This is a genomic window from Pantoea sp. GbtcB22 (assembly GCF_019091025.1).
In the GTDB taxonomy this organism is placed as follows: Bacteria; Pseudomonadota; Gammaproteobacteria; order Enterobacterales; family Enterobacteriaceae; genus Pantoea; species Pantoea leporis.
In genome coordinates this window covers 115,344-172,295 of sequence record NZ_JAGXKB010000009.1, presented here as the reverse complement: position 1 = coordinate 172,295, position 56,952 = coordinate 115,344, and the positions used below count along the sequence as shown (strand labels likewise).

Genomic DNA, 56,952 nt, shown 5'->3' with positions numbered 1-56,952 from the left:
TGGATAACGAGGCGGTGTATCAGGTGCCGATGACGCTACTGCCGGGCACGCATTTGTGGGAGAACATCGCGCGCATCTGGACGCATGGCGTGAATGGCAACGGTCCGGCGTTTGGCATGATGATGCTCAACAGCCTGCTGATGGCGCTCGGTATCACTATTGGCAAAATCAGCGTCTCGATGCTCTCCGCCTTCGCGCTGGTGTGGTTCCGCTTCCCGCTGCGTTCGCTGTTTTTCTGGCTGATATTCATCACCCTGATGCTGCCGGTGGAAGTGCGTATTTTTCCGACGGTGGAAGTGATTTCGACGCTGAATATGCTCGACAGCTACAGCGGCTTAACGCTGCCGCTGATGGCATCGGCGACGGCCACTTTCCTGTTCCGTCAGTTCTTTATGTCACTGCCGGACGAGCTGATTGAGGCGGCGCGTATCGACGGTGCCAGCCCGATGCGCTTCTTCTGGGACATTGTGTTACCGCTGTCCAAAACCAATCTCGCCGCGCTCTTCGTGATCACCTTTATCTACGGCTGGAACCAATATCTGTGGCCGCTGCTGATCATCAACGATGCCAGCCTCAGCACCGCCGTCGCCGGAGTGAAAAGCATGATCAACAGCAGCGGCGGGCCGACGCAGTGGAATGAAGTGATGGCGGCAATGTTATTAACCCTGATTCCACCGGTGGTGGTGGTACTCGTGATGCAACGTGCGTTTGTGCGTGGCCTGGTAGAGAGTGATAAATAAATGGCAGGCGTAACCCTTCAGACCGTTACCAAATCGTACGACGGAAAAAATCAGATCATTCAGCCCCTGAATATCACCATTAACGATGGCGAATTTATGGTGATGGTCGGCCCTTCCGGCTGCGGTAAATCGACGCTGCTGCGCATGGTGGCGGGCCTTGAGCGCGTATCGTCGGGCGACATCTACATCGACGACAAACGCGTCACCCACATGGAGCCGAAAGATCGCGGCATCGCCATGGTGTTCCAGAACTACGCGCTCTATCCGCACATGACGGTGGGCGAAAACATGGCGTATGGCCTGAAAATTCGCGGCATGGGCAAAGTGCAGATTGATCAGCGCGTGATGGAAGCCGCGCGCAGCCTCGAACTGGATCATCTGCTGCATCGCCGCCCGCGTGAGCTGTCGGGCGGGCAGCGTCAGCGCGTGGCGATGGGGCGCGCTATCGTGCGTGAACCGGCTGTTTTCCTGTTTGATGAGCCGCTGTCGAATCTCGATGCGCGCCTGCGCGTGCAGATGCGTCTTGAGCTGCAACAGCTGCATCGCCGCCTGAAAACCACCAGCATCTACGTGACGCACGACCAGGTAGAAGCGATGACGCTGGCGCAACGCGTGATGGTCATGAACAAAGGCGTGGTGGAGCAGGTGGGCACGCCGGTGGAAGTCTACGAGCGTCCGGCCAGCCAGTTTGTTGCCTCGTTTATCGGCGCGCCCGCCATGAATTTGCTGCCAGGGCAAATCAGCAGCGACGGCACGCGTTTCACGCTGGATGCGCTTAACAGCTTGCTGCTGGGCGAGAGCAGAGCCAAATGGGCCAATCGCCCGATGACGCTCGGCATTCGTCCCGAACACATTAAACTCAGCAGCCGCGACGCGGGCGGCATTCCGCTGGTGGTAGAAACGCTGGAGATGCTCGGCGCGGACAATCTGGCGCACGGCCGCATCGGTAACGCGCGCATGGTGGTTCGTTTGCCGCACAGCGAGCGCCCGCTGGCGGGCAGCACCTTGTGGCTGCATCTGCCGCCAAATGCGTTACACTTCTTCGATTCAACCTATGGAAAGCGTCTGGAATGAGTCAACACAACTGGCCTTATCCGCACATTGTCGCGCATCGCGGCGGCGGCAAACTGGCCCCGGAAAATACCCTCGCGGCAATTGATGTCGGCGCGCAGCACGGTCACACCATGATCGAGTTTGATGCCAAGCTGTCGCAAGATAAGCAAATTTTCCTGCTGCACGACGATACGCTGGATCGCACCAGCAACGGTTGGGGCGTGGCGGGCGCGCTGTCGTGGCATAAGCTGTCACAGCTGGATGCCGGCGGCTGGTTTAGCCGCGATTACGAAGGCGAACCGCTGGCGCTGCTGAGCGAAGTGGCCGAGCGTTGTCGCCAGCATCAGATGATGGCGAACATCGAGATCAAACCCACCACCGGGCAGGAGGTGGAAACTGGCCGCAATGTGGCGCTGGCCGCACGCGAACTGTGGCAAGGACAAACCGCACCGCTGCTCTCCTCCTTCTCTTACGCAGCGCTGGAGGCTGCGATGGAGGCAGCACCTGAACTGCCGCGCGGGTTGCTGCTGGATGAGTGGCACGACGATTGGCAGGCGCTGACCGCGCGTCTGGATTGCGTGTCGATCCATCTCAACCACAAATTACTCGACGCCAAACGCACCGCGCAGCTGAAAGCGGCCGGTCTGCATATTCTGGTGTATACCGTGAATCAGCCCGCGCGGGCGCGCGAGCTGTTGAGTTGGGGCGTCGATGCTATCTGCACCGACCGCATCGATATTATCGGTCCCGACTTCCGCTAGTTCTGCTGCTGTTTCTGGCCCGGCTGCGACTGAATCACCCGCTGCTGGGCGCTATCCCGCTGTTCCTGCACCTTGCGCTGGACATCCTGACTTTGCTGCTGCTGATTCTGCTGCAACCTGAGCTTCTGCTGTTGCTGCTGATTCTGCATCTGCGACTGCATCCGCTGCTGGCTCGGGTTGAAGCCGGGTTTGTTCGGATCGTTGGTGCTGTTCAACGTATTTGCCATGCTGCTTAACGGCAGCAATGCTGCGATCACAATTAGCCATTTGTTCATGGTCTTCCTCCATTCATGCAGCCTGCTGTGTGCTGATGCTGCCAAAGTGGCAACACGCGCTGCAGCCATAAGTTTATGCGATATCACAAACCTATGATCCAGGAGTGCGCCGAATTTAGCTTACTGCTACGCTTTTTACCGTGTTTGCAAACACTTGCATCAATAAATAACAAATGGATACCCAAAATAATTCGAGGCGCAGGAAGGCGGCAAACGAGAGAGTCCCGATGAGCTTACATAAGTAAGTGATTCGGGTGAACGAGAGCAGCCAACGCATCTGCACCTTGAAGTATGAAGGGTATAAATAACTTTAAAAGGATGGTGGCAGGATGAGGATAAAGGGCAACGTGCGTCAGTTCGGCTGGGCATTATTGATGAGTTTTACCGTGGTGCAGGGCGCACACGCTGCGCCCGCCAACGCGCCGCCGGTTTCGTATGGCGTTGATAGTGATACCTTTCACCCGGTAAAAGCCAAACATGGCATGGTGGCATCGGTGGATGCGATGGCGACAGAAGTCGGCGTCGATATTCTTAAGCAGGGCGGTAACGCGGTGGATGCGGCGGTTGCGGTGGGTTTCGCGCTGGCGGTGACGCATCCGCAGGCCGGTAATCTCGGCGGCGGGGGCTTTATGCTGCTACGCACCGCATCGGGCCGCACCACCGCCATCGACTTCCGCGAAATGGCACCGGCGCGCGCGTCACGCGATATGTTCCTTGATAAGCAGGGCAACGCTGATAGTAAGTTGTCACTCACTTCTCATTTAGCCTCGGGTACGCCGGGCACCGTGGCCGGTTTTGCGCTGGCGGCGCAGAAATACGGCACCTTGCCGCTGAGCACATTACTGGCGCCTGCTATCAAACTGGCGCGTGACGGTATCGTAGTGAACGATGCGCTGGCCGACGATCTCGCCACCTACGGCAAAGAGACGCTGATCAACCACGACAACAGCCGCGCGATTTTCTACAAAGCCGATGGTAAGCCGTATCAGAAGGGCGAACGTCTGGTGCAGAAAAACCTCGCGCACAGCCTGCAGCTGATCGCCCAGCAAGGGCCGGATGCGTTCTATAAAGGCAAAATCGCCGATGAAATTGCCGGTGAAATGGCGCAGCACGGCGGCCTGATCGGCAAGCAGGATCTGGCGGCCTATCGCGCGGTGGAACGTAAACCGGTGAGCGGCACCTATCGCGGCTATGAAGTGTTCTCCATGCCGCCGCCATCGTCCGGCGGGATTCACATCGTGCAGATCCTCAATATCCTGGAAAACTTCGACCTGGCAAAATTCGGCTTTGGTAGCGCGGATGCGATGCAGGTGATGGCGGAAGCGGAAAAATACGCTTACGCCGACCGTTCCGAATACCTTGGCGATCCTGATTTCGTCAAAGTGCCGCAGCAGGCGCTGACCAGCAAAGCCTACGCCAAAACCCTGGCGCAGCAGATTGACGTCAATAAAGCGCGTCCATCCAGCGAGATCAAACCCGGTAAACTGGCGCCGTATGAAAGCAATCAAACCACGCATTTCTCGGTGGTGGATAAAGATGGCAACGCGGTCGCGGTGACTTACACGCTGAATACTTACTTCGGCAGCGGCATTGTCGCCGGACAAAGCGGCATCTTGATGAACAATGAAATGGATGATTTCTCGGCCAAACCGGGTACGCCAAACGTCTATGGCTTAGTCGGCGGCGAGGCGAACGCGGTGCAACCGGCTAAACGTCCGCTGTCATCAATGTCGCCTACTATTGTGGCAAAAGACGGTAAAACCTGGCTGGTTACCGGTAGCCCAGGCGGCAGCCGTATTATCACCACCGTGCTGCAAATGGTGGTGAACAGCATCGATTTCGGCATGAACGTAGCGGAAGCGACCAACGCACCGCGCTTCCATCATCAATGGTTGCCCGATCAGCTGCGCGTGGAAAAAGGCTTCAGCCCGGATACGTTGCGCCTGCTGGAAGCCAAAGGCCAGCATGTGAAAGTGATGCCCGCGATGGGCAGCACGCAGAGCATTATGATTGGGCCGGACGGGACGCGTTATGGCGCATCGGATCCGCGTTCAGTGGATGATTTAAGCGCAGGTTATTGATCGCTAATGCGCAATAAATTGCGCCGCTACGGTATGTGCACGCATTTGTAGCGGCGCGATTTAACAGGTTATTTCAAGCGCGCCATATAGTGCGTATCCACCATTTCGCCGTCGCGCATGGCGTGGCGACGTGCGGTGCCTTCGATCTCAAAGCCGAACTGCCGATACAGGCCAAGCGCTTTATGATTATCGGCGAACACCGTCAGCTCAATGCGCGTCACCTGCAGCCAGTTGTAGCACAAATCAATCATCGCTGACATCAGCGCTTTACCGACGCCGCGCCGATGAAAAGCAGAATCGACGCCCATGCCAAAGGTCGCGGTATGGCGACGGCGCGCCACCGATAGCACTTCCACCGTGAGTTGCCCGGCAATCTGATCGTCAATGCACGCCACTAGCATATGCACACCCGGACGCAGATTACTGAGGCGGTCCTGCCACAGCGTCGGCGATTGATACGGCAGATGCAGCGTGTTGGCTTGCGGTTCAGGCTGACTGTACATGCGCGTTAAAGCAGCGGCATCTTCGGGAATAGCATGACGAACAACGATCTGACTCATGAGCGACTCCTTGTGCAAAATGGATAAAATCCCCTTTAACATCAAGGAATTCTCGCTCTTCGTCAATGCAAAATAATTCGCAAAAGGGCTTTACAGACGCGAATGATAATGATTATTATTGCCATGCGAGCTCGGAAACGTCTCCTGACAACCGGGTAAGCACGACATTGCTCACATTGCTTCCAGGTATTATTTAGCCAGCTCGGGTGCTGGCTTTTTTTTTTGCCTTTACAGCGTGTACCAGGTTGCCGCACCGGGCCCGACCGGCAGATTGAAGACAAACACCCAAAGCACAAACAGCAGCGTCCAGCCAATCATAAACACCACCGAATACGGCAACATCATCGCCACCAGCGTACCGATGCCCATGTCGCGTCGATAACGCGCCGCCACCGCCATAATCAGGCCAAAGTAACTCATCATGGGTGTAATCACGTTGGTCACCGAATCGCCGATGCGATATGCCGCCTGAATCACTTCGGGCGCAAAGCCGACCAGCATCAGCATCGGGACAAAAATCGGTGCGGTCACCGCCCATTGCGCCGAGGCGGAGCCAATCATCAGATTGATAAAGCCGCAGATCATGATGAAGCAGACAAACAGCAGTGGCGCGCCCATATCGATTGATGCCAGAAGATTAGCGCCTTTCACTGCCACCACGGTGCCGAAATTGCTCCAGTTAAAAAACGCCACGAACTGCGCAGCAAAGAACACCAGCACGATATACATGCCCATGCTGCTCATACTGGCGGACATGGCGTTAATGACGTCGCGATCGTTGCGCATATTGCCGATCAGGCGGCCATACACCATGCCGGGAATAGCGAAGAAGACAAAGATAAACACCACGATGCCCTTCAGGAACGGTGAACCCGCCAGCGTGCCGGTTTTCGGGTTGAGTAACACGCCGTAGCCCGGAATCACGGTCAGGATCAGCAGCAGCGTAACGCCAAGAACCGCCCAGCCCGCGCCTTTCAACGCCCGACGTTCTTGCATCGTCAGCGCGCCCATATCGCCTCGCACCGCATCACCTTCGCTGTCGTGATATTTGCCCAGTTTAGGTTCGACGATGCTGTTGGTGATCCAGGTGCCAAGAATGGCAATCACGAAGGTACTGACAAACATAAAGTACCAGTTCACTTCCGGGCCAACATGGTAGTCAGGATCGATAATCTGCGCGGCGCTTTGGGTAATGCCCGAGAGCAGCGGATCGATGGTGCCAAGCAGTAAGTTGGCGCTGTAGCCGCCAGAAACCCCGGCAAACGCCGCGGCCAGGCCCGCCAGGGGATGACGGCCCAATGAGTGAAAAATCATCGCGGCCAGCGGAATCAGCACCACATAGCCCAGCTCAGAAGCGGTGTTGGAGATAATGCCAGCGAAGACGATGGTGAAGGTGATGAGCTTTTTCGGTGCGTTAAACACCAGCGCGCGCATCGCCGCCGAGAGCAGCCCTGAATGTTCGGCAATCCCCACACCGAGCAGCGCAACCAACACGGTGCCGAGCGGCGCAAAGCCGGTAAAGTTGGTGACCAGATGGCTGACGATGCGTTGCAAACCTTCGGCACTCATCAGGCTAACCACGTGAATCACACCGTCTGGTGCGCGTCCTGCCGCGCCAACTGGGCGGGGATCGATCACGTTGACGCCAAACGCTGCGGCAATGGCAGACGCAACAATGATAAACAGTGAAAACAGGGCAAATAAAGTAATCGGATGCGGTAATAAATTACCCAGCCATTCAACGGTATTCAAAAAGCGCTCAATCGGGCGCTTAGCGGGTGGAGTGATGTGTTCTGACATAATTTTTCCTTGTTATTCCTGCTTGCAGGGTCCGTGATGCTCATTGTTATGTAGTGGGTTATCTACAAGACCAATCTCGTTCGCACTTCCTCATCAGTAAAATCTGGGTCGTTTTTTCGTTTTCATTCACTTTTTTTGAACAGAGGGATGAAGTTTTTCAGCTATCAATCAATCCTTCGCAGTACCAAACTGTAAAAAACATTGAGGAGAATTGAACATGATTTATGTACGTAAAGCTGAAGAACGCGGTCACGCTAATCACGGTTGGCTGGATAGCTGGCACACTTTTTCTTTCGCCGATTATCACGATGCCAACTTTATGGGCTTCTCGGCATTGCGCGTGATTAACGAAGATGTTATCGATGGTGGTCAGGGCTTCGGCACCCATCCGCATAAAGACATGGAAATCCTGACCTATGTGCTGTCTGGCACCGTTGAACATCAGGACAGCATGGGCAATAAAGAGCAGATTCCGAGCGGTGAGTTCCAAATCATGAGCGCCGGTACCGGCGTGCGACATTCGGAGTACAACGCCAGCGCCACCGATCCGCTGCACCTGTATCAGATCTGGATCATTCCAGAGCGCAAAGGCATTGAGCCGCGTTACGCGCAACGCCGTTTCGATAATGTTAAAGGCCGCCAGTTTGTGCTGACGCCGGATGAACGTGACGGATCGCTCAAGGTGTTTCAGGACATGACGTTGTCGCGCTGGGTCTTTGCTGAGGGCGAAAGCGATGAAGTGACAGTTGAAGCCGGTCGTCGCGTGTGGATTCAGGTGGTGAAAGGGCTGGTGAGCGTGAATGGCGAACAGGTTGGCAGCAGCGATGCGCTGGCGATTTGGGATGAAAGCGCGCTGAGCATCAAAGCTGACAGCGATGCAGAGATTCTGCTGTTTGATTTGCCACCGGTTTAAAGGTCGCGCAATGAATGGCGCCGCTGCAATATCTGCACGTATTTGTAGCGGCGCGATTGATCGCGCAGGTTTTCCTCAAAGGCAGTGCATGACAAAAAAATGATAAACTCGTCGTATCTCTGATTTCAGGCGCATACGATGAAGAAGAAAAGACCGGTATTACAGGACGTTGCCGATCGTGTCGGCATCACAAAAATGACCGTCAGTCGCTACCTGCGCAATCCCGATCAGGTTTCTGCGGCGCTGCGCGATAAGATCGCCGTGGCGCTGGACGAACTCGGTTACATCCCCAATCGCGCCCCCGATATGCTCTCCAACGCCACCAGCCGCGCTATCGGCGTGCTGCTGCCTTCCTTAACCAACCAGGTTTTCGCCGACGTATTGCGCGGCATTGAGGCCGTCACCGACGAAGCGGGTTACCAAACGCTGGTGGCGCATTTTGGCTACAACGCGCAGAAAGAGGAGTTACAGCTGCGATCGCTGCTCGGCTGGAACATCGACGGCGTGATCCTCACCGAGCGTACCCATACACCGGGCACGCTGCGCATGCTGGAAGTGGCGGGCATTCCGGTGATTGAGATGATGGATTCGGTCACGCCGTGCCTCGATATGGCGGTGGGCTTTGATAACGTCGAAGCCGCGCGGCAGATGACGCATGCTATTCTGAAAAAAGGCCATCGCCATACGGTTTACCTCGGCGCGCGCCTTGATGAACGTACCTTGCAGAAGCAACAGGGCTACGAAAAAGCGATGCGCGAAGCGGGGCTCACGCCACACAGCGTGATGATGGAAGATGCCTCCTCTTTCAGCGCCGGCGCGCAACTACTGTGCGAGGCGCAAAAGCGCTATCCGGAAACTGACAGCCTGTTTTGTACCAACGATGACCTCGCGGTAGGCGCGATGTTTGAGTGCCAGCGTCAGGGATTACGCGTGCCGCAGCAGATGGCGATTGCCGGTTTCCACGGCCACGACATTACGCAAGTGGTGAATCCGCGCCTCGCCACGGTGTTAACGCCGCGCGAGCGTATGGGACGGGAATCGGCAGCGATGCTGCTGGCGCGCATTGGCGGCGAGCGCACGCTAACGCAACCGCTGGATGTTGGCTTTGAAATCTCCGAAGGTGACAGCATCTGATTTTGGCGATTATTTGAGTCAGTTCACACTTTCGTGCTTTTCCACCTGAGAAGGGTTGCCAGCCTTTCAGTGGGCTCTGACAATGGCAGCTCAATTTGTTATCGGTAACATTGGGCAGAATTCACTGCCGGAGCGCAAAACAATGACAACGCCATCTCCATCGCACCACGTCTTTATCCTGATGGGCGTTTCCGGCAGCGGAAAATCTGCCGTCGCCAATCAGGTCTCTCATCAGTTAAACACTGCGTTCCTCGATGGGGATTTCCTCCATCCGCGCAGCAACATCATGAAAATGGCGGATGGCCATCCGCTGGACGACAACGATCGCCAGCCGTGGCTGCAGGCGCTGAATGATGCGGCATTTGCCATGCAGCGCACGCAGGAGATCTCCATCATCGTCTGTTCGGCGCTGAAAAAGTCCTATCGCGACATCCTGCGTCAGGGCAACGAGAACCTGAAATTCATCTATCTGCAGGGCGACTTCGAAACCATTGAATCCCGCCTGAAAGCGCGTAAAGGTCACTTCTTCAAACCGCAGATGCTGGTGACGCAGTTCGCCACGCTGCAGGAACCCGGCGCGGATGAGCCCGATGTACTGGTGGTTGATATCAATCATTCACTGGATGAGGTAGTTGCGGCCACGGTTGCGACCATTGAGGGTGCAATCAACAAGGGTTAGTCATGAGTACCGCAACGCTAGTGTTAACCGCAGCAGGCTCTGTCCTGCTGCTGCTGTTTTTGGTGATGAAAGCGCGTATGCACGCCTTTGTTGCCCTGATGTTAGTCTCCATTGGTGCCGGTCTGTTCTCCGGCATGCCGCTCGATAAAATCGCTGAAACTATGGAAAAGGGCATGGGCGGAACGCTCGGCTTTCTCGCCATTGTGGTGGCGTTAGGCGCGATGTTCGGCAAGATCCTGCATGAAACCGGCGCCGTCGATCAGATCGCCATTCGCATGTTGAAAACCTTTGGGGAAAGCCGCGCGCACTATGCGATGGGCGTCGCTGGCTTGATCTGTGCGTTGCCGCTGTTCTTTGAAGTGGCGGTGGTGTTGCTGATCAGCATTGCGTTCGCCGTGGCGCGTCGCACCCAAGGCAATTTAGTTAAGCTGGTGATCCCGCTGTTTGCCGGTGTTGCGGCGTCCGCCGCGTTTCTGCTGCCGGGTCCTGCGCCGATGCTGCTGGCCGCGCAGATGCACGCTGATTTTGGCTGGATGATTCTGCTGGGCCTGTGCGCCGCGATTCCGGGCATGCTGATTGCCGGCCCGCTGTTTGGCAGCTTTATTGCCCGACATGTCAGCTTTAGTGCACCGCCGGAAGATCATCAGCCGGAAGTGGAAGAGGGCAAACTGCCGTCGTTTGGCTTTAGTCTGGCGCTGATTCTGTTCCCGCTGCTGCTGGTTGGCCTGAAAACCATCGGCGCACGCTTCACCACGCCGGGTTCCCATCTGTATGAGTGGCTCGAGTTTATCGGCCATCCGTTCACCGCGATTCTGCTGGCCTGTTTGGTAGCGATTTATGGCCTGGCTTATCGTCAGGGCATGGATAAAGAGAAGGTGATGCAGGTGTGCGGCAGCGCGCTGCAACCGGCGGGCATTATTCTGCTGGTGATTGGTGCGGGCGGCGTGTTTAAGCAGGTGCTGGTGGATTCGGGCGTTGGCCCGGTTTTAGGGCATGCGTTGACCGGCGCAGGCATGCCGATTGCGCTGGCGTGCTTCATCCTTTCTGGCGCGATTCGCGTTATTCAGGGTTCGGCCACCGTGGCGTGTTTAACCACCGTCGGTTTAGTGATGCCGGTGATTGAACCGCTGCACTACAGCGGCGCGCAGCTGGCCGCGCTGTCGATCTGTATCGGCGGCGGCTCGATCATTATCAGTCATGTGAATGATGCGGGTTTCTGGCTGTTTGGCCGCTTCACCGGCGCCACCGAAGCCGAAACGCTGAAGACATGGACGCTGATGGAAACCATTTTGGGCACCACCGGCGCGATTGTTGGCATGATTGCGTTTAATTTGCTGTCGTGATGTAAAACCAGCGCAATACATTGCGCCGCTACGGACCATTACGCGGATTTGTAGCGGCGCGATTTATCGCGCGATTCTGACCTTCTTAATCCTCTTCCCGCTCATCATCCGGCTGATCCAAAACCGTGTACGCCACGGCGCAGAACAGCGAATTCAAACGCTTCATATCGCCCAGTAAGCCAAGGTGCAGCGAGCTCGTCTCAATGCTCTGCACATTCTGCAGATGCAAGCGCTCGACGTGCGCGTGGGAGAAACGGCGAATCAGGATGCGGAAGCGGTGCTTGGATCGGCGCAGGCGTTTGGCGCTGGTGACATCGTGCGACAAAAACACCGACAAACTCAGACGCAGGTTATACAGCACCTGTTCCTGCAAGGTTTGCAGCTCCTCCAGCCCTTCGGCAGAGAAGGCGCGGCGCGCGGTCAGTGACTTATCCGCTACGTCGGCGCACATGCGTTCGATAATGTCGCCCGCCTGCTCCAGGTTGAGCGCCATCTCAATGATCTCCGCCCAGCGGCGCGAATCATCCTCCGGCAAATCCTCTTTCGGCATACGCGCCAGATAGAGTTTGATCGCGGTGTAAAGCACATCAACATCATCATCCAGCCGCCGCACCGCGCGCTCTTCGCGCAGGTCGCCGTGCACCACCTTATTGAATGACTCAATCATCTGCTCGACCACATCGCCGATGCGCAGTGTTTCGCGTGAGGCGTTAGCCAGCGCTAACGCCGGCGTATCCAGCGCGCTGCTGTCGAGATGTTTGGGTTTGAGATGGGCTTCGTTTTCGGGATCATCGGCAATCATACGGCGGCACAGGCGCGCCATTGGATCGGCAAACGGCACCATGACTAAACAGCGAATCAGGTTGTAGAAGACGTGGAAGAAGATCACCAGCTCTTCATCATTGACTGGCAGCTTATCCAGCACATCGGCGACAACATTGACGAACGGCAAAATGGCGATGCTGCCAATCAGCTTAAACAGCAGGCTGCCGAGCGCAACGCGTTTGCCCGCTGCATTGGAGCCGCTGGCGTTGATCATCGCCAGCAGGCCGCTGCCGAGGTTGGCACCAATCACCAGACAGAGTGCCACCTTGAAGGAGATGACACCGGTAGCGGTCAGCGTGGCGGTAATCAGGACCGCCGCGAGGCTGGAGTAACTGATGATGGCGAACACCGCGCCAATCAGTGCATCGAGCATCACATCGCCGGTCAGCGTCGAGAACAGCACCTGAACGCCCGCCGCCTGGGTGATCGGTTTGGCGGCCGCGACAATCAGCTGCAGCGCCAGTAGAATCAGGCCAAGCCCAATACTGGCGCGGCCTAACTGCCCAATGCGCGTTTGCTTGCGGCTGAGAAAGAACACCACGCCAAAGAAGATAAACAGCGGCGACAGCCACGACAGATCGAAGGTCAGGATACGCGCCATGATCGCGGTCCCGACATCCGCGCCCAGCACCACCACCAGCGCTGGCGTCAGACTGACCAGATTCTGTGCAACAAAGGAGGTAACCAGCAGCGTGGTGGCGTTACTGCTCTGCACCAGCGCCGTAACGCCAATACCGGCAAGAAACGCCATCGGTTTTTTTTCAACGCTGCGGCTGAGTACGCGACGCAGATCGGCACCGTAAACGCGCATGATGCCGGTGCGCACAATGTGTGTTCCCCACACCAGCAGCGCAACGGCAGAGAGTAGATTAAGCAGAGTTAACACGTATAGAGGCTCCTCATCCGTCAGGCTCAAACCACACCGATTGCCAGCCTGACGGTGAGCACAACCGGTAAAACCTTCGCCGCGTTGTGTCGCCTTTTTTCGTTTAAATTAAGCAACCTGGCGCAACGTCGACATCTCTAACTGTAGCCCAATCTGCATACCAGCGGGATGCAAATCTGCCACGCTGCGGTTGAGTACATCTATCGAGAGTTCCACGTTTTGCGCACGCACCCGATAGCGAATCACGTTGCCAAGCAAGCTGTGGCTGAGGATGGTGGCGGGAATGCCCGCCTGCGGCGCACACAGCTGGATCGACTCCGGGCGAATCGCTACCTGGCCGCTAAACGCCTGTCCGGTCAGCTGCGTTGCCTGTTCGGCGCTCAGCAGGTTGTAGTTGCCGATAAAGCCGGCGGCAAACAGATCGGCCGGTTGGGTATAGAGCATTTCCGCGTTGCCGTTCTGCACGATCTTGCCCCGGTTCATCAACACTATGCGATCGGACATGGTCAGCGCCTCTTCCTGATCGTGGGTAACAAACAAGGTAGTGAGTTTCAGCTCGCGCTGAATATTGCGGATCTGTTCACGCAGATGGCGACGAATGCGCGCATCCAGCGCCGACAGCGGTTCATCCAGCAACAGCAAGCGTGGACGCGTCACCAGCGAACGCGCCAGCGCCACGCGCTGACACTGTCCGCCAGAGAGCTGATGCGGATAACGCCGCGCGAAGTCGGTGAGTTCCACCAGCGCCAGCACTTCCATCACGCGTTTCTGAATCTCGCTCCTCGCCAGTTTCTGCATCTTCAGGCCAAACGCCACGTTCTTCTCAACCGTCATATTGGGGAACAGCGCGTAGCTCTGAAACACCATGCCGATGGTGCGCTTTTGCGGCGGCAGCGGCACGATATCCTGTCCTTGCAGCAACACGTTGCCGCTATCCACTTCGGTTAACCCGGCGATACAGCGCAGCAGCGTCGATTTGCCGCAGCCGCTGGGGCCGAGCAGCGTAACAAACTCGCCTTCTTCGGCACTGAAATCGATGTTTTCAAAAATGGTGGTCGGACCGTAGCTTTTGTTCAGCTGGGTGACGCTCAGATAACTCATGGTCAGCCTCGTTCAGGATTGAGGGCATTCGCCAGCCAGGTAACCAGCAGGACGACGGCAAAATAGGAGATCACCAGCGCGCTGGTGAAGTGGCCGCTGCCGTTGCGCATGTTAAACAGATAAACCTGCAAGGTTTCATAACGGGTGCCGACCAGCATATTGGCGAAGACAAACTCACCAATCAGGAAGGAGAAGGAGAGCAGCACCGCGATAAATACCCCTTTGCGCAGGTTCGGCAACACCACAAACAGCGCCGCCTGCCAGGTGCTGGCACCGAGCAGCTGCGCGGCATCAATCAGCTCTTTCAGGTTGATGGCCTGCATATTGTTGGAGATGGCGCGATAGATAAACGGCAAGGCGATGGTGAAGTAGCAGCCGATCAAAATCCACGGCGTGCCGGTCAGCATCAGCGGCGACGACGAATAGAGTTGCAGCAGCCCGACCGACGACACCACCGGCGGTACGGCGAAGGGCATCAGGATCAGCACGTTCATCACCGCATCCAGTTTCGGATAGTAGTAAGCGATCACAAACATGGCAGGCAGTACCAGCACCAGCGAGAACAGCAGCGCACCGCAGCAAACCAGTAGCGAATGACCGAGCGCGGTCAGGAAACGCGCATCGCTCCACAGCGCGCTGAGCCACTTCAGCGTAAAGCCCTGCGGCAGGATGGTGTCGCTCCAGCTGGTGGAAATGCCGTACAGTAACGTCGCCAGCAGCGGCGCGGCTAAAATGGCCAGCAGCAGCCAGACAATCAGGCGATGATAAAATTTTTCCGCGCGCGACACGTGTAGCTCCTCAGGAAGGTTTGGCGTTGAGATAGCTGCGGCGCACCAGATACTGCTGCACCACGGTAATCAGCGCCATAATCAGCACCAGCAACATCGCCAGCGCGCCGCCGGTGTTGGGATCAAGCGAGATATCGCCAGAGACCAGCGCGGCAATGCGTACCGGCACCACGTTAAAGTTGCCGGTAGTGAGCGCGTAAATGGTGGCGTAAGCGCCGAGCGCGTTCGCCAGCAAAATCACGAAAGTACCGAGCAGCGCCGGGAACAGAATCGGCAAACCGATGTGCCACCAATAGCGCCAGCGGCCTGCACCCAGCAGCGCGGCGGACTCTTGCCAATCCTGTCGCAAGCCATCAAACGCCGGATAGAGCAGCAAAATGCCGAGCGGGATTTGGAACCAGGTGTACACCAGCACCATGCCGTCACGCGAGAACAGTTTGAAGCCTTCCAGCACGCCGTAATGGCGCAGCAGCAGCGTCAGACAACCGTTCAGACCGAGCAGAATGACAAAGGCAAACGCCAGCGGTACACCGGCGAAGTTGCTGGTCATGTTGGTAAATGACATCAAAAAGCGCTGAAAGCGGCCGCTGCCGAGCTGATGCAGCGAATATCCGGCAACCAGTGAGATCAGCAGGCCGTAAATGCTCGACCAGATGGAGATGTCGAGCGACAGGCGAAACGCCTGCAAATAGAACGGCGAGGTGAGGATATCGCTGTAGTTGTCGAAGCCCCAACGCTCATTGATGTCGCTCCAGAAGCTGTTGATGGCAATCCACAGCAGCGGCGCGAGCTGGAATGCCACCCAGAACAGCGCAAACGGCAGCAGCAATAGCGCGGCGAGCGTTTTGCCTTTCATTACTGCGGCTCCGCCAGTAACGCGCGACATAGCGGTTTGTCATGTTCGACGCCGAGCAAGGTGCACACGATGCCGCACAGTTCGGTCTGCTGCGGCTGGAGATCCGGCTGCAGCGAGAAACCTTTGCCAAACACGAACAGCGGCACCTGCGTCTCCTCTGGCAAAATGCCGCCGTGCGAGCGGTCATCGTTCATGCCGTGATCGGCGGTGACAATCACCTGATAACCAGCCGCCAGCCAGTCCGGCATCCACTGCGACAGATAACCATCGGCCATGCGCGCGCGGTTGCGATACTGCGGCGATGACAGGCTGTGCTTGTGTCCGGCATCGTCAATGTTCATCGGGTGGATCAGCAGGAAGTCGGGATCGTGCCGCAAACGCAGGCTTTCTGCGTCTTCAAACAGGTGGGAATCCGGATAACCGTCGTCCCAGTAAAAATGCCCATACTGAATCGGCAGATCGGGCGCGACCGTGTGGCGGTCGCGCGCCGCGTTGAACGGGGATTGATTGTAGAGCTCACTCACCCAGTGGTAGGCGGCTGCCGCGGTGGTGAGACCGGCGGCACGTGCGTAATGGAAGATGCTGCGCTGATTACTCATGCGACTGACGCCGTTGTGAATAATACCGCTGCGCACCGGTGGAATGCCGGTGAGAATGCATTCGTACAGCGGGCGCGACAGCGAAGGCAGTTCGCAAGTCAGCGTATAATATTGGCCGTTGCCCTGCGCGCATTCAGCAAACAGATAGCCCATTGCGTGCTGCGCTACCTGATTACTCAGCCCATCCAACACCACCAGGATCGTTTTCATCCCTCGCTCCTTACTGCTTCATATTAATGATGACGTTCTCTTGCCACAGACGCGGCAGCATTTTCGAAGTTTTATCCCACGCGGCCTGGTCTTTGATTGGACGGGCATTCTTATACTCAGACTGCGGCAGCAGCTTGGCCTGCACGTCGGCGGGCAGAGTTAAATGCTCGGCACGAATCGGGCGCGCATAGCCTTTCGCCAGGTTGATCTGGCCTTCATCAGACAAGATGTATTCACGCGCCAGCTTTGCGGCGTTCGGATGTTTGGCGTATTTATTGATGACGGTGCTGTAGCCAGAAGTGACGGAACCGTCGGAAGGGATCACCACTTCGTAGCGGTTTTTGTCGATCTGATCGCGGTAGTTCAGACCGTTAAAGTCCCACACCACCGCCACCTGAATTTCGCCTTTTTCAATGTTGGCAATCACCGGATCGGTCACGCCAAGACGGCCTTCTTTCGCCAGATCGCCGAAGAAGCTCAACGCCGGTTTCACATTCTTCTCGTCACCGCCTAATGCATAGCTGGCCGCCAACACGCCGTTCGCTGCCTGAGCCGCAGTGCCGACGTCACCGATAGTGACCACATACTTACCTTTCTTCAGATCGGCCCAGCTGTGCGGCACATCTTTGACCTGCTGCTTATCCACCAGGAACGCGATGGTGCCGGTATACGCCAGCATCCAGTTGCCATCCTGATCTTTTGCCCAGCTCGGGATTTGCTCCCAATGCGTTGGCTTATACGGTTGCGCCACGCCTTTAGCGACGGCAATCGGACCGAAAGCAGCGCCCACATCACCGATATCGGCGCTGGCGTTCTCTTTCTCTGCAGCAAATTTTGCCAGTTCCTGCGCCGAGGACATGTCGGTGTCGCTGTGCTTCAGGCCATATTTGCTGTTGAGGTCACTCCAGGTATCTTTCCAGTTGGCCCAGCTATCTGGCATGCCGACGCTGTTGACCTGACCTTCGGCGCGCGCGGCTTTTTCTAACGCGGCGAGGTCATTATCTGCGGCTTGCGCGGCGGGCAGCGCAAGCAGTACGGCACTGGCTACTACAGAGGCGATAAACGCTTTCATCTCGATTGCTCCCGGTATATGTTGTGGGACTTCTTGGTCTAGTCCAGCAAGAACCGAGCCAATGTAGCCCGAATAGATGAAGGTTTTATGACCATGGTGGTGAAACGGGGTGTGGCGCGACGATCCACATGCGGTTACAGCGCGCTAAAGCGTGGGTTGTTCTCTGTCACATTGTAGTCATCGAACTGTCATAGTGCAGATTTGCCCCAAAATGAGGCTGAAAAATGATGTCGAAAACGGCGGATGTGATTGCAGCAGGGCTGCGGGAACGCATTGAAAGCGGTGAATTTGCCGGCGGTCGTTTGCCTGCCGAACGCAGCTTAAGCGAACACTATTCCACCACGCGCATTACGCTGCGTGAGGCGCTGGGTTTGCTGGAAGCGCAGGGCATTATCTATCGTGAACTGCGTCGTGGCTGGTTTCTCGCACCGCCTCGGCTGGTCTACAACCCCTCTCATCACAGCCATTTTCACGCCATGGCCGCTGAGCAAGGCCGTATTGCCAGCACTGAAGTGCTGGAGGCGCGCGAAGTGCCAGCGCAATTAGCCATCGCGCGTCATCTGCAACTGCTGGAGGGCGATCGGGTTTACCGCATTCGCCGTTTGCGCCGTATTGATGGCCGCGCCGTGTTGTATGTCGAGCATTACCTCAATCCCGCCTTCTTTCCGGGATTGCTGGATGAAGACCTGACGCGTTCACTCACCGATCTGTATGACCAGCGCTATGGCATTCGCTACGGCGGCGCGCATTTTACCATTTTGCCGGGACCGCTGCCGGTGCGCGCTGCGCCCGCGCTCAACGTGGCGAGCGGCACGCCTGGATTGTTGATTACCCGCATCAATCGCGATCAGCACAAGCGCGTGATTGATTGCGACTGCGAGTTCTGGCGCTATGACGCGCTGTGTGTGGATGTCGAAGTATAAATATTGTGATTTTGATCACACTACAGCATGATAGCGCCAGTGAGTAATTGAGAGCGTGAGGCGCAAAAATGACAATAAAAACAGGGGTTGGGCAGTACATCTCTTTAGCATTGCAGTGGGTGCTGAATATTGGTCTGATCATTCTGGCCATTATTCTGGTGGTGTTCCTCGGTAAAGAAACCATTCATCTGGCCAACGTGCTGTTGAGCACCGGTGAGCAGACGTCTTCCTATCTGCTGATTGAAGGCATCGTTATCTATTTCCTCTACTTCGAATTTATCGCCTTGATTGTGAAGTACTTTCAGTCGGGCTATCACTTCCCGCTGCGCTACTTCATCTACATCGGCATCACGGCGATTATCCGCCTGATCATCGTCGACCATAAAAATCCGTTCGATACGCTCTACTACTCGGCGGCGATTTTGATTCTGGTGGTGACGCTGTGGTTGGCGAACAGTAACCGCCTGAAACGCGAGTAATAATATCGCGTGGCACAACGAGCCGTGCCACGCATTCTCCTCTGCGCTAAACTAGGGCAACTTTTTTCCCGGAGATGTCCTGATGTCGCATGACGCGCTGCGCCAGTTACGCGCACTGCACTGGCTGCCAGCCTCTTCACCGCAGCTTTCTGCCCCGCTACTTGACTGGTTAATGGAAGAAGACTCCATGACGCGTCGCTTCGAGCAGCATTGCCAGCAAGTGACCGTAAAACTGATCCGCGAAGCGTTTATTGGCGCTGAAGAGATCTCGGAGGAAGCGGAATTTTTGCCCGCCGACCCGCGCTTCTGGTTACGTGAAATTGTGCTGTGCGGTGATGGCGAACCCTGGCTGATTGGCCGCACCGTGGTGCCAGAAAGCACGCTGAACGGCCCCGAGCAGATGCTGCAACAGCTCGGTACGCGCCCGCTTGGCCGCTATCTATTCTCTTCATCTACCCTGAGTCGCGATTTTATCAATCCCGGTCAGGTTGGCGATTTATGGGGACGCCGTTCCCGCCTGCGTTTGTCGGGCAAGCCGCTGCTGTTAACTGAACTATTTTTACCGGCGTCGCCGCTCTATCGCGCGCTGGATCAAGGATAAAACCACTGTGCAAAACACCTTACCCATGACCAAATGGCAGGCTTACTGCCGCCTGATGCGTATCGATAAACCCATCGGCACTGTGTTACTGCTGTGGCCAACTCTGTGGGCACTGTGGCTCTCCGGCATGGCGATTCCACCGCTGCCGGTGCTGCTGGTGTTTGTGCTCGGCGTTATCGTGATGCGTGCTGCTGGCTGCGTCATCAATGATTACGCTGACCGCAAAATCGATGGTCACGTCAAGCGCACGGCGTCACGTCCGCTGGCCAGCGGCGCGGTATCCGGGAAAGAGGCGAAGCTGCTGTTTGCCGGTCTCGGTTTGCTGGCGTTTATGCTGGTGTTGACCATGAACACCATGACCATTTTGCTGTCGTTTGGCGGCCTGGCGCTGGCGTGGGTTTATCCGTTTATGAAGCGCTACACGCATCTGCCGCAGGTGGTGCTCGGCGCAGCGTTTGGTTGGGCGATTCCGATGGGATGGGCAGCAGTTAGTGAGTCCTTACCTTTAGTCTGCTGGCTGGTTTTCCTGGCGAACATCTGCTGGACGGTGGCCTATGACACGCAGTACGCGATGGTCGATCGCGATGACGATTTGAAGATCGGCGTAAAATCAACGGCGATTCTGTTTGGCCGTTACGACAAACTGATTATTGGTTTACTGCAGCTGGCAACGCTCGGTTTGATGGCGCTGGTGGGCATGATGCTTCAACTGAATGGGGCGTTTTACTGGTCGCTGCTGCTGGCAGCAGGCTTGTTTGTGCATCAGCAGAAGCTAATTGCCCAGCGCGAGCGCGATCCCTGCTTCCAGGCGTTTCTGAATAACAACTATGTGGGCATGGTGCTGTTTCTTGGCATTCTGCTCAGCACCGTGCCGTTCGCGGATCTGTTATAAACAAAAAAGGCGCACTGAAGTGCGCCTTTTTATTAGCTTGTCGCCGCGTTAATCGTGGGTGACCGCGCTTTCAATCGTCAGACGCACGTCGCTGGTCACCAGTTCCGCCAGCATCTGCCACATCATATGACTGCGTTCGGCATCGGCATCGCCTTTGTCACTGATATATCCTTCATCACGCAGCGTGAGGACCAGCGCAGTAAACACTGCTTTATCAAAGAACTCTGGTGCGTTGATACCGTGCAGCACAGACAGGCGTTGAGCCAGCGTGCGGCTCTCTTTCTCCAGCGTGCCACGGTTGATGGCCGGTTTCGCGCTGAGGATAGCGAAGGTAATCGCGAAGCGCTGCAGCGTCTCACGAATACCCGCCGCCAGCAGTTGCAGCGAACGGTGACGTGCCGGCGTCATTCTTAGTTGACCATCCTGCAAGGTGATCAGGCCCTGACGCGCCATCTCTGCACAGAGTGCGTTAAGTAGCGCAGGCAGCTCTGTCTTGTCCCAGCGCAAGAACAACTCGCTCTTTAGCATCGGATATACCAGGCTAACCTGACGCAGCAGCTCTGCTTCGCTGATTTCCCGATGTTGTTGCACGATGGCGGCAATCAACGATGGCATCACCAACATGTGATGAATGTTGTTGCGATAGTAGGTCATCAGCACCGCCTGCTCGCGCGGCAGAATGATGATGTCGCCAATACTGTCTTGCTCGGTCTCGAACTTGTTCATGCCCATGGCGTGATCAAGCAGCGCTTCGGCGCTCATGTCAGGCACCGTGGCTTCTGGCGAATAGGGCACATTGCGCAGCAGCTGGGTGTAGCACTCTAACTGCTCAATCAGCTGTTCGCGGGTCAGTGAACGCTGACGTGACGCCAGTAGGGCGGTGACGCACAGGTTCATGGCGTTGGCTGCACCGGCTTCATTGATGCGCACCATCAGCTTCGCCGCAATGTCATTCACGGCGGGCGTCATCCAGGCTGGGCGTTGCGGTTCGATAGGATCAATCGCATCTCGCCATTCGGGCACGTTTTTGTTCAGATAGTTCATCAACGGCAGGGGTTCACCGAAGTTAACGTAGCCCTGGCCGAGATTGCGCAGCTTACGTAAACCGCGCACCATCTGCAGGAAACTCTCTTTCTCTTTGGCCGCACCCCGCAGCTCTTTGGCGTAGGTGCCCACTTCCATCACATGCTCGTAGCCGATGTAAATCGGCACGAAGGTGATTGGACGACTGCCGCCGCGCAGCATCGCCTGCAGCGTCATTGATAGGGTGCCGGTTTTTGGATCCAGCAAACGACCGGTACGCGAACGTCCGCCTTCCACAAAGTATTCCACGGAGTAACCCCGGCTAAACAGCTCGCCAAGATATTCACGGAACACGGTGGAATAGAGTTTGTTGCCCTTAAAGGTACGACGAATAAAGAAGGCGCCCAGACGACGGAAAATCGGGCCGGCTGGCCAGAAGTTCAGGTTAATACCGGCAGCAATGTGCGGCGGCACCAGGCCTTGATGATAAAGCACGTAGGAGAGCAGCAGGTAATCCATGTGGCTGCGGTGGCAGGGCACATACACAATCTCATGACCATCCTGCGCCAGCTGACGCACGCGCTCACCGCCATGCACGTTGATGCCCTGATACAGGCGGCTCCACAGCCAGCCCATCACGCGGTCAGTGACTTTAATCGCTTCATAAGAGAAGTCCGCCGCCACTTCTTCCATCATTTCGATGGCGTTCTGCTGGGCTTTCTCATGCGAAATCTTTTTGCTGCGCGCTTCATCTTCTACTGCTTTTTCGATCGCTTTGGATTGTAACAGCTTGTTGAAGAGATCCTGACGTGCAGGCAGACGCGGGCCGACCGCGGCCAGACGTTGGCGGGCAAAATGAATGCGCGCCACGCGAGCCAGCTTTTGGGCAATCGACTTATCGGTGCCGTGCTCGGTCGCCATCTGGCGCAACGAAACGGTTTGCGAGAAGCGAACAAAGCTGTCGCGGCCGTGCCACAAAATGGCGAAGAACTTCTGCACGCCATTGAGCACGCGCAGATGCGGCGTGGATTCACCGGAGGTTTCACGTCCCGGCGCACGACCAAACATCACCGCGACCGGCAGCATTTGCACATCGAGTTGCGGGTTGCTGCGGTGCAAATCCAGATAATCGTGGAACAGCTTTACCGATTCGGGATTGGCCACGAAATAGGGAATTACGCGTGGGCCATCGTGAATAAACACGTGGCGCGGCAGCAGGGTGCCATCGATCTCCAGCGGAGCCAGCGGATCGGGCAGATCATGTTTCAGGCATTGAGCACGCAGTGTGAGCAGGTCAGCCTTTGAATCATAAGGCAAAACATACATCACCGGACGTGTCGGATCGATCCCATGTTCAGAGATAGGATCGGTCGGAATGACCTTACTTTTTACCAAAATAGAGAGTGGTAAATTCAATAATTTGTAATAGAGTTTACGCCAACCTGACATAGACAACTTTAAGCCTCTTGTTAGCAAAGCGCGGCAAGCATACCAGAAAGCGCAGCGAAGGTCTGTGGCTCTGCCGCCTCATACTGCCCACACATTGACGTCAAAATAGTTCAAGGGTTCCATAGACATGGCAAATAACGTCACCGGTTTAGTAAGAATAGTGAAAGCCGCCGGTTATTCCTGGCAGGGCCTGCGTGCCGCATGGCAGCACGAAGCCGCTTTTCGGCAGGAAGCCATTGCCGCGCTGGTGGCCATTCTCGTAGCTTGCTGGCTGGATGTAGATACCCTTTCCCGCATCCTGATGATTGGCTCGGTAGTGCTGGTTATCATCGTTGAGATCCTTAATAGCGCTATCGAAGCGGTGGTCGACCGCATCGGGCAGGAGCAACATCCGCTCGCGGGCCGCGCCAAAGATATGGGATCGGCTGCCGTATTGCTGACTATCTTACTGGCTCTGTTCGTCTGGATCGCGCTGCTCTGGACGCATTTGAGATAGGGATTCCAGATTCATTAAACCGCTGATTTTTCCCTCTGTTACGGTTTTCATTTCGCGAATACCTGTATATACTCACAGCGACTGTATAAACAACCAGGGGGCGGGATGAAAGCGTTAACTGCACGGCAGCAACAGGTCTATGACCTGATTCGCGACCATATTAACCAGACGGGCATGCCGCCAACGCGTGCGGAAATTGCTGCGCAACTGGGTTTCCGCTCGCCCAATGCTGCCGAAGAGCATCTGAAAGCGCTGGCGCGTAAAGGCGTAATTGAAATTGTTTCCGGCGCATCGCGCGGGATTCGTTTGCTGATGGAAGAAGAACCGAGCGAAGGGCTGCCGCTGATTGGCCGCGTCGCTGCCGGTGAACCTTTGCTGGCACAAGAACACATCGAAGCCCACTATCAGGTGGATGCTAACCTCTTTAAACCGAGCGCCGATTTCCTGCTGCGCGTGAGCGGTATGTCGATGAAAGATATCGGCATTATGGATGGCGATCTGTTAGCGGTACACAAAACGCAGGAAGTGCGTAACGGCCAGGTTGTCGTGGCGCGCATTGATGATGAAGTCACAGTGAAACGCTGGAAAAAGCAGGGTGCGATTGTCCATCTGCTGCCGGAAAACACCGATTTTCAGCCGATTGTCGTGGATACCCGTGAGCAGTCGCTAACCGTTGAAGGTTTAGCTGTCGGGATTGTGCGCAACGGCGAGTGGCTCTGATCAGTTTCTGATCCACTTTAACTGCGGCGGTGCGTGTTTGCGCTGACCGCAGTCTGCTGTTTTACTTCTCTGTGACTCTTTCTGCGGCTCATTCTGGCGCCATTACGCTGATTACCGCACACAACGGAATGGGCTAATGCAGCTGTTTTCCTCTTCAGATAAAACGCTCTGGCGGCTAGCGCTGCCGATGATCCTGTCAAATATCACCGTCCCATTACTGGGTGTAGTGGATACCGCCGTTATTGGTCATCTCGATAGCCCGATCTACCTCGGTGGCGTCGCCGTGGGCACAACCGCCACCAGCTTCATCTTTATGCTCCTGCTGTTCCTGCGCATGAGCACCACCGGACTCACCGCTCAGGCATTTGGCGCCAATGACAAAACGGCGCTGGCGCGCGCCTTAACACAGCCGCTACTGATTGCGCTGGTTTTTGGTGCGCTGTTTATGGTGCTGCGAACGCCGGTCAGCAGCCTGGCGGCAGCGTTAATGGGTGGCAGCCCGGAAGTGCAGCAACAGGCGAAAATATTTATTGAGATTCGCTGGCTAAGTGCGCCCGCAACCTTGGCCAATTTGGTGATTCTTGGCTGGCTGCTGGGCGTGCAGTATGCGCGGGCACCGATGGTGCTGCTAATCATCGGCAACCTGGTGAATATCCTGCTGGATCTGCTGTTCGTGCTCAAACTGCATTGGGGTGTCGCCGGAGCGGCGGCGGCTACCGCGCTGGCAGAATATGTCACGCTGGGCGTGGGTTTGTGGATGGTGGCGCGGGTGCTAAAGATGCGCGGTATCCATTTTGCTTTACTCAAAAGCAGCTGGCGCGGCGATGCGGCGCGGCTATTCCGCCTCAATCGCGACATTATGCTGCGGTCTTTGATGCTGCAAATCTGCTTCGCGTCGCTCACCATCCTTGGCGCACGCATTGGGCCGGATGTAGTGGCAGTCAATGCGGTGCTTCTGATGTTCCTCACTTTCACCGCATACGCGCTTGATGGATTTGCCTACGCGGTTGAAGCCTGTTCGGGTGAAGCGGTTGGGGCCAAAGATCGCAGCCGACTATTGCTGATTTGGCATGCGGCTTGTCGCCAGGCATGCTTCGTCGCCGCGATCTTTGCGCTGATTTATGCATTCACCGGTCCGGAGATTGTGGCGATGCTGACGTCACTGGAAGCGCTACGAGAGATGGCCGACCGCTATCTGATTTGGCAAGTGATTCTGCCGCTGGTTGGCGTCTGGTGCTATCTGCTGGACGGCATGTTTATCGGCGCGACGCGCGGGCGTGAGATGCGCAACAGCATGGTGATGGCGGCGATCGGCTACGGTGTCTCGCTGCTCACGCTGCCGTGGCTCGGTAATCACGGTTTATGGCTGGCGGTGACGGTATTCCTCGCGTTACGCGGACTCACGCTGTGGCTCATTTGGCGTGGTCACTGGCGGCGCGATAGCTGGTTTAACGCCTGAATAAGCGAAGCGTAACCTACAGATTAATCTGTATTTCCCTGCAAACTGCGAAGCGGCTACTACAATTACCTCATACGGCGCATATGAGTAGCGCGTTGTCTGGGTATATCGCCAGCTAAGCAGGCAATATATCTATCTCACTCAGGATGTAGTGGAGGAATATTATGAACAAAGACGAAGCGAGCGGAAACTGGAAGCAGTTCAAAGGCAAGTTTAAAGAGAAGTGGGGCAAGCTGACCGATGACGACTTCACTGTGATCGAAGGTAAACGCGATCAGCTGGTTGGTAAAATCCAGGAACGCTACGGTTATGGTAAAGACCAGGCCGAGAAAGAAGTGAAAGACTGGGAAACAACCAACAAAGATTACCGCTGGTAATCTCACTTCACGGATGATGCTCCTACCCGCCAATCATTTAGCGTAGTGATTGGCCCGGCACAGGGATGTGCCTCCCTATTTTCTTAACCGCTTTTTACCCTCGACCTGATGGTCATGCTCGCAGCTTTCATGGTGCGTACAAGCCGCCACTTCTGCGCAATTTTCACACAGGCCATGTGCCTCAATCACGGTATGTCGCAGAGAAAATCCCGCCTGATCCGCTAATGCAGCGATGGTTTTTTCCACGCCATGAGCATGTTTTTCGCTAACTGCCGCACAACCGTCACACACCAACATCACCGAAGTATGTGCTGGCTCATCAAAATGATGGCAAACCACATAACTGTTATTTGACTCTACGCGATGAATAAATCCCTGTTCCAGCAGGAAATCGAGCGCGCGATAGATGGTGGGCGGTTTTGCTTGCGGTTCACTGACACGCAGTTGATCCAGCAAATCGTAAGCGCTTATCGAACCATTCTGCTCTGCCATTAAGCGCAACACTTCGGCGCGTTGAGTGGTCAGGCGCACGCCGCGATCAAGGCAAAGTGATTCAGCCTGGGTAAGAAGTTGTTCTGGCGTGAGGTTTGACATACGCATTCTCCGGGTTGCAGGTGATGTTATTTTATCACACAAAATTTAACGCTGCTGTGATTGCTTATTGTCCTTAAAATCCCTAAGAAAATTCTCCCCAATCAATAGATTACCTTCGCCATTTTTCCGTCAATATTGCTGCAACCCTTATGTCTGTAAAATGCGTCCGGCCAGGCAGCGCAACGTCTGCACGGATTTTGCTTTGCAACTCACCGGGTTAGCGGCTATGGTTCAAAAGGTCTTAAGTAATTTCTGGTCTCAATTTACTCACTGTTAATTTTTCTGCATAAAAACACAGCGGAATGGCGTGGAAGCGTCCAATTCTGCGAATAGCAGTGCTATTTCCTTTTAATTCACAGCAATGAAGCGTTAGCCAGGGTTCAGAATAGCGGCTAACTAAACTTTCAGTCGGTGAGTGATTCAGCGACATTTCAAAGGTGATGGCAGGCTCATGGCGAAGACATTATTCAGGCACAAAAAAGTAGCTTATCTTGTTGGTTTGAATGCAGTATTTCTCTCTTCCTCAGCTCTGGCAGCAGGTACATGGTACGACGCGCGTAACGACGCAATGGGCGGTACCGGCGTAGCCTCTTCCACCTGGAGTTCGGCGGTGCTGGCTAACCCAGCATTGATGACCAAGGCGCAGCCTGAAGATAACGTCAGCATCATTCTTCCATCAGCCGGCGCACAGGTTACCGATAAAGACAAATTGATCGATCGCGTTGACGACATTACCGATACCGTTGATCGTTATCAGGACGTGATCGATAACCTGACCTTTCAGGATTACCTCAATGGTTACCCGCAGCTGAAGGCCGCCGCAGGCGATATGGCAAACCAGCTCAGCGACCTGCGTGGTAATAAAGCTCACGCAACAGCCGGCGTGGCCGTGGCCGTCACCGTTCCGAATGAAACCTTACCTTTTGCCTTTATCACCAAGGCTTACGGCACTGCGATTGTGCGCGCCAACGTGGCAGATAGCGATATTGCCTACCTGCGCGCGGTTGCCAATGGCACGAGAGTGCCTGTGCCGGGTGATGAAAATAACTTACGCTCCAGCGCCAATGGCCTGGCGGCATTAGTCACCGATTATGGTGTGTCAGTCGCGCATGAGTTCTCGATTGCCGGCCATCCGGTTTCTGTCGGCGTGACGCCAAAGCTGCAGAAAACCTGGCTGTATAACTACACCGCGAGTATCTACAACTACGACAAGAGTGACATCAACAGCAGCCGCTACCGCAGCAGCGATACCGGTTTCAACATGGATGCGGGTGTCGCAACAGATTTCGGTGAGAACTGGACCTTTGGCGTGACCGGACAAAACCTGATCTCGCGCGATCTCGATACTAAAGAGGTGAACGGTTACCGCGATACTTATCAAATTCGTCCGTTGGTCACTACAGGGCTTTCCTGGAATAACGGGCCGTTTACGCTGGCGGGGGATGTTGATCTGACTGAAACCAAGCGCTTCAAGTCGGAAGACACCAGCCAATATGCTGGCGTAGGTGCGGAATATCGTGTGCTGGATTGGCTGGCGCTGCGTGCCGGCTATCGCGCCGATCTGAAGTCGACCGATACTGACGTGTTCACCGCCGGTTTGGGTGTGTCACCGTTCAACAATGCTGTCCATCTGGACCTGGCCGGTTCTGTGGGTAAAGACAACACCGTAGGTGCCATGCTGCAGCTCGGATTCAACTTCTAATTACCCGTCTGATAACGGGCGGCTGTGCCGCCCGTTTTGCTGTGATATGATTGCGCAGTTTCTCATCACTTACTTACTGCGGATTTACTGCGTTTCATGACCGATACTTTCTCCTCGCAACGTTTTTCCATCGCCCCAATGCTCGACTGGACCGATCGTCACTGTCGTTATTTTCACCGTAAGCTGAGCGGTGATACGCTGCTGTACACCGAAATGGTTACGACCGGCGCGATCATTCACGGTAAAGGCGACTATCTGGCCTACAGCGAGGAAGAGCATCCGCTGGCGCTGCAGCTGGGTGGCAGCGATCCCGCCGCGCTGGCGCAGTGCGCTAAGCTGGCAGAAGAGCGTGGCTACGATGAGATCAACCTCAACGTGGGTTGTCCATCCGATCGCGTCCAGAACGGCCGTTTTGGCGCCTGCCTGATGGGCGATGCGGCGCTGGTTGCCGACTGCATTAAAGCGATGCGCGATGTGGTGAGCATTCCGGTGACGGTTAAAACCCGCATCGGTATTGATGAGCAGGACAGCTACGAATTCCTGTGTGATTTTATTGGCACCGTGGCGCAACAGGGCGGCTGCGATACTTTTATTATCCACGCGCGCAAAGCGTGGCTATCGGGTTTAAGTCCGAAAGAGAATCGCGAGATTCCGCCGCTCGATTATCCCCGCGTTTACCAGCTGAAGCGCGATTTCCCGGCGCTGACCATGGCGATTAATGGCGGCATCAAAACGCTGGAAGAGGCCAAACTGCATCTGCAGCATATGGATGGCGTGATGATGGGGCGCGAAGCCTATCAGAATCCGGGCATTCTGGCGCAGGTTGACCGCGAGCTGTTCGGTCGCGATACGCCGCGCGTCGATCCGGTAGCGGTGGTGCGCTCGATGTATCCCTACATTGAAGCTGAACTATCCAAAGGCATGTACCTCGGCCATGTGACGCGCCATATGCTTGGCCTGTTCCAGGGCATTCCGGGTGCGCGCCAGTGGCGTCGCTATTTAAGTGAAAACGCCCACAAGCCCGGCGCCGATGTGCGCGTGCTGGAAGCGGCGTTAGCGCTGGTAGCGGATAAGATCCCGCAGGAAGTGATGTAATCACTGTTTAGCATGCCGGAAACTTCCGGTTTGGTACGGTGCGCCTTCATGCGCACCGTAAAGCCAGTAACATAATTTTATAGATGGTTATTTCTACGCCGAGAATTAGTTTTTTTCATCATCTCATTACTTCTTCATTCAGCCCTTGTCCATTGCTTTCAAGCAGTTAGCCATTTTTATAACCTGGCACGTATCTTGTAATGTTCCTGATGTTACTTACACAGGAGAGCCTTCGTGGAAATTCTATTTGTTATCGGCTTTTTTCTGATGCTGCTGTTCACCGGCGTTTCGTTGCTGGGCGTTATTGCAGCATTGGTGGTGGCGACCGCTTTGATGTTCTTTGGCGGATTGCTGGCAATTGTTATTAAAGTGTTGCCATGGCTGGTATTGGCGGTTGTCGCTGTCTGGCTTTATCGGGCATTTACCACGCCTTCAGGTGAGGCAAAGATGCGCAGGCTGAAAAGAAAAATCAGCGACTTAGATAGAAGGGACTGGCGCTAATTGCGGTGACGATCACAGACTCGGATATTGCTTAGCATTATTCCGCATTTAAACATATTTTTTACTTATGTTTTCTGTCAGGATGATTGCCGTTGCTTCAAACGAATTCATCGCCGCTGTCCCTACACCAGCGCGAACTATAAAAAGAAAGAAAAAAAGGGGCTTCCTACGGGAAGCCCCGTTTGCATTTAGCGATCAGGGAATCAGCAGGCTGGAACCCTGAGTCGCGCGACTCTCCAGCACCTGATGCGCGCGCACCGCGTCACTCAAGGCAAATTTCTGCTGCTCGGGCACGTTAAGCTGAATCGCGCGGCTGGCGATCAGTGAGAACAACTCATTGCTGGCGGCATCCAGTTCTTCACGGTTGGTGATGTAACCGAACAGCGAAGGTCGGGTGACGAACAGCGAGCCTTTCTTGTTGAGAATGCCGAGATCAACGCCGGTAACCGGACCCGACGCATTACCAAAGCTGACCATTAACCCGTGGCGACGCAGGCTATCTAGCGAAGGTTCCCAGGTATCTTTCCCCACCGAGTCATACACCACGGCCACTTTCTCGCCATGGGTCAACTCGCTGACGCGCTTCGCGATATTCTCTTCACGATAGTTAATTGTCGCCCAGGCACCGGCATCTTTAGCTATCTTCGCTTTCTCTGCGGAACCCACCGTGCCAATCAGATGTGCGCCGAGCGCTTTGGCCCATTGGCAGGCGATCAATCCCACGCCACCCGCAGCGGCATGGAACAGGAAGATTTCATCAGCTTTCACTTTATAGGTTTGGCGCAGCAGATACTGCACGGTTAAACCTTTGAGGAAAGAGGCCGCGCCTTGCTCAAAGGAGATGCTGTCCGGCAGGATCACCAGACGATCTTCCGCCACATTGTGCACTTCGCTGTAGGCGCCCAGCGCGGCCTGGCAATAGACCACGCGATCGCCCGCCTTAAACCGCGTCACCGCCGATCCGACGCGCTTCACCACGCCGGCTGCTTCGGTACCCAGGCCGGAAGGGAAGCTGCTTTGCGGATACAAGCCGCTACGCACGTAGGTATCAATGTAGTTAATGCCAATTGCCTTGTTTTCCACCTGCACTTCATGTTCGGCGGGATCGGCCAGTTCGAAATCGACCCATTGCAGTACATCTGGGCCGCCGTGTTGGTTGAACTGAATACGCTTTGCCATTCTGACTCCTGTGATTGTTCATCCTGGGACGGTATACTTGCGCGTCCCTTTCACGATCGGTAATGCATTCACTATGGCAGGAAATAAACCCACCAACAAATCGAACGAACCCCGCGATCGGCAACTGGAAGGCGTGAAAATGCCGCCGCATTCCATAGAAGCGGAGCAGTCGGTGCTCGGTGGGTTGATGCTGGATAACCAGCGCTGGGACAACGTTTCTGAACGCGTCGTCGCCAGTGATTTCTTCAACCGCTCGCACCGTCTGATTTTCACGGAAATGCAGCGTTTGCTGGAAGCTGGCCAGCCGATCGACCTGATTACGCTCTCTGAATCGCTGGAAACGCTAGGTGAATTAGAGATGGCCGGCGGCTTCGCCTATCTGGCCGAACTGGCAAAAAATACGCCAAGTGCCGCGAACATCGGTGCTTATGCCGATATCGTGCGCGAACGTGCAGTGGTGCGCGAGATGATCTCGGTGGCGAACCAAATCGCCGATGCCGGTTACGATCCGCAAGGACGGAGCAGTGAAGATCTGCTCGACTTCGCTGAATCGAACGTTTTCAAAATTGCTGAACAGCGCGCTAATAAAGATCAGGGCCCGCAGAATATCGAGCAGATTCTCGAAGCCACGGTATCGCGCATTGAGTCGCTGGTCTCAACGCCGCACGACGGCGTCACCGGCGTCGATACCGGCTATCAGGATTTGAACAAAAAAACCGCCGGTTTACAGGGCTCGGATCTGATCATCGTCGCGGCGCGTCCTTCGATGGGTAAAACCACCTTCGCCATGAATTTGTGCGAAAACGCCGCGATGTTGCAGGACAAGCCGGTGTTGATTTTCAGCCTGGAGATGCCCAGCGAGCAGCTGATGATGCGTATGCTGGCGTCGCTGTCGCGCGTAGATCAGACGCGCATTCGTACCGGTCAGCTGGAAGATGAAGATTGGGCGCGCATTTCCGCCACCATGGGGATTTTGCTTGAGAAGAAGAACATGTTTATCGATGACTCTTCTGGCCTGACGCCCACCGAAGTGCGCTCACGCGCGCGCCGCATCTTCCGCGAAAACGGCGGGTTGAGCCTGATCATGATCGACTACCTGCAGCTGATGCGCGTGCCTGCGCTGTCGGACAACCGTACGCTGGAGATCGCTGAAATCTCGCGCTCGCTCAAAGCGCTGGCGAAAGAGCTGAATGTGCCGGTGGTGGCGCTGTCGCAGCTGAACCGCTCACTGGAACAACGTGCGGATAAGCGCCCAGTGAACTCGGATCTGCGTGAATCAGGCTCGATCGAGCAGGATGCCGACTTGATCATGTTTATCTACCGTGACGAGGTGTATCACGAAAACAGCGATCTCAAAGGCATCGCCGAGATCATCCTGGGTAAGCAGCGTAACGGCCCGATCGGTACGGTACGCTTGACCTTTAATGGCCAGTGGTCGCGCTTTGATAACTATGCTGGCCCGCAATACGACGACGAATAACCCTTTCATTCCGGATGCATGCACGTTTTGTGCATGCATTTCACGTCATCAGAAAATAGTGTTGGACAACCCCGGCTTTAATCAGGTTATCTGTAGCAAAGCGCCCCTTATTACGCTGTGGAAACAGAATGACTCAGGTAGACGATCACGACCTTAAGATATTGACATTATTACAATCTAACGGACGCCTCACCAACCAGGAACTCAGTGATTTAGTCGGACTTTCGGCGTCGCAATGTTCACGCCGCCGCATCAATCTTGAGCAGGCCAATCTCATTCTCGGCTATCACGCACGCCTCTCGCCCGACGCGGTGGGCCTTGGCATGGTGGGATTGATTGAAGTGCGATTGAAAAACCATACGCCGGATTATGAAGAGAGTTTCCATCGCATGGTGGAAGAAGAAGCCGCGATCGTTGATGCGTTCAAAACCACCGGCGATGCTGATTATCTGCTGAAAGTGGCGGTGGCCGATCTGGCTTCACTGAGCGCGCTGATCAGCCAGTTAGTCGCTGGCCATCAAAGCGTGGCGCACGTGAAAACTTCCGTGGTATTGAGCCGTTTGAAAGAGAACGGTTTGATGATCATCCCACAGCACAAAACGCGCCAAAAAAGTGCGTGACGTGCTAATCTGGTGCAATTATTGCCTTAATAATGCAAAAAACGCGCACCAGAAAACAGATTTGTGCATGAGTTGATGGTTTGAGTCTCAACTGATACACAAAAACCTGCAATAAAGCGCCTTAGTTATCAATTGGATAATCACTGGCACCCATCGGCGGCGAGCGTACGCCGCCGATGTGGTGCGTTTTTTGCATTTGAACCGCATCATTTGCAATGAGATTAACCCATGGATAACGTTGTTCAACCCACTAAAGTTCCCCATTCGCTGATTGAAGATGCGCTGGCGATAGTCCTCGGCACGCTAATGGTCTCTTTCGGCGTCATTATGCTGAAACAGGCGGGTGCACTCACCGGCAGTTCTGCCGGTATTGCCTTCTTAATCAGCTATTTGTCACCGCTCTCCTTCGGTAGCGCCTTCTTCCTGATCAACCTGCCATTTTACTGGCTGGCCGTGCGGCGCATGGGCTGGGAATTTACCCTGAAAACCTTCTGCGCGGTTGGCCTGGTGTCGCTGTTCACCCATCTGCATCCACTGTTTGTGCATTTTTCTGCGCTAAATCCGTTTTATGCGACACTGTTCGGTAACGTGGTGATGGGCATTGGGTTTATAGTGTTGTTCCGTCACAAAGCCAGCCTCGGCGGTATTAATATTTTGGCGCTCTGGCTACAGGACCGCATCGGTCTGCGTGCCGGAAAACTGCAAATGGCGGTCGATACCTGCGTGGTATTAGCGTCGCTGTTTGTGGTGTCGTTACCGATGCTGTTTGCTTCAATCGCGGGCGCGGTGATCCTCAATCTCATCATCGCAATGAATCATCGTCCCGGCCGTTACATGGTTTGATGACGCATCTTTACCTCTTATTTATGACCAATCATGGAGATCTGCACCGTGTTTCAAAACGTTGATGCCTATGCCGGCGATCCGATTCTGTCGTTGATGGAAACCTTCAAACAAGATCCGCGCGATAACAAAGTAAACCTGAGCATTGGTCTCTATTACAACGAAGCGGGCATCATTCCTCAGCTGCAGGCGGTTGCCGCAGCAGAAGAGCGCCTGCAGGCGCAGCCGCATCAGGCGTCGCTGTATCTGCCGATGGAAGGTCTGAACGCTTACCGTAACGCCATTGCACCGCTGCTGTTCGGTAAACAACATCCGATGCTGCAAGCGGGCCGCATTGCGTCCATCCAGACGTTGGGCGGCTCAGGCGCGCTGAAAGTCGGTGCTGATTTCCTTAAGCGTTACTTCCCGGCGTCCAACGTGTGGGTGAGCGATCCGACGTGGGAAAACCACGTCGCGATCTTCAACGGTGCCGGTTTCGAGGTGAATACCTATCCGTGGTATGACGCGGAAACCAACGGCGTGAAGTTTGATGCGTTCATCGCCAAACTGAAAACCTTGCCGAAGCAATCCATCGTGCTGCTGCATCCGTGCTGCCATAACCCAACCGGCGCCGATCTCACCAACGCACAGTGGGATGAAACCACCGAAGTACTGAAAGCGCAGGAGCTGATTCCGTTCCTCGATATCGCTTATCAGGGCTTTGGCGCGGGCATGGAAGCGGATGCTTATGCGATTCGCGCGATTGCGGCCGCGGGTCTGCCTGCGCTGGTCAGCAACTCGTTCTCCAAGATTTTCTCGCTATACGGCGAGCGCGTTGGCGGCCTGTCTATTGTCTGCGATAGCGCGGAAGAGTCCGCTCGTGTGCTGGGCCAGCTGAAAGCCACCGTGCGCCGCAATTACTCCAGCCCGCCAAACTTTGGTGCGCAGGTGGTCTCCTGCGTGCTGAACGACGAAGCGCTGCTCAACAACTGGCTGGCAGAAGTCGAAGCGATGCGTCTGCGCATCATCGACATGCGTCAGGCATTGGTTGACGTGTTGAGTACCAAACTGCCGGGACAAAACTTTGATTACCTGCTGAAACAGCGTGGCATGTTCAGCTATACCGGCTTGAGCGCGCAGCAGGTTGACCGTCTGCGTGATGAGTTTGGCGTGTATCTGATCGCCAGCGGCCGCATGTGCGTTGCTGGCCTGAACAGCCGTAACGTCAACCAGGTTGCTGAGGCGTTTGCTGCGGTGATGTAACTTCACTGCGACGGCGCGCCACAAAAAACCGCCAACATGGTTTGGCGGTTTTTTATTTATAACTTTTTTTAACTATAAACCGGACTGGTCTCGTTAGCGCTTCTCCCCATGAGTGTAAATATCCTCCAGCCTGAAACGGCGCGAGAGCGGCAATGTAGTCGCATATTTAAACTCACAAGGAAGCACGCTTATGACCCGGACCGCTTACTCTTTTGCAGTCAAACCCCTCGCTTGTATATTAGCCTTAGCCTTTTCCCTTCCGGTTTACAGCACCGCTTTAACGCGTGATAACGGCGCACCCGTCGGCGATAACCAGAACTCACAAACCGCAGGCGAAAATGGCGCAGTGTTACTGCAAGATGTGCAGCTGATCCAAAAGCTGCAACGCTTTGACCGAGAACGCATTCCAGAGCGCGTGGTACATGCACGCGGTACCGGCGCGCACGGCGAGTTCCGCGCCAGCAAAGATATCAGCGACTTAACCATTGCCGAAGTCTTTAAACCAGGCAGCGTGACGCCGGTATTTGTGCGCTTCTCATCCGTGGTGCACAGCAAACATTCACCGGAAACGCTGCGCGATCCGCGCGGTTTTGCCACCAAGTTTTACACCAGCCAGGGCAACTGGGATTTAGTGGGTAACAACCTGCCGGTATTCTTCATCCGCGACGCGATTAAATTCCCGGACATGGTGCATGCCTTTAAGCCTGATCCACGCACCAATCTTGGCAACGACGCGCGCACCTTTGATTTCTTCTCTCACGTACCGGAAGCCACGCACGGCCTGACCATGCTGTTCTCCAACATGGGGACGCCAGCAAACTATCGCCAGATGGATGGCAACAGCGTGCACGCCTATAAGTTCGTTAACGCCAAAGGCGAAGTGCACTACGTGAAATTCCACTGGAAAACCCTGCAGGGCGAGAAAAATCTTGATCCGGGCGAAGTGGCGGCTATTCAGAGCAGCACTTTCAGCCACATGACCGAAGATTTAGTGGCATCGATCAACAACAAAGACTTCCCGAAATGGGATCTCTATATTCAAACCATTAAAGCCAGCGATCTGGATAAGTTCGACTTCAACCCGCTGGACGCCACCAAAATCTGGCCGGGTATCGCAGAAGTGAAAGTCGGCCAGATGGAATTGAACCGCAACGTGGATAATTTCTTCCAGGAAACCGAGCAGGTGGCGATGGCGCCATCGAATCTGGTTCCGGGCATAGAGCCATCGGAAGATCGCTTGCTGCAAGGTCGTTTGTTCTCTTACGCCGATACCCAGATGCACCGTTTGGGCGCCAATGGCCTGACGTTGCCGGTCAACGCGCCGCGCGTGCCGGTGAGCAACGGTAATCAGGACGGCGCGATGAACAGCGGCAAGGCTGACGATCATGGCGTCAACTATCAGCCAAGCCGTGTCTATCCTCGCGAAGAGCTGCAGAGCGCCCGATACAGCCACAGCCCGCTGAGCGGCACCACGCAGCAGGCGATGATTGCTAAAACGCAGAACTTTAAGCAGGCGGGCGATCTGTATCGTTCCTTCAATGACAAAGAGAAAACCGATCTGATCAATTCTCTGGGCGGCGCGCTGAAAGGTGTGGATGTGCAGAGCCGCGCCATTATGTTGTCGTACTTCTACAAGGCTGATAAAGAGTACGGCGAGCGTCTGGCTGCGATCACTAAAGACGATGTGGGCAGCATCAAAACCATGGCCGCTAAGCTGAGCGACTAACCTTCAGTCGGCAGAGTTCACGCTCTGCCGCTTTTTCCTCTCTTCAGGGTTTACCTTTCGCCGACATGCTGCACACTTAAACGGTGTAATTACTTTTAGGATTCTGGCATGTGGCATCAACAAACGCTTACGCTTGGCGCCAAAGCGCGCGGCTTTCATCTGATCACCGACGAGATTGTCGGCCAGCTTCATGGCTTATCCGATGTGCGCGTCGGCCAACTGCATCTGCTGCTGCAACACACATCGGCGTCGTTAACGCTCAATGAGAATTGCGATCCCACCGTGCGCAGCGATATGGAGCAGCATTTCTTACGCCATGTTCCGGAAAGTGCGCCTTATCAGCACGATTACGAAGGGGCTGACGACATGCCGGCACACATCAAATCGTCACTGCTCGGCGTTTCGCTGCTGATTCCGGTTAACCGCGGTCGTCTGATGTTAGGTACGTGGCAGGGAATCTGGTTGGGTGAACATCGGGTGCAGGGCGGTGCGCGGCGTATCGTGGCAACCTTACAAGGGGAATAAAAGATGAATACTTCGGATTTACTGACGTACTGCATGAGCAAGCCGGGCGCGGAGCAAAGCTTTAAAGAGTGCTGGCAGGCGACGCAGATTAAAAGTGAAGGTGTGCTGTTTGCCATGCTTTATGAGGTAAAAGGGCGTCCGGCCTTGTCGCTGAAAGCCACGCCTGCGTTGGCGGAGTTATTACGTGAGGAGCACAACGATGTGTTTCCCAGCGAACATTTAAATAAGTCGCACTGGAGCACGCTGTGGCTGGATGGTTCGCTAAAAGATTCGCAGATTTACTATCTGGTGGATGCTTCCTGGCAACAGGCTGACGCCACGCGCGCGGCGGGCGTCAACCATGATGAACACTGAGGCAAATTAAGCCGCAGATTCCTCGCGCAGAGTATTGATATCAATCACGAAGCGGTATTTCACGTCGCTTTTCAGCATACGTTCGTAGGCTTCGTTGATTTGATTCATCGCGATCAGTTCGATATCTGAAGTGATACCGTGCTTGCCGCAGAAATCCAGCATTTCCTGGGTTTCCGCGATGCCGCCAATAAGTGAACCGGCGATGCTGCGACGTTTCAAGATCAGGTTGAAGACCTGCGGTGCCGGGTGATCGTGCTCCGGCGCGCCGACCAGCGTCATGTTGCCATCACGCTTCAGCAGGGCGATGAACGGGTTGAGATCGTGCTGCGCTGCAACGGTGTTCAGGATGAAGTCGAAGCTGTTGGTGTGCGCGGCCATTTGGTCGGCATCTTTCGAGATCACCACTTCATCAGCGCCCAGACGTTTACCATCTTCAATTTTTGACGGTGACGTGGTGAACAGCACCACATGTGCGCCCATCGCATGAGCTAGCTTCACGCCCATGTGACCAAGGCCGCCCAAACCGACGATACCAACTTTTTTACCCGGACCGACATTCCAGTGGCGCAGCGGTGAGTAAGTGGTGATACCGGCACACAGCAGCGGCGCAACGCCCGCCAGATCGAGATTTTCTGGTACGCGCAGCACGAAGCTTTCATCTACCACCATGCTGGTGGAGTAACCGCCGTAGGTGATGGCTTTGGTTTCACGGTCTTCACCGTTGTAAGTTCCAACGAAGCCATCCTCGCAATACTGCTCCAGCCCTTCCTGACAGCTTGGACAGCTGCGGCAGGAATCAACCATACAACCAACACCGACCAAATCGCCCACTTTGTAGTTGTGGGTGTGAGCGCCAACGGCCGTCACGCGACCGACAATCTCATGGCCAGGCACCACAGGAAAAATGGTGTTGCGCCATTCGTTGCGCGCGGTATGCAGGTCCGAGTGGCAGACGCCGCAGTACAACACTTCAATCTGCACATCATGAGCGCGCAGTTCGCGTGGCTTAAAATCGAACGGGGCGAGTTTTGCTTTCGCGTCCTGTGCGGCATAGGCATGCGTAATATTCATGGTGTCTCCAGTAGGATGTGTCGTGATTTCTATGCGGGATCCCGTTCAGCGCACTGAAGGGATAAAGGGCGTAAGGGACGCCAAAAGGAACGTTGTAAGGATAGTCAGCAGGGGGGAATGCGTATATGCCTGAAGTTGTCTGATTCTTGCCTGTTCCTGCATTTCGTTGCGGAATCCGACAGAAAAAAACAGGCCCGCAATGGCGGGCCTGAGAGAAGTTTACTTCTTCAACATTGGCTTAAGGAAACGCGCCGTGTGTGATTTTTCACACTCCGCCACCGTTTCTGGTGTGCCGGACACCAGGATTTCACCGCCGCCGCTACCGCCTTCCGGGCCGAGATCGACAATCCAGTCTGCGGTTTTCACCACGTCGAGGTTGTGCTCAATCACCACGATGGTGTTGCCCTGATCGCGCAGCTGATGCAGCACTTCCAGTAACTGCTGAATATCCGCAAAGTGCAGGCCGGTGGTCGGCTCATCGAGGATATAGAGCGTCTGGCCGGTGCCGCGTTTTGACAGCTCACGCGCCAGCTTGACGCGCTGCGCTTCACCACCAGAAAGCGTGGTTGCTGACTGGCCCAGACGGATATACGACAGGCCGACATCGACCAGCGTTTGCAGCTTACGCGCCAGCGCCGGCACCGCATCAAAAAATTCGCGGGCTTCTTCGATAGTCATATCCAGCACTTCGTGGATGCTCTTGCCTTTGTATTTAATCTCCAGCGTTTCACGGTTATAGCGTTTGCCTTTGCACTGGTCGCACGGCACGTAGATGTCGGGCAGAAAGTGCATCTCTACCTTGATCACGCCGTCACCCTGACAGGCTTCGCAGCGTCCGCCGCGCACGTTGAAGCTGAAGCGCCCCGGATTGTACCCGCGTGAACGCGCTTCCGGCACGCCGGCGAACAGTTCACGCACCGGAGTGAAAATGCCGGTGTAGGTCGCGGGATTCGAACGCGGTGTGCGTCCAATCGGGCTCTGATCGATATCGATCACTTTATCGAAATGTTCCAGACCGGCGATCTCACGATAAGGCGCGGCTTCGATGGTGGTCGCGCCGTTGAGCTGGCGCTGCGCAATTGGGAACAGCGTATCGTTGATCAGCGTCGATTTACCCGATCCGGACACGCCGGTGATGCAGGTAAATAAGCCGACCGGAATCGTCAGCGTGACATCTTTGAGGTTGTTACCGCGCGCACCGGTGAGTTTCAGCACTTTGGCTGGATCGCCTTTGACGCGCTCTTGGGGAATCGCAATCTCGCGTTTGCCGCTGAGGAACTGGCCGGTCAGGGAATTTTCATTCGCCATGATCGCGTGCACATCACCTTCGGCAACCACCTGACCACCGTGCACGCCCGCGCCTGGGCCGATATCGATCACATGGTCAGCGGCACGAATCGCATCCTCATCGTGCTCCACCACAATCACCGTGTTACCGAGATCGCGCAGGTGAATCAGCGTGCCAAGCAGGCGTTCGTTGTCGCGCTGGTGAAGGCCGATTGAGGGTTCATCCAGCACGTACATCACGCCGACCAAACCGGCACCAATCTGGCTGGCCAGACGGATACGCTGCGCTTCACCGCCGGAGAGCGTTTCCGCCGAGCGTGACATCGACAGGTAATTCAGGCCGACGTTCACCAGGAAGCTCAGGCGATCGCCAATCTCCTTCAGGATTTTTTCCGCAATCTGCGCACGCTGGCCGCTCAGCTTCATGTTGGCGAAGAAATCCATCGCATGACCGATGCTCATTTCTGAGATGGTCGGCAGGTTGGTGTCTTCAACAAAAACATGACGCGCTTCACGACGCAGACGCGTACCTTCACAGCTGGCGCAGGCACGGTTGCTGATAAATTTCGCCAGCTCTTCGCGCACCGCGTTGGATTCCGTCTCTTTATAACGGCGCTCCATGTTGTGCAGCACGCCTTCAAACGGATGGCGGCGCACTGAGGTGTCACCGCGATCGTTGATGTATTTGAATTCGATATTCTCTTTGCCGGAACCGTACAGAATCACTTCGCGCGCTTTGTCGCTTAGGCTGTTAAACGGAGCTTCGACATCGAATTGCAGATGCTCTGCCAGCGAGCGCAGCATCTGGAAGTAGTAGAAGTTACGGCGATCCCAGCCGCGGATGGCGCCTCCGGCCAGCGACAGCTCGGGGTTCTGCACCACTCGATCGGGATCAAAATATTGCTGCACGCCCAGGCCATCGCAGGTCGGGCAGGCGCCAGCCGGGTTGTTGAACGAGAACAGGCGCGGTTCGAGTTCACGCATGCTGTAGCCACAGATTGGGCAGGCAAAGTTGGCCGAGAACAGCATCTCTTCGGCGCTGGTATCGTCCATATCGGCGACGATCGCCGTGCCACCGCTCAGTTCCAGCGTGGTCTCAAAGGATTCGGCCAGACGCGTTGCCAGGTCCTCGCGCACGCGGAAGCGGTCAATCACCACTTCGATGGTGTGCTTCTTCTGTAACTCCAGCTTCGGTGGATCCGACAGATCGCACACTTCGCCATCGATACGCGCACGGATATAGCCCTGCGCGGCGAGGTTTTCCAGCGTTTTGGTGTGTTCGCCTTTGCGATCTTTCACCACCGGCGCCAGCAGCATCAGACGACGGCCTTCTTCCTGCGACAGCACCTGATCGACCATTTGACTCACGGTTTGCGCCGCCAGTGGAACGTCATGATCCGGACAACGCGGTTCACCCACGCGCGCGAACAGCAGGCGCAGGTAGTCATGAATTTCGGTAATGGTGCCGACAGTGGAACGCGGGTTATGCGAAGTCGATTTCTGCTCAATGGAGATGGCGGGCGAAAGACCTTCAATATGGTCAACGTCCGGTTTCTCCATTAATGAAAGAAACTGGCGCGCATAGGCCGAAAGCGACTCGACATAGCGACGCTGGCCTTCCGCATACAGCGTATCAAACGCCAGCGAAGACTTACCGGAACCTGACAGACCGGTGACCACAATGAGCTTATCGCGAGGGATGATCAGGTTGATGTTCTTCAAATTATGGGTGCGAGCACCGCGGACTTCGATCTTATCCATTCACCTTTCCCGGATTGAACAACACTCGCCATGCCTTGCCAGCACGACCAGCAGAAACGGTCCATTATGGCACAAAAAATAAACTGAATAAATATCCAGTGTTTTTGCTATTCTGTCCGCCGATAAATTTTGGAATCCCGCTCTAAAGTGGGCACACGCCAATGTGACGTGATACAATTTTTCGCTTAGACTTTTAGCATCAACTCATCGGGAGACAGCAACATGGCCAGTCGTGGCGTAAACAAAGTGATTCTAGTCGGGAATCTGGGTCAGGATCCGGAAGTGCGCTACATGCCAAATGGTGGCGCGGTAGCCAACATTACGCTGGCCACGTCAGAAAGCTGGCGCGATAAGACAACCGGTGAAAACAAAGAGATCACGGAATGGCACCGCGTTGTGCTGTTCGGCAAGCTGGCGGAAGTGGCTGGCGAATACCTGCGTAAAGGTTCTCAGGTTTACATCGAAGGTCAGCTGCGTACCCGCAAATGGACCGATCAAGCCGGCCAGGAAAAATACACCACTGAAGTGGTGGTTAACGTTGGCGGCACCATGCAGATGCTGGGCGGACGTCAGCAGGGCGCGAACGCAGGTGGCGCACCGGCGGGCGGCCAGGGCGGCGGCAATAATAACGGTTGGGGCCAGCCACAGCAGCCACAACAGCAGCCGCAAGGCGGTGGCAACCAGTTCAGCGGCGGTGCGCAGCAGCGTCCACAGCAGCAGAGCGCGCCAGCCAACAACGAACCGCCAATGGATTTTGACGACGATATTCCGTTCTAAAAATACAGAATGTAGTATCTGTTTAGAGCCCCGCAATGCGGGGCTTTTTATTGCTCACAAAAGATATTTTTATTATTTAATCAATCGCTTATCGAATGAAAACGGCAGCTTTTTTATGCTCGACAGATAACCTTCAAATACCGTATGTTCCGGATTCAATATCGCATTATTTTCCATCGGAATAATGCTTGAGGGAATAATCAACGCTGCACCTTCCCCCGATTGAAGCCAACCTGTACCCAAATCCATAGTCGAAACCGGAGCCGGATCCTGTCGCCAATCGGTTGGCAAAAATTCTTCTCCAATATAGGAGACTTCATCGTCAGGAATCTCGATGCTGAATAAAGTGTAATCATCCAAAATCGACTCGTTCGAAACGTGCACCAGCACTTCAAGCGCAGCAAGTGAAACCGAGGTTGCGACATAAATGGTTGCGTGGCCTTTGTGATTCCAGCGGCCACCGTACTGTTTCGCACCGTTGCCGGTCCAGGCTTCAGAAGCGTATAGCGTTTTGGTTAGCCGATAGAAAATCACGAGAAGACACCATGCTCCAAACGGCCAATCAAATCGAGCACATCCAGTGCGCCGCTTTCAGTGGCTAGCAATGTAATAGGGGCAATGTTGCCTAATCCTTTGACCGGTCGGCTTAACCATTGCGTAGCATCTTCTTTATTACCACCAAACAATTGAACGGCTGCATCCATCACTCGGACGAAGCGGGCTATGCGTTCGCTCTCATCGGGTGACAAGCTTTTACCTGCGCTTTTACGGCGGGCAATATTTCGCTCATTGATGCCAGTGACCTTCATAATTTCGGCTCTACTCATTGCCGACCAATGACGAATGTCATCAATCACCGCGACCGGCAAGCCCGCCTCAAGCATGCGAGTTAGCTCCAATCCGCGTGGGGGTAAGCCAGCAAAGCGCCAAAGTGCATTGTCATGTGATTTGCCATCAGGAATGTAGGCTCTCATAAAATTCTCCAGGTCTGACAAATGTCATACTCTATTATTGACACTTGTCAGAAGTTTTCAATAGCAGAACCTCTAATGCGGTCGCCATTCCCGCAATAACGCTTCCGTCTCACGTACCAGCACCGGGTTGCCCGGCATAATCAAATCGGCCCACACTTCGTTGTGCTGATTAATTTGCTGTTGTGCGGAAACATAGGTGCGGTCGGCGGTGGTATGCGCATCGGCGGCGACGGTGATGTGATAGCCAAGACTGGCGCCGACTTTGATGGTGGTATCGACACAGTAATCAGTCGCGCAGCCGCAAATAACGAAGCTTTTAATACCGCGTTGGTCGAGTTGAGCGGCGAGATCGGTTTGCCAGAAACTGTCGCAGGCGGTTTTATTGACAAAGATGGCGTTGGCCGGCTGATTCAACTCGGGGACGATGGCCCAGCCTGCTGAATTGACCTCTAAACCTGGCCCAACGTGCTGGATGAAGATCACCTGATCGGCCGCAGCGGTTAACTGATTGATCCGCTCGCAGCGTCCGGCACGATCAAAACGCGGCGATGCCAGCACGCCATTTTGCATATCCACTACCACAACCACACGATTAGCCATTTTGATCTCCTGTTAAGTTTTGACAGTGTCCGGTGAACTCGCAACGAGGTAAAGCAAATCCGCTTTGCATTTATCGCCACTGCCGCGCATGCTTATAAGCGATTTTTCCCGGAGGTGTGTCGTGAAGGTGGTTCCTGAAATCTTTCCTTGTGAGCAAGATCGTGCGCAGTTTCAGCATTTTGCTGAGCTGCCGGGCATCGAGCTGTATCAGGCGCACATCTCCCGCTACGCTTTTGAACCGCATACCCATGAAGCCTTTGGCATCGGCACTATCGAATCCGGCGCCCAGCGCTTTCGCTATCGCGGAGCCAGTTACACCGCGCCGCAGCATTCGCTGGTGATGATGAATCCTGACGAGCTGCACACCGGTGAATCTGCCTGCGACGAAGGCTGGCGTTATCGCATGATCTATATCGATCCGCAGGAGATGGATCGTCTGACCGGCGATCGTCATTGGTGGTTCACCGATGCTCTGCGCACCGATGCGCGTCTGGCGCAGCCGTTTTCTCAATTGCTGGCGCAGATGTGGCAGGCGGAAACCCCGCTGGAGCGTGAAAGCATTTTGCTCGAACTGCTGGAGTTAATGCGTCCGCTGGCGCGTCAGGGACAGCAGCGACCTGTCGAAGGTGCACATCGCTTTGATGCGGTAAGAGACTATTTGCGTGAAAATCTCGCCGAACCGGTGCGCCTCGAAGAACTTGCGGCGCTGGCATCACTGTCGCCGTGGCATTTCCTGCGCAGTTTTAAACAACACTTCCACGTCACGCCGCATCAAATGCTGATGGCTTTTCGTCTGTTCGCAGCAAAACAGCAGCTGGCACGCGGCGACAGTGCGGCAACCGTCGCGGCATCGGTTGGTCTTACCGATCAGGCTCATCTCACCCGCGCCTTCGCGCATCGCTACGGCATCACGCCGGGCCGCTATCAAAAACAAGTGTTCCCTTCACGCTAACCGCAATCTGCTACAAGCCTTTAGCCCCCGCCTGCGTCACACTGCAGCGGAATGCATATAAAGGAAGAGTTTATGTTTGCTGGAATACTGTTTGCGCTGGCGGCGGGACTGATGTGGGGATTGATCTTTGTGGGCCCGCTGTTAATACCGGATTATCCCGGCACCTTGCAATCGGCCGGGCGCTACGTCGCCTTTGGTTTGGTGGTGTTGCCGCTCGCCTGGCTGGATCGCCGTCGTTTGCGTCAGCTGGCGCGCAAAGACTGGATTGAAGCGCTGAAGCTGTCGCTGATTGGCAATTTGCTCTATTACGCGTTTCTCGCCAGCGCGATTCAACGCACCGGCGCGCCCATTTCTACCATGATTATCGGCACCTTGCCGGTGGTGATTACCGTGACGGCCAATCTCTGTTATGGCCATCTTGAAGGGCGCTTGCCGTGGCGTAAATTGACGCCAGCGTTGCTGATTATTGCTGTGGGCCTGGCTTGCGTGAATGCCGCCGAACTCCAGACGCAAGGCCCCGATTTTGATTGGTCGCGCTATCTCACCGGTTTAGGGTTAGCGGTTCTGGCGGTGGCATGCTGGACATGGTATCCGCTGCGTAATGGTTTATGGTTACGCGCGCATCCCCAGCACAAGCCATCCAGCTGGGCGACGGCACAAGGTTTGGTGACGCTGCCGCTGGCAATAGTGTTTTATCTATTAGTCTGCGTGCAGCTTCACTGGCAGCAACCTGCATTTGCGCTGCCATTCGGGCCGCAGCCGCAACGCTTTCTATTATTGATGTTAGGTATCGGGCTGATTTGCTCATGGTTGGGCACGCTCTGCTGGAATGCGGCCAGCCAACGCGTGCCGACGGTGATCATGGGGCCGCTGATCGTGTTCGAAACCTTAGCCGGTTTGCTGTGGACATTCCTGTGGCGACAAAGCTGGCCGCCGTTGCTAACCGCGCTTGGCATTGGTTGTTTGATTATTGGCGTGATCTACGCGATGCGTATCAAACCCCAGCCGCACATCACTGCGGTATAGGTCATCAAAATCAGCGCTGCTGAAAAATCATTTCGGCAGCGTACTACGCTGTATTTTAAGAATTTGACTAACCCTTTTCACTCGCCTCTTCGCCCATTCAGGCGCTCAGCTGGCCATCGATATAACATTTTGGCTAATTGCAGCCCTCTTTTTAGCGCTGATTTGTCATAAAAAGTCATACCGTTTCATCCGGCGCATGAGTGTTTAACCGTATTAAGGCTTCCTGAACCTTCACAAATCTCCGATCTTCCTGGCTATCGCAGGCCCTAAAGCGTAAAAAACCGACGCATTAACGCGCAAAAACATGCATCTAACCTACCGTTTATTGCCATTTGGCACTGAAGATTGGCACTTGAAAACCACTTTTTGCTTAAGGGAATCGAGAGATGTTAAGAAAGATTCCATTAACCTTTGGCAAAAAACCATTAAGCGTAGCGATGAATAGGGTGCAGGAATTTAACTTATTTCACGCTTTTTGGCCGTTATTGTTTAGGACAGGTAACCTTTGTTATCAGGATTATTCCTGGCAACAGAAGAGGGAGTTATGGTCTACGCGCGTCAAACGATTGACGAATCGATCGCAGAACAGATCCAGATGAAAACAGAGGTTGTGTGTGAGCGGTTACACGCGGTTGTTCATTAATGCTTAACAGAACTATCCGCATTCAGGACTGATGATTAATGTTGGTAAAGTAATAATCGAAGCGCCAATCTCACCGAAATGAGATTGGACTTCGTTAGAATGGCTTGAATAGAGAGACTTTTGCTGATGTGAATCTATTTTACCGCAAAAAAGGAAGCAATTCCGCGATGGTATTCATCAGGAAAAATTGGTGCGAATTGTTATGTTGTGAACGCCGTATTAAATGATCTTCATATCTTCTGGTAAGAACAAATCTCAGCATTAGGTCAAATAACATCGGCCTTAATGGTATTAGCGATTATCTGTACCTGCAGGATAATGATAAACGCTACGACTAATATCCAGTAAACGGCAGCTACGACGGGTACCTATGTCGAATGTCGTTTGCAGAAAGTTAACCGCCTGACGCTTTTCATTGGTGGTGAAGAAGTTTTTCAATACGCTTTGCAGCATCTCTTTATCGGAACTCAGTGATTGCAGCTCACGCGTGAGGTTAAGTAGCTGATCTTCCAGCTCCTTGATTTTTCTACCTTCTTCGGAAGAGAGCCCAGAAAACTTCTTCTTCCAGCTATAGAAAGTGGCCTCGGAAATGCCAAGCTCCTCACAAATCTCCCTGACTTTCACTCCCGTTTCAGAAGCTTTAATGGCATTTGTGATTTGCTCTTCGCTATATCGTGACTTTCTCATAAATGCTATTACCTTTCTTATCAATTAGTGGATGAGAATTACTGTATTAATATCTGGCACTGCAAAAACACTATTAATGCAGTATTAAAGTGCGCGATTTGAATTGCGAGGGTTAAATTAAGATATTTAGAAGAAATATCATCATGGGATAAATCTTATTTTATTCCGAATGGCATTGAACGCCTTCCTGGCTTTAGGTTTTTGATATAAATTCTCTCCATCCCAAATGCAGAAAAATACTACATTCATTGGAAAATCGGCATAAACCACTTGCAGAAATGTCAGGGTATGCCAGTAAACTTTTGCTTAGAATTTAGGCTGAAATCGTTTACATCCACCGAGTTTCGCACCGGATATAATCGGAATTTTCCTGAATATAATTCCTAATTGCTGACGCGAGTCTCATTTTTCGGACCAGTTTGGTTTGAAGTTAATAAATTAAGTCAGGCCCACTGAGCGCTTGTTAATTCATTTCAAGGACGTTGTACCGAAAGTTGTTGTAGTTCGTAATACTAAGGATCAGTCAATGAAATTGAGCGTAATGTCGAATGCCGCCTGGATGATGTCTGAAAAGATCGTCTCCGTGTTCGGCGTCATATTTGTGACCTCCTACGTGGCAAAATCCTTTGGTCCAACCATCTTTGGCCAAATGGCGTTTTCGACCTCACTGTTTTCCATGGTGCAGACCGTGGCGATTTTCGGTACGGAAACCATTCTGTTTAAACGTATCAGTAAGAGTGCACCGAAAGGGCTCCGCCTGATGACCGTAGCGCGCAACATGCGCATGGTTTTGCTGTTGCTCACATCGCTGCCCGTCTTGATTTGGGTCTGGTACAACATGCAGGAAAACTTCCTCGCTTTTGCACTGGCCTCGTTTATCTCTTCGGTTTTCGTGACGCAGGACACCTTCAGTGTCTACAACAATGCGCGCTTAGCGTCGCGGCTGAATACCATCGCCAACTCTGTCGGATTGCTGCTGGGCTTCAGCTTAAGTTTCGCCATTGCCTGGCTGCACCTCAATCCGCTATGGCTGACCGTTTCGATTGTCGCCGTCACGTTGGTGCCGTACGTCATTAAGCGTTTTAACTTTTATCGCGAAAATCAGGATGTGGCGCCGCCACAGGATAAGCGCAACACCTATCTGCGCTATTTGCTGTACGCCGGATTGCCGCTGGCCATCTCCAGCATCTTTATCTCGGTGCAGGTGAAAGCGGCACAGATGTTCCTGGCAGGCATCGCCTCAGCGCGCGATCTTGGTTTGTTCGCCGCCGCCAATACCATTTCGGCCTCCTGGATTTTTATCCCGGTCGCCATCATCACTTCCTGCTTTTCGGAAATCTTCCGTGAGCGTGGAGAAACCGCCATCAAGCTGACAGCACGGCTTAATGGTTATGTCATGGGTGTTTCATTGTTGTTGTTAGCGGTGATCGCGATGTACGGCGAAAAAATCATCATCGCTTTATATGGTCACGAGTACACACAGTCAGGAAGTCTCATTACGTTGTTGTCGTTAGCAACCTGCTTTTCGGCGATGGGGACCGTAGCGTATCGCTACATGGTCAAAGAAGGCGGGTTTAATTATCTGTTGAAGAAAATCGTTTGCCTGATGGTCATCAGCTTGCCGCTGTCGTGGTGGCTGATCCAGAGCTACGGCATCATGGGTGCCGCATGGAGCGTTTTCATCTCAGAATTGCTGTCTCTTACCGTAATGAATTACTTCTTCAAAAACGGCGTCATCCAAAAAATCCAGGTTTCCTCACTCAACTACAAAACCTACAAATGAGGTCAGATATGCTCAAGTTGAAAGATGAACTCAGAAGAAGCGTTCAGTACTTCATCAAGAAGATGCCCTGGGCATACCAGGATCGTATCTACTATTTTCACAAGTTCCGCAAATTGCCTAATCTGCGCGAGCCGAAAGTGTTTAACGAGAAGGTGCTGTATCGCAAATTCATCCATGGCGATTATCAGATTTATGGTCGTCTGTCGGACAAATATTCGGTGCGTGAATATATCGCCGAGAAGGTGGGCAGCGAATACCTGATCCCGCTGGTTTACGAGACCAGCGATCCCAGCTCATTGCACACGCTGCCGAGCTGGAAAAATACCGTTATCAAGCCGAATCACGCCTCCAACATGGTGGAGATTCTGCTGGAAGAGCCGGATGCGTTGAAGAAGCAGCAGATTATCAACGATTGCCATCGCTGGCTGAAGACCGATTTCGCCAACGAAGCGCGCGAGATTCACTATCGCTACATCAAGCCACGCATTCTGGTGGAGCAGTACATTGGCGATGGTAAATCGGCACCGATTGACTACAAGTTCCATATGTTCAACAAGCGCGACGGTAGCTTTGAGTATGTGCTGCAGGTGATCTACAACCGCTGCAATCCGCTGTTGTCGATGAACTTCTACGTCAACAACCTCAACGAGGCGTATCACAAAATTCGTGATACCGGCCTGGATGTGACGCCGCAAATGGCCTCGTTGCAGCACGCGTTGGCGCTGAGTAAAAAGCTGGCGAGCGATTTCGATTATGTGCGCGTGGATTGGTACATCGATAACGAGCAGATCTACTTCGGCGAATTAACCTTCACGCCGGGCGCGGGTTTGGTGACCGGTCTGGATCGCGGGCTAAATCAGATGATGGGTGATATGTGGATTCAGGATCGTCGCGGTACGAAGATACCGGGCATCACGGTGGCGGAAGTGACCATTCCGGCCGTATTGAAGAAAATTTAGAATCACACAGCAAAATAAAAAACCCCGCTTCGGCGGGGTTTTTTATTGGCGGCGATTAAGGCATTGGCCAATCGGTTGGCGTCTGGCTCATCACTTCGATAAAGGCGTTTTTGGAGATTTCCATAAAGTTATGCAAATTCTCCATGCTCAGCGTGATACCGAGTAGGCCAGTAACAAACCAGCATGACATGCCAACGCCGATGCCACCGCACAGCAGCGCCATCACGTGGTGACTGTTCTGACGCAGTCGAATTTTCATGGTGCTGGCGAAAAACATCATTACCGCACTCAGGAGTTCCCAGCGCATTACAATCAAACTGGTGGTTAGGGTGGCCATCTGCAAAAACCTCTTAGAATCAGTGATATCCCCGACATTCAATCGACATCACTGGCGGCTGAGAAGGAAGGTCAGGGAAGTCCTTCTGGCCGTCTTACTGAATACAGGAAAGTGTGACTTGGCTCACATTATATCACTCGATTTTAAATTTTGAACAAAATTTATACCGGGTCAGGTAGAAAGATTTTTATCGAACTGAGGAAAAAACAGGCAGGCAAAGCGAGGTGCGCCCGCAAGGGGCGCGCAGAGAGGGTTAGCTAACCGGGCAGCACTCGCCGGTGGTACGCTGGGCAAAACTGGTCATGTTGTTGTCTGCACAGTCAAAACTGAGCAAGCGCGGACGCTGAATCATCGCCTGACGACGCATGGTGTGACGATAAGCGGTTGGCGTTTGCGAGAACTGACGGCGGAACACGCGCGAGAACGTCTGCTGCGAATCGTAACCGTATTGCATCGCGATATCGAACACCGGACGCTGGGTTTGACGCAGCGCTTCAGCGGCCAGCGTCAGACGACGTTCGCGAATATAGCCACCCAGCGTTTGTTTCGTGACGGCACGGAACATACGCTGCAGATGCCATTTTGAGTAACCTGATTTTGCCGCGACTTCATCAATTGACAGCGCTTTATCCAGATTCTGATCGATCCAGTTGGACAGCGAATGAATGATTTCCTGTTGCATCATAGCCTCATCCTTCTGATGTTTTTTGCCTGGTAAGAAATTCGAAGTTTTGCTGGGGTGCGAGTATAATTCCTCAAGTTAACTTGAGGTAAAGGCCCTAAATGAAAAAAGAACGCAATTACCCGAAGCCGGTTTTGACGCCGCGTGAAGTGGCGAAGCGCAGCGGCGTGGCGGTGTCTGCGCTGCACTTCTATGAGACCAAAGGATTGATCTGTAGCTCGCGCAACGGCGGCAACCAACGTCGCTACAGCCGTGACGTGCTGCGTCGCGTTGCCATCATCAAAATTGCACAACGCATTGGCATTCCGCTGGCGACGGTGAGCGACAGCCTGACGCATGTGCCGGCTAATAAACGGATGTCGACACAAGAGTGGGACGCGCTGACGCAGCACTGGCGCGAGGAGCTGGATAAACGCATCGAAACCCTCACACGCTTACGTAACGATCTTGATGGCTGCATTGGCTGCGGCTGTTTATCGATGCGCGATTGCCCGCTGCGCAATCCCGGTGACCGGCTGGGCGAGCAAGGTTCGGGCGCGGTGTTACTCGATCCGGAACAGGACGAGCAAAAACGCTGATCGACTATACTTGGCGGAACACTTTTACCGGCAAGGAAACCGTATGATCACCGTTCACCATCTGGAAAATTCCCGCTCGCATCGCGTGTTATGGCTTCTGGAAGAGCTTGCGGTGCCTTACCAAATCAAACGCTATCAGCGTGAAAACAGCCTGCTGGCACCCGATTCCTTAAAGAAAGTGCATCCGCTGGGCAAATCCCCGGTGATTACCGACGGCAATCGCGTGATTGCCGAGTCAGGCGCAATTCTCGAATACCTGCAACTGAAGTACGACAGCGAGCATCAGCTGACGTTGAGTCATGAAGATGAGCAGATTCAGGCGCGTTACTGGCTGCATTACGCTGAAGGTTCGCTGATGCCATTGCTGGTAATGAAACTGGTGTTTGCGCAGTTTGGCAAAAAGCCGGTGCCGTGGCTGCTGCGTCCGGCCGGCATCGCCCTGAGCAAAGGGATTCAGAAAGCCTGGCTGAATAAACAGCTGGCTCTACATGGTCGGGTAATTGAAGAGCATCTCACGCAGCATGCGTTTTTTGCCGGTTCACGTTTTAGCATCGCCGATGTGCAGATGAGCTTCCCGCTGCTGGCGCTGCAACTGCGTGGTTCCCTGAGCGATACGCCCGCCACCGCCCGCTGGCTGGAAACCATGCAGCAGCGCGCGGCCTGGCAGCGGGCGATCCAGCAGGGCGGCGCGATTGAATTAAGCCGCTGAGTTCAGCCAGGCCGCCATAATTGGTGGCCCTGCGGGGTGAGTTGCCTGGATTTATCCTGTCATACCCGTGATTAAGAGTTGAAAACCCCAGGGCAAACGCCAGATAATCGTTTGCCTTTTTTCCGCGTCCCCCTTTACGGCCTGGAATACGCGGCGACGTAAACGTTTGCCTGGATTTTCATCATGAAAAACCGCCATCAGGGAACGGCAAACGTGCGCCGCGCGGCGACTCACATCACAAAAAAATTGAGGAAGAATTATGTCTGGCGAATCGCGCCCGGCCAGTGGAAAACTGGACGCCTGGTTCAATATCTCTGCACGCGGCAGCAGCGTGCGTCAGGAAGTATTGGCGGGTCTGACAACGTTTCTGGCGATGGTGTACTCCGTCATCGTGGTGCCCGGCATGTTGGGCAAAGCGGGCTTCTCGCCAACGGCGGTGTTCGTCGCTACCTGTCTGGTCGCCAGTTTTGGATCGATCATCATGGGTTTGTGGGCCAATCTGCCGATGGCGATTGGTTGCGCCATCTCGCTGACCGCCTTCACCGCGTTCAGCCTGGTGCTCGGCCAGCACATTAGCGTGCCGGTGGCGCTTGGTGCGGTGTTCCTGATGGGCTTGCTGTTCACGCTGATTTCGGTTACCGGCATCCGCGCATGGATTCTGCGCAATTTACCGATGGGCGTGGCGCATGGCACCGGCGTAGGTATCGGCTTGTTCCTGCTGCTGATCGCCGCTGACGGCATTGGTTTAGTGGTGAAAAATCCGGCTCCGGGCTTGCCGGTGGCGTTGGGTCAATTCGCTTCGTTCCCGGTGATCATGTCGCTGGTGGGACTGGCGGCGATTTTTGGTCTGGAAAAACGCCGTGTGCCGGGCGGCATTCTGCTGACCATCATCGCCATCTCGATTCTCGGCCTGATTTTCGATCCGGCGGTGACCTATCAAGGGCTGTTTGCCATGCCGAGCCTGAAGGATGCTAACGGGCAATCAGCGATGTTTAGCCTCGATATCATGGGTGCGCTGCAACCGGTGGTGTTGCCAAGCGTGCTGGCGCTGGTGATGACCGCCGTCTTTGATGCCACCGGTACCATCCGCGCGGTCGCGGGGCAGGCCAATCTGCTGGATAAAGAGGGGCAGATCATCAACGGCGGTCGTGCGTTAACCACCGATTCCGTCAGCAGCCTGTTCGCCGGCTTGGTCGGCGCTTCGCCAGCTGCGGTCTATATCGAATCGGCGGCGGGCACGGCGGCGGGTGGTAAAACCGGTCTGACGGCGATTGTGGTGGGTTTGCTGTTCCTGGTGATCCTGTTCATGTCGCCGCTGGCCTATCTGGTTCCGGCTTACGCGACCGCGCCGGCGCTGATGTACGTTGGCTTGCTGATGCTGAGTAACGTGGCAAAAATCGACTTCAACGATTTCGTTGATGCGATGTCCGGCTTGCTGACCGCCGTGTTCATCGTGCTGACCTGCAACATCGTCACCGGCATCATGCTCGGCTTCGCTTCACTGGTGATTGGACGCCTGTTTGCCGGTGAGTGGCGCAAGCTGAACGTGGGCACCGTGGTGATTGCTGTCGCGCTGGTCGCGTTCTATGCCGGTGGCTGGGCCATCTGACCTGAAAGTTGAATAATTCCAGGATTATTCGCTTTCTGCATCACGCCGCACATCGGGTTGCTCCGCTGTGCGGCGTTTTGTTTTACACTTTCCCACGCAACAACATCGCTTTAATGAAATTGATTCGCCTAAGGAAAGCATGGAAATCTTCTTTACTATTCTCATCATGACGCTGGTGGTTTCACTCTCCAGCGTGGCGGCACGTATTCTGCCGTTTCAAATTCCCCTGCCGCTGGTGCAAATTGCCGCCGGTGCACTGCTCGCATTTCCCGTCTTCGGCCTGCATGTCGATTTTGATCCGGAACTGTTCCTCGTGCTGTTCATTCCGCCGCTGCTGTTTGCGGATGGCTGGAAAACGCCGATAAACGAGTTCCTGCATCACGGTCGCGAAATCATGGGGCTGGCGCTGGTTCTGGTGCTGATCACGGTGGTCGGGATTGGCTACCTGATCTACTGGCTGGTGCCAGGGATTCCGCTGATTCCCGCCTTCGCGCTGGCGGCGGTGCTTTCGCCAACCGATGCCGTGGCGCTGTCCGGCATTGTCGGTGAAGGACGCATCCCGAAAAAAATTATGTCGATTGTGCAGGGCGAAGCCCTGATGAACGACGCGTCGGGCCTGGTATCGCTGAAGTTTGCCGTCGCGGTGGCGATGGGCACCATGGTGTTTACGTGGGGCGGCGCCAGCGTTGAGTTTCTCAAAGTGGCGGTCGGCGGTTTGGTCGCTGGTGTGGCGATATGCTGGCTGTATGGCCGCTCGCTGCGTCTGCTGAGCCGCTGGAGCGGGGATGACCCGGCAACACAGACCGTGCTGCTGCTGCTGTTACCGTTCGCCTCGTACCTGATTGCGGAACACCTTGGCGTGTCGGGCATTCTCGCCGCCGTCGCCGCCGGTATGACCATTACGCGTTCCGGCATTATCCGCCAGGCACCGCTGGCGATGCGTCTGCGCGCGAACAGCGTGTGGCAGATGCTGGAGTTCGTGTTCAACGGTATGGTGTTCCTGATGCTCGGCCTGCAGCTGCCCGACATTCTTTCCACCTCGATTGCGCAGGCGCAAGCCGATCCTAACGTGGAACTGTGGATGCTGTTTACCGACGTTCTGTTGGTGTACGCCGCGCTGATGGTGGTGCGTTTCGGGTGGTTGTGGATCATGAAGCGCACCAGCATGCGTCTGCTGAAGAAGAAGCCGCTGGAGTTTACCAATTACTCACTGCGTGAATTGCTGATTGCTTCTTTTGCCGGCGTGCGCGGTGCCATTACCTTGGCCGGTGTGCTGTCGATTCCGCTGTTCCTGAGCAATGGCGATCCGTTCCCGGCGCGCTATGAGTTGGTTTTCATCGCTACCGGCGTGATTCTGGTGTCGCTGCTGGTTGGCGTGGTGCTGCTGCCGATTCTGCTGCGCGACGTGGAAAGCATCGATAAGGTCGGCCATCGTCGTGAGATTCAGTTTGCGCGTGCCGCGATGGCGGGTGTGGCGATTGAGAGCCTGCATAAAATGGAGCAGCGTCTTGAGAGCGACACCGAAGAGAACATCGATCCTGAGCTGCTGAAAGAGGTCAGCCTGCGCGTGATTGGTAATCTGCGTCGTCGCGCGGAGGGGAAAAACGATATCGAGCAGGCGCAATTTGCCGAAAATCTCGAGCGTCGTTTCCGCCTCAATGCGCTGCGCGCCGAGCGCGCCGAGGTCTATCATCTGCGCGCCACGCAGGAGATCTCTAACGAGACAATGCAGAAACTGCTGCACGATCTTGATCTGCTGGAAGCGCTGCTGATTGAGAAAGAGGAATAGAGGCAAGCCATATTGTTCATCGGTAGCGGCGCAATTCATTGCACAATAAATTGCGCCGCTACGCTAATGTGCTGCGGTTGTTTTCACATCGACAGCCGTGGCGCACTATCCGGCCAGTGTTCACGGCAACATTCAATCCACGCCTCGGCGCTGCGCGACAGATAACTGCCTTCCCGCCAAATCAACCCCAAACTCCACTGCAGCTCCGATTCCAGTGGCAGCCACAGCAGCGACTGCTTATCCAGCCGCTGACAAATGGGCTCCGGCAGAATCGCCAGTCCCATGCCCGCCTGCACCATCGCGGCGAGAAAATCCCACTGCGCGCTGCGCAGCGCAATAGTTGGCGTCAGGTTCTGGCGTTGAAACGCTTTACGAATCTGGCGATTCAAGGCGAACTCTTCATTGAGGATCAGCAGCGGATGTTCGGCTAACTCTGCCAAACCGACTTTACGGTGATCGCGCCATTGTTCACTGCGCGGCAGCAGCACGCACAGCGGATGGTGCATTAACTCCAGCGTATTGAGCGGCAGTTCGGATTCGATCGGCAGCGCGGTGAGGGCGATATCCAGCGCGCCACTCAGTACCGCTTGCTGCGCCGTCAGTCCGCCGAACTCGGATATTTTCAGCTGTACGCCAGGATAACGGCGGCGAAAGGCGGAGATTGAACCGGCCATCTGCATGCCGACCATCGGTGGAATACCCAGCCGCAGCTCGCCGGTTTTCAGCTGGTTGATATCGCCCAACTGCGCTTCAAGCTGGTGGAACTCTTGCA

The 56,952-nt window shown here is 54.7% G+C and carries 56 protein-coding genes (2 of these 56 running past the window's edge); 35 read left to right on the top strand and 21 right to left on the bottom strand.

The window, feature by feature from the left end; genetic code table 11:
- The 3 genes in view from ugpE to ugpQ are tightly spaced (each overlapping or abutting the next) and all read left to right on the top strand, a layout consistent with a single transcriptional unit that may run on beyond the window.
- Positions 1-740, top strand: partial view of a sn-glycerol-3-phosphate ABC transporter permease UgpE gene (gene ugpE / locus KVT28_RS22070; protein ID WP_101763091.1) — the 3' portion only. Its footprint begins 106 nt before the window's first position; only the last 740 of its 846 coding nucleotides appear in the window; the start codon falls outside the window, past its left edge; the stop codon is at positions 738-740.
- A complete protein-coding gene (locus tag KVT28_RS22065; protein ID WP_217550084.1) occupies positions 741-1,814 on the top strand; it encodes a sn-glycerol-3-phosphate import ATP-binding protein UgpC in 1,074 nt (357 codons plus the stop codon).
- Entirely contained in the window at positions 1,811-2,554 is a 744-nt protein-coding gene (gene ugpQ, locus KVT28_RS22060) for a glycerophosphodiester phosphodiesterase (protein ID WP_110868135.1), read from the top strand. The genes KVT28_RS22065 and ugpQ overlap by 4 nt, the downstream gene beginning before the upstream one ends.
- Here ugpQ and KVT28_RS22055 read toward each other — a convergent pair.
- Positions 2,551-2,829 carry a DUF2756 domain-containing protein gene (locus KVT28_RS22055; RefSeq protein ID WP_101763088.1) on the bottom strand — a complete coding sequence of 93 codons (279 nt, stop codon included), beginning with the start codon at positions 2,827-2,829 and terminating at the stop codon, positions 2,551-2,553. The two genes, ugpQ and KVT28_RS22055, sit on opposite strands and share 4 nt — an antisense overlap.
- Before the next feature lie 329 nt (positions 2,830-3,158).
- On the opposite strand from KVT28_RS22055, the gene ggt reads away from it, so the two are divergent.
- Positions 3,159-4,910: a gamma-glutamyltransferase gene (gene ggt, locus KVT28_RS22050; RefSeq protein WP_217550082.1), complete on the top strand. Its 1,752-nt coding sequence runs from the start codon at positions 3,159-3,161 to the stop codon at positions 4,908-4,910.
- Positions 4,911-4,978: 68 nt separating this feature from the next.
- Here ggt and KVT28_RS22045 read toward each other — a convergent pair whose 3' ends face one another.
- A complete protein-coding gene (locus KVT28_RS22045; protein WP_217550080.1) occupies positions 4,979-5,470 on the bottom strand; it encodes a GNAT family N-acetyltransferase in 492 nt (163 codons plus the stop codon).
- A gap of 228 nt (positions 5,471-5,698) precedes the next feature.
- Positions 5,699-7,270 (bottom strand): AbgT family transporter, encoded by a 1,572-nt coding sequence (locus KVT28_RS22040; protein WP_217550078.1) that lies wholly within the window; start codon positions 7,268-7,270, stop codon positions 5,699-5,701.
- 217 nt (positions 7,271-7,487) lie between these two features.
- Here KVT28_RS22040 and KVT28_RS22035 point away from each other — a divergent pair, with 217 nt between their 5' ends.
- From KVT28_RS22035 to gntU, 4 genes are all read left to right on the top strand, one after another.
- Positions 7,488-8,183, top strand: a complete 696-nt coding sequence (locus KVT28_RS22035; RefSeq protein ID WP_101763083.1) for a pirin family protein — start codon at positions 7,488-7,490, stop codon at positions 8,181-8,183.
- Positions 8,184-8,321: 138 nt separating this feature from the next.
- On the top strand, positions 8,322-9,317 hold the full coding sequence (gene gntR, locus KVT28_RS22030) for a gluconate operon transcriptional repressor GntR (protein WP_217550076.1): 996 nt from the start codon (positions 8,322-8,324) through the stop codon (positions 9,315-9,317).
- A 142-nt stretch (positions 9,318-9,459) separates the two neighbouring features.
- Positions 9,460-9,996, top strand: coding sequence for a gluconokinase (gene gntK, locus KVT28_RS22025; protein ID WP_036621490.1), 537 nt, complete (start codon positions 9,460-9,462; stop codon positions 9,994-9,996).
- A 2-nt stretch (positions 9,997-9,998) separates the two neighbouring features.
- On the top strand, positions 9,999-11,339 hold the full coding sequence (gene gntU / locus KVT28_RS22020) for a gluconate transporter (protein ID WP_217550074.1): 1,341 nt from the start codon (positions 9,999-10,001) through the stop codon (positions 11,337-11,339).
- 85 nt (positions 11,340-11,424) lie between these two features.
- Here gntU and KVT28_RS22015 read toward each other — a convergent pair whose 3' ends face one another.
- From KVT28_RS22015 to KVT28_RS21990, 6 genes are all read right to left on the bottom strand, one after another.
- Complete coding sequence (locus KVT28_RS22015) at positions 11,425-13,050, bottom strand: Na/Pi cotransporter family protein (protein ID WP_101763080.1); 1,626 nt, start codon at positions 13,048-13,050, stop codon at positions 11,425-11,427.
- A gap of 108 nt (positions 13,051-13,158) precedes the next feature.
- Positions 13,159-14,151: an ABC transporter ATP-binding protein gene (locus KVT28_RS22010; RefSeq protein WP_217550072.1), complete on the bottom strand. Its 993-nt coding sequence runs from the start codon at positions 14,149-14,151 to the stop codon at positions 13,159-13,161.
- A 2-nt stretch (positions 14,152-14,153) separates the two neighbouring features.
- Positions 14,154-14,939 carry an ABC transporter permease gene (locus KVT28_RS22005; protein WP_101763078.1) on the bottom strand — a complete coding sequence of 262 codons (786 nt, stop codon included), beginning with the start codon at positions 14,937-14,939 and terminating at the stop codon, positions 14,154-14,156.
- 10 nt (positions 14,940-14,949) lie between these two features.
- The gene (locus KVT28_RS22000) at positions 14,950-15,795 is read right to left on the bottom strand and encodes an ABC transporter permease subunit (RefSeq protein ID WP_101763077.1); all 846 of its coding nucleotides are present in this window, start codon (positions 15,793-15,795) and stop codon (positions 14,950-14,952) included.
- On the bottom strand, positions 15,795-16,604 hold the full coding sequence (locus KVT28_RS21995; RefSeq protein WP_217550070.1) for an alkaline phosphatase family protein: 810 nt from the start codon (positions 16,602-16,604) through the stop codon (positions 15,795-15,797). The genes KVT28_RS22000 and KVT28_RS21995 overlap by 1 nt, the downstream gene beginning before the upstream one ends.
- A gap of 10 nt (positions 16,605-16,614) precedes the next feature.
- A complete protein-coding gene (locus tag KVT28_RS21990) occupies positions 16,615-17,676 on the bottom strand; it encodes an ABC transporter substrate-binding protein (RefSeq protein WP_192236013.1) in 1,062 nt (353 codons plus the stop codon).
- Between the two features lie 224 nt (positions 17,677-17,900).
- Here KVT28_RS21990 and KVT28_RS21985 point away from each other — a divergent pair, with 224 nt between their 5' ends.
- From KVT28_RS21985 to ubiA, 4 genes are all read left to right on the top strand, one after another.
- Positions 17,901-18,599 (top strand): UTRA domain-containing protein, encoded by a 699-nt coding sequence (locus KVT28_RS21985; RefSeq protein WP_217550068.1) that lies wholly within the window; start codon positions 17,901-17,903, stop codon positions 18,597-18,599.
- 68 nt (positions 18,600-18,667) lie between these two features.
- Entirely contained in the window at positions 18,668-19,078 is a 411-nt protein-coding gene (gene psiE / locus KVT28_RS21980; protein WP_061718383.1) for a phosphate-starvation-inducible protein PsiE, read from the top strand.
- An 82-nt stretch (positions 19,079-19,160) separates the two neighbouring features.
- The gene (gene ubiC / locus KVT28_RS21975; protein WP_101763073.1) at positions 19,161-19,679 is read left to right on the top strand and encodes a chorismate lyase; all 519 of its coding nucleotides are present in this window, start codon (positions 19,161-19,163) and stop codon (positions 19,677-19,679) included.
- Positions 19,680-19,686: 7 nt separating this feature from the next.
- Entirely contained in the window at positions 19,687-20,571 is an 885-nt protein-coding gene (ubiA, locus tag KVT28_RS21970) for a 4-hydroxybenzoate octaprenyltransferase (protein WP_101763072.1), read from the top strand.
- 48 nt (positions 20,572-20,619) lie between these two features.
- On the opposite strand, the gene plsB is transcribed toward ubiA, so the two are convergent.
- On the bottom strand, positions 20,620-23,043 hold the full coding sequence (gene plsB / locus KVT28_RS21965) for a glycerol-3-phosphate 1-O-acyltransferase PlsB (protein WP_101763071.1): 2,424 nt from the start codon (positions 23,041-23,043) through the stop codon (positions 20,620-20,622).
- A gap of 127 nt (positions 23,044-23,170) precedes the next feature.
- On the opposite strand from plsB, the gene KVT28_RS21960 reads away from it, so the two are divergent.
- The 4 genes from KVT28_RS21960 (at position 23,171) to KVT28_RS21945 (ending at position 26,095) form a co-directional block, all read left to right on the top strand.
- Positions 23,171-23,539, top strand: a complete 369-nt coding sequence (locus KVT28_RS21960; protein WP_101763070.1) for a diacylglycerol kinase — start codon at positions 23,171-23,173, stop codon at positions 23,537-23,539.
- A gap of 105 nt (positions 23,540-23,644) precedes the next feature.
- On the top strand, positions 23,645-24,259 hold the full coding sequence (gene lexA, locus KVT28_RS21955) for a transcriptional repressor LexA (protein WP_008109941.1): 615 nt from the start codon (positions 23,645-23,647) through the stop codon (positions 24,257-24,259).
- 136 nt (positions 24,260-24,395) lie between these two features.
- On the top strand, positions 24,396-25,718 hold the full coding sequence (dinF, locus tag KVT28_RS21950; RefSeq protein WP_110868148.1) for an MATE family efflux transporter DinF: 1,323 nt from the start codon (positions 24,396-24,398) through the stop codon (positions 25,716-25,718).
- A gap of 164 nt (positions 25,719-25,882) precedes the next feature.
- Positions 25,883-26,095: a CsbD family protein gene (locus KVT28_RS21945; RefSeq protein WP_110868149.1), complete on the top strand. Its 213-nt coding sequence runs from the start codon at positions 25,883-25,885 to the stop codon at positions 26,093-26,095.
- 75 nt (positions 26,096-26,170) lie between these two features.
- Here the strand turns inward: KVT28_RS21945 and zur are convergent, their stop codons facing one another.
- The gene (gene zur / locus KVT28_RS21940; RefSeq protein ID WP_217550066.1) at positions 26,171-26,689 is read right to left on the bottom strand and encodes a zinc uptake transcriptional repressor Zur; all 519 of its coding nucleotides are present in this window, start codon (positions 26,687-26,689) and stop codon (positions 26,171-26,173) included.
- A 451-nt stretch (positions 26,690-27,140) separates the two neighbouring features.
- Between zur and traF the strand changes: the two genes are divergently transcribed.
- The 3 genes from traF (at position 27,141) to pspG (ending at position 29,987) form a co-directional block, all read left to right on the top strand.
- The gene (gene traF / locus KVT28_RS21935) at positions 27,141-28,391 is read left to right on the top strand and encodes a conjugal transfer protein TraF (RefSeq protein WP_137384961.1); all 1,251 of its coding nucleotides are present in this window, start codon (positions 27,141-27,143) and stop codon (positions 28,389-28,391) included.
- A gap of 96 nt (positions 28,392-28,487) precedes the next feature.
- Entirely contained in the window at positions 28,488-29,486 is a 999-nt protein-coding gene (gene dusA / locus KVT28_RS21930) for a tRNA dihydrouridine(20/20a) synthase DusA (RefSeq protein WP_110868152.1), read from the top strand.
- Positions 29,487-29,720: 234 nt separating this feature from the next.
- On the top strand, positions 29,721-29,987 hold the full coding sequence (pspG, locus tag KVT28_RS21925) for an envelope stress response protein PspG (RefSeq protein WP_101763064.1): 267 nt from the start codon (positions 29,721-29,723) through the stop codon (positions 29,985-29,987).
- Positions 29,988-30,182: 195 nt separating this feature from the next.
- On the opposite strand, the gene KVT28_RS21920 is transcribed toward pspG, so the two are convergent.
- On the bottom strand, positions 30,183-31,166 hold the full coding sequence (locus tag KVT28_RS21920; protein ID WP_217550064.1) for a quinone oxidoreductase: 984 nt from the start codon (positions 31,164-31,166) through the stop codon (positions 30,183-30,185).
- 73 nt (positions 31,167-31,239) lie between these two features.
- On the opposite strand from KVT28_RS21920, the gene dnaB reads away from it, so the two are divergent.
- The 7 genes from dnaB (at position 31,240) to KVT28_RS21885 (ending at position 37,956) form a co-directional block, all read left to right on the top strand.
- Positions 31,240-32,646, top strand: a complete 1,407-nt coding sequence (gene dnaB, locus KVT28_RS21915) for a replicative DNA helicase (RefSeq protein WP_101763062.1) — start codon at positions 31,240-31,242, stop codon at positions 32,644-32,646.
- A 128-nt stretch (positions 32,647-32,774) separates the two neighbouring features.
- Entirely contained in the window at positions 32,775-33,266 is a 492-nt protein-coding gene (locus tag KVT28_RS21910; RefSeq protein ID WP_097095220.1) for an Lrp/AsnC family transcriptional regulator, read from the top strand.
- Positions 33,267-33,494: 228 nt separating this feature from the next.
- Positions 33,495-34,109: a YitT family protein gene (locus tag KVT28_RS21905; protein ID WP_008109953.1), complete on the top strand. Its 615-nt coding sequence runs from the start codon at positions 33,495-33,497 to the stop codon at positions 34,107-34,109.
- Between the two features lie 48 nt (positions 34,110-34,157).
- Complete coding sequence (locus KVT28_RS21900; protein ID WP_217550062.1) at positions 34,158-35,351, top strand: amino acid aminotransferase; 1,194 nt, start codon at positions 34,158-34,160, stop codon at positions 35,349-35,351.
- 190 nt (positions 35,352-35,541) lie between these two features.
- Complete coding sequence (locus tag KVT28_RS21895) at positions 35,542-37,077, top strand: catalase (RefSeq protein ID WP_254633605.1); 1,536 nt, start codon at positions 35,542-35,544, stop codon at positions 37,075-37,077.
- 108 nt (positions 37,078-37,185) lie between these two features.
- Complete coding sequence (locus KVT28_RS21890) at positions 37,186-37,602, top strand: secondary thiamine-phosphate synthase enzyme YjbQ (RefSeq protein ID WP_061718371.1); 417 nt, start codon at positions 37,186-37,188, stop codon at positions 37,600-37,602.
- A 3-nt stretch (positions 37,603-37,605) separates the two neighbouring features.
- Positions 37,606-37,956 (top strand): MmcQ/YjbR family DNA-binding protein, encoded by a 351-nt coding sequence (locus tag KVT28_RS21885; protein WP_101763060.1) that lies wholly within the window; start codon positions 37,606-37,608, stop codon positions 37,954-37,956.
- A gap of 6 nt (positions 37,957-37,962) precedes the next feature.
- Here the strand turns inward: KVT28_RS21885 and KVT28_RS21880 are convergent, their stop codons facing one another.
- Positions 37,963-39,027, bottom strand: a complete 1,065-nt coding sequence (locus KVT28_RS21880; protein WP_217550060.1) for an NAD(P)-dependent alcohol dehydrogenase — start codon at positions 39,025-39,027, stop codon at positions 37,963-37,965.
- A gap of 219 nt (positions 39,028-39,246) precedes the next feature.
- On the bottom strand, positions 39,247-42,075 hold the full coding sequence (gene uvrA, locus KVT28_RS21875) for an excinuclease ABC subunit UvrA (protein WP_101763058.1): 2,829 nt from the start codon (positions 42,073-42,075) through the stop codon (positions 39,247-39,249).
- Between the two features lie 222 nt (positions 42,076-42,297).
- Between uvrA and ssb1 the strand changes: the two genes are divergently transcribed.
- Positions 42,298-42,852: a single-stranded DNA-binding protein SSB1 gene (gene ssb1 / locus KVT28_RS21870; RefSeq protein WP_061718369.1), complete on the top strand. Its 555-nt coding sequence runs from the start codon at positions 42,298-42,300 to the stop codon at positions 42,850-42,852.
- 72 nt (positions 42,853-42,924) lie between these two features.
- Here the strand turns inward: ssb1 and KVT28_RS21865 are convergent, their stop codons facing one another.
- The 3 genes from KVT28_RS21865 to KVT28_RS21855 form a co-directional block, all read right to left on the bottom strand.
- Positions 42,925-43,386, bottom strand: coding sequence for an RES domain-containing protein (locus KVT28_RS21865; protein ID WP_217550058.1), 462 nt, complete (start codon positions 43,384-43,386; stop codon positions 42,925-42,927).
- Entirely contained in the window at positions 43,383-43,826 is a 444-nt protein-coding gene (locus KVT28_RS21860; RefSeq protein WP_101763056.1) for an antitoxin Xre-like helix-turn-helix domain-containing protein, read from the bottom strand. Before KVT28_RS21860 ends, KVT28_RS21865 begins: the two co-directional genes overlap by 4 nt.
- Before the next feature lie 72 nt (positions 43,827-43,898).
- Entirely contained in the window at positions 43,899-44,426 is a 528-nt protein-coding gene (locus KVT28_RS21855) for an isochorismatase family protein (RefSeq protein ID WP_210081825.1), read from the bottom strand.
- Between the two features lie 121 nt (positions 44,427-44,547).
- On the opposite strand from KVT28_RS21855, the gene KVT28_RS21850 reads away from it, so the two are divergent.
- Positions 44,548-45,378 (top strand): AraC family transcriptional regulator, encoded by an 831-nt coding sequence (locus KVT28_RS21850; protein ID WP_101763054.1) that lies wholly within the window; start codon positions 44,548-44,550, stop codon positions 45,376-45,378.
- A gap of 72 nt (positions 45,379-45,450) precedes the next feature.
- Positions 45,451-46,404 carry a DMT family transporter gene (locus KVT28_RS21845; RefSeq protein ID WP_137384971.1) on the top strand — a complete coding sequence of 318 codons (954 nt, stop codon included), beginning with the start codon at positions 45,451-45,453 and terminating at the stop codon, positions 46,402-46,404.
- A 934-nt stretch (positions 46,405-47,338) separates the two neighbouring features.
- Here the strand turns inward: KVT28_RS21845 and KVT28_RS21840 are convergent.
- Entirely contained in the window at positions 47,339-47,734 is a 396-nt protein-coding gene (locus KVT28_RS21840; protein ID WP_008109970.1) for an IS3 family transposase, read from the bottom strand.
- A gap of 526 nt (positions 47,735-48,260) precedes the next feature.
- On the opposite strand from KVT28_RS21840, the gene KVT28_RS21835 reads away from it, so the two are divergent.
- The gene (locus KVT28_RS21835) at positions 48,261-49,517 is read left to right on the top strand and encodes a polysaccharide biosynthesis C-terminal domain-containing protein (RefSeq protein WP_101763052.1); all 1,257 of its coding nucleotides are present in this window, start codon (positions 48,261-48,263) and stop codon (positions 49,515-49,517) included.
- An 8-nt stretch (positions 49,518-49,525) separates the two neighbouring features.
- The gene (locus KVT28_RS21830; protein ID WP_101763051.1) at positions 49,526-50,476 is read left to right on the top strand and encodes an ATP-grasp fold amidoligase family protein; all 951 of its coding nucleotides are present in this window, start codon (positions 49,526-49,528) and stop codon (positions 50,474-50,476) included.
- A 55-nt stretch (positions 50,477-50,531) separates the two neighbouring features.
- Here KVT28_RS21830 and KVT28_RS21825 read toward each other — a convergent pair whose 3' ends face one another.
- Both KVT28_RS21825 and soxS read right to left on the bottom strand, forming a co-directional pair.
- The gene (locus KVT28_RS21825; protein WP_008109973.1) at positions 50,532-50,813 is read right to left on the bottom strand and encodes a YjcB family protein; all 282 of its coding nucleotides are present in this window, start codon (positions 50,811-50,813) and stop codon (positions 50,532-50,534) included.
- A 253-nt stretch (positions 50,814-51,066) separates the two neighbouring features.
- The gene (gene soxS / locus KVT28_RS21820) at positions 51,067-51,498 is read right to left on the bottom strand and encodes a superoxide response transcriptional regulator SoxS (RefSeq protein WP_036649992.1); all 432 of its coding nucleotides are present in this window, start codon (positions 51,496-51,498) and stop codon (positions 51,067-51,069) included.
- Between the two features lie 98 nt (positions 51,499-51,596).
- Here soxS and soxR point away from each other — a divergent pair, with 98 nt between their 5' ends.
- From soxR to KVT28_RS21800, 4 genes are all read left to right on the top strand, one after another.
- A complete protein-coding gene (soxR, locus tag KVT28_RS21815) occupies positions 51,597-52,073 on the top strand; it encodes a redox-sensitive transcriptional activator SoxR (protein WP_217550056.1) in 477 nt (158 codons plus the stop codon).
- 43 nt (positions 52,074-52,116) lie between these two features.
- Complete coding sequence (locus KVT28_RS21810; protein ID WP_217550054.1) at positions 52,117-52,782, top strand: glutathione S-transferase family protein; 666 nt, start codon at positions 52,117-52,119, stop codon at positions 52,780-52,782.
- A gap of 259 nt (positions 52,783-53,041) precedes the next feature.
- Complete coding sequence (locus KVT28_RS21805) at positions 53,042-54,391, top strand: NCS2 family permease (protein ID WP_101763048.1); 1,350 nt, start codon at positions 53,042-53,044, stop codon at positions 54,389-54,391.
- A gap of 139 nt (positions 54,392-54,530) precedes the next feature.
- Positions 54,531-56,180, top strand: coding sequence for a Na+/H+ antiporter (locus KVT28_RS21800; RefSeq protein ID WP_101763047.1), 1,650 nt, complete (start codon positions 54,531-54,533; stop codon positions 56,178-56,180).
- A gap of 83 nt (positions 56,181-56,263) precedes the next feature.
- Here KVT28_RS21800 and KVT28_RS21795 read toward each other — a convergent pair whose 3' ends face one another.
- Positions 56,264-56,952 carry the 3' portion of a LysR family transcriptional regulator gene (locus tag KVT28_RS21795; RefSeq protein ID WP_217550052.1) on the bottom strand. 214 nt of this gene lie beyond the right edge of the window, so the window shows 689 of its 903 coding nt (coding positions 215-903); the start codon falls outside the window, past its right edge; the stop codon is at positions 56,264-56,266.

Excerpts from the sequence above, each read along its gene's own strand:
- KVT28_RS22035 (WP_101763083.1), top strand. The coding sequence starts at position 7,488 with ATGATTTATGTACGTAAAGCTGAAGAACGCGGTCACGCTAATCACGGT.
- KVT28_RS21985 (WP_217550068.1), top strand. The coding sequence starts at position 17,901 with ATGATGTCGAAAACGGCGGATGTGATTGCAGCAGGGCTGCGGGAACGC.
- dinF (WP_110868148.1), top strand. The coding sequence starts at position 24,396 with ATGCAGCTGTTTTCCTCTTCAGATAAAACGCTCTGGCGGCTAGCGCTG.
- soxR (WP_217550056.1), top strand. The coding sequence starts at position 51,597 with ATGAAAAAAGAACGCAATTACCCGAAGCCGGTTTTGACGCCGCGTGAA.
- KVT28_RS21805 (WP_101763048.1), top strand. The coding sequence starts at position 53,042 with ATGTCTGGCGAATCGCGCCCGGCCAGTGGAAAACTGGACGCCTGGTTC.
- soxS (WP_036649992.1), bottom strand. The coding sequence starts at position 51,498 with ATGATGCAACAGGAAATCATTCATTCGCTGTCCAACTGGATCGATCAG.
- dusA (WP_110868152.1), top strand. The coding sequence starts at position 28,488 with ATGACCGATACTTTCTCCTCGCAACGTTTTTCCATCGCCCCAATGCTC.
- KVT28_RS21895 (WP_254633605.1), top strand. The coding sequence starts at position 35,542 with ATGACCCGGACCGCTTACTCTTTTGCAGTCAAACCCCTCGCTTGTATA.
- gntK (WP_036621490.1), top strand. The coding sequence starts at position 9,460 with ATGACAACGCCATCTCCATCGCACCACGTCTTTATCCTGATGGGCGTT.
- KVT28_RS21855 (WP_210081825.1), bottom strand. The coding sequence starts at position 44,426 with ATGGCTAATCGTGTGGTTGTGGTAGTGGATATGCAAAATGGCGTGCTG.
- KVT28_RS22055 (WP_101763088.1), bottom strand. The coding sequence starts at position 2,829 with ATGAACAAATGGCTAATTGTGATCGCAGCATTGCTGCCGTTAAGCAGC.
- KVT28_RS22040 (WP_217550078.1), bottom strand. The coding sequence starts at position 7,270 with ATGTCAGAACACATCACTCCACCCGCTAAGCGCCCGATTGAGCGCTTT.
- KVT28_RS21880 (WP_217550060.1), bottom strand. The coding sequence starts at position 39,027 with ATGAATATTACGCATGCCTATGCCGCACAGGACGCGAAAGCAAAACTC.
- KVT28_RS21910 (WP_097095220.1), top strand. The coding sequence starts at position 32,775 with ATGACTCAGGTAGACGATCACGACCTTAAGATATTGACATTATTACAA.
- dnaB (WP_101763062.1), top strand. The coding sequence starts at position 31,240 with ATGGCAGGAAATAAACCCACCAACAAATCGAACGAACCCCGCGATCGG.
- ssb1 (WP_061718369.1), top strand. The coding sequence starts at position 42,298 with ATGGCCAGTCGTGGCGTAAACAAAGTGATTCTAGTCGGGAATCTGGGT.
- ubiC (WP_101763073.1), top strand. The coding sequence starts at position 19,161 with ATGTCGCATGACGCGCTGCGCCAGTTACGCGCACTGCACTGGCTGCCA.
- zur (WP_217550066.1), bottom strand. The coding sequence starts at position 26,689 with ATGTCAAACCTCACGCCAGAACAACTTCTTACCCAGGCTGAATCACTT.
- KVT28_RS21835 (WP_101763052.1), top strand. The coding sequence starts at position 48,261 with ATGAAATTGAGCGTAATGTCGAATGCCGCCTGGATGATGTCTGAAAAG.
- KVT28_RS21920 (WP_217550064.1), bottom strand. The coding sequence starts at position 31,166 with ATGGCAAAGCGTATTCAGTTCAACCAACACGGCGGCCCAGATGTACTG.
- KVT28_RS21840 (WP_008109970.1), bottom strand. The coding sequence starts at position 47,734 with ATGAGAAAGTCACGATATAGCGAAGAGCAAATCACAAATGCCATTAAA.
- psiE (WP_061718383.1), top strand. The coding sequence starts at position 18,668 with ATGACAATAAAAACAGGGGTTGGGCAGTACATCTCTTTAGCATTGCAG.
- gntR (WP_217550076.1), top strand. The coding sequence starts at position 8,322 with ATGAAGAAGAAAAGACCGGTATTACAGGACGTTGCCGATCGTGTCGGC.
- uvrA (WP_101763058.1), bottom strand. The coding sequence starts at position 42,075 with ATGGATAAGATCGAAGTCCGCGGTGCTCGCACCCATAATTTGAAGAAC.
- KVT28_RS21885 (WP_101763060.1), top strand. The coding sequence starts at position 37,606 with ATGAATACTTCGGATTTACTGACGTACTGCATGAGCAAGCCGGGCGCG.
- KVT28_RS22010 (WP_217550072.1), bottom strand. The coding sequence starts at position 14,151 with ATGAGTTATCTGAGCGTCACCCAGCTGAACAAAAGCTACGGTCCGACC.
- KVT28_RS21990 (WP_192236013.1), bottom strand. The coding sequence starts at position 17,676 with ATGAAAGCGTTTATCGCCTCTGTAGTAGCCAGTGCCGTACTGCTTGCG.
- traF (WP_137384961.1), top strand. The coding sequence starts at position 27,141 with ATGGCGAAGACATTATTCAGGCACAAAAAAGTAGCTTATCTTGTTGGT.
- KVT28_RS22000 (WP_101763077.1), bottom strand. The coding sequence starts at position 15,795 with ATGAAAGGCAAAACGCTCGCCGCGCTATTGCTGCTGCCGTTTGCGCTG.
- KVT28_RS21945 (WP_110868149.1), top strand. The coding sequence starts at position 25,883 with ATGAACAAAGACGAAGCGAGCGGAAACTGGAAGCAGTTCAAAGGCAAG.
- KVT28_RS21800 (WP_101763047.1), top strand. The coding sequence starts at position 54,531 with ATGGAAATCTTCTTTACTATTCTCATCATGACGCTGGTGGTTTCACTC.
- ugpQ (WP_110868135.1), top strand. The coding sequence starts at position 1,811 with ATGAGTCAACACAACTGGCCTTATCCGCACATTGTCGCGCATCGCGGC.
- KVT28_RS21905 (WP_008109953.1), top strand. The coding sequence starts at position 33,495 with ATGGATAACGTTGTTCAACCCACTAAAGTTCCCCATTCGCTGATTGAA.
- plsB (WP_101763071.1), bottom strand. The coding sequence starts at position 23,043 with ATGTCAGGTTGGCGTAAACTCTATTACAAATTATTGAATTTACCACTC.
- gntU (WP_217550074.1), top strand. The coding sequence starts at position 9,999 with ATGAGTACCGCAACGCTAGTGTTAACCGCAGCAGGCTCTGTCCTGCTG.
- KVT28_RS21860 (WP_101763056.1), bottom strand. The coding sequence starts at position 43,826 with ATGAGAGCCTACATTCCTGATGGCAAATCACATGACAATGCACTTTGG.
- KVT28_RS21810 (WP_217550054.1), top strand. The coding sequence starts at position 52,117 with ATGATCACCGTTCACCATCTGGAAAATTCCCGCTCGCATCGCGTGTTA.
- KVT28_RS22045 (WP_217550080.1), bottom strand. The coding sequence starts at position 5,470 with ATGAGTCAGATCGTTGTTCGTCATGCTATTCCCGAAGATGCCGCTGCT.
- KVT28_RS21845 (WP_137384971.1), top strand. The coding sequence starts at position 45,451 with ATGTTTGCTGGAATACTGTTTGCGCTGGCGGCGGGACTGATGTGGGGA.
- KVT28_RS21825 (WP_008109973.1), bottom strand. The coding sequence starts at position 50,813 with ATGGCCACCCTAACCACCAGTTTGATTGTAATGCGCTGGGAACTCCTG.
- KVT28_RS21890 (WP_061718371.1), top strand. The coding sequence starts at position 37,186 with ATGTGGCATCAACAAACGCTTACGCTTGGCGCCAAAGCGCGCGGCTTT.
- lexA (WP_008109941.1), top strand. The coding sequence starts at position 23,645 with ATGAAAGCGTTAACTGCACGGCAGCAACAGGTCTATGACCTGATTCGC.
- KVT28_RS21830 (WP_101763051.1), top strand. The coding sequence starts at position 49,526 with ATGCTCAAGTTGAAAGATGAACTCAGAAGAAGCGTTCAGTACTTCATC.
- KVT28_RS21995 (WP_217550070.1), bottom strand. The coding sequence starts at position 16,604 with ATGAAAACGATCCTGGTGGTGTTGGATGGGCTGAGTAATCAGGTAGCG.
- KVT28_RS22065 (WP_217550084.1), top strand. The coding sequence starts at position 741 with ATGGCAGGCGTAACCCTTCAGACCGTTACCAAATCGTACGACGGAAAA.
- KVT28_RS21960 (WP_101763070.1), top strand. The coding sequence starts at position 23,171 with ATGGCAAATAACGTCACCGGTTTAGTAAGAATAGTGAAAGCCGCCGGT.
- ggt (WP_217550082.1), top strand. The coding sequence starts at position 3,159 with ATGAGGATAAAGGGCAACGTGCGTCAGTTCGGCTGGGCATTATTGATG.